Origin of the sequence: Rhizohabitans arisaemae (assembly GCF_025996515.1) — a bacterium.
GTDB lineage: Bacteria > Actinomycetota > Actinomycetes > Streptosporangiales > Streptosporangiaceae > Rhizohabitans > Rhizohabitans arisaemae.
Window position 1 is genome coordinate 229,425 of record NZ_BLRH01000035.1, and the last position, 56,840, is coordinate 286,264.

Consider the following 56,840-nt stretch of genomic DNA (forward strand, 5'->3'; position numbering starts at 1 on the left):
ACCACCCGCTGACCGTGCAGGCCGAGAACCCCCGGCGCGCCGGCTTGCTGGTCATCACCAGCGACCGCGGGTTCTGCGGTGGGTACAACGCCAACATCCTCCGGGAGGCCGAGGCGCTGAGCCGTCTGCTGCGGGACCGGGGGATCGAGCCGACTCCGTACGTCACCGGCCGCAAGGGCATCGCGTGGCACAGCTTCCGTTCGCGGGAGATGGGCGGGCAGTGGTCGGGGTTCTCCGACGCACCCGCCTACGGCAACGCCAAGGAGATCGCCGACGCGCTGATCGAGTCCTTCCGGGACGAGAACGGCATCGACGAGATCCACGTGGTCTCCACCGCTTTCGTGTCCATGCTCACGCAGCAGGTGACGGTCACCCGGATCCTGCCGCTGGAGGTCGAGGAGACCGAGCGTCCGCCGGACACCGGCCCGATGCCGTACTACGAGTTCGAGCCGTCGGCCGACGGGGTGCTCGACCAGTTGCTGCCGCGGTACGTCGAGTCCAGGATCTTCAGCGCGCTGCTGCAGTCGGCCGCGTCGGAGCACGCGTCCCGGCGGCGCGCGATGAAGTCGGCGACGGACAACGCCAACGAGCTCATCCGGGTGTTCACCCAGCAGATGAACCAGGCACGACAGGCCGAGATCACCCAGGAAATCAGCGAGATCGTCGGTGGCGCCAACGCGCTCGCTGACGCCGGAGCCGGGAAAGAGTGAAATGACTGTTTCGGTAGACACCACCACGGCCGCCGGCCGGGTGGCCCGTGTCACCGGTCCCGTCGTCGACGTGGAGTTCCCCGTCGAGGCGATGCCGGGGATGTACAACGCGCTCAACGTCGAGGTCACCCTCGGCGGTGAGACCAAGAAGCTGACCCTGGAGGTCGCCCAGCACCTGGGGGACAACCTGGTCCGCGCCATCTCCATGCAGCCCACCGACGGCCTGGTCCGCGGAGCCGTCGTCACCGACAGCGGCGCCCCGATCTCGGTGCCGGTCGGCGACGTCGTCAAGGGACACGTCTTCAACACGCTCGGCGAGACGCTGGACGTGCCCACCAGCTCGCTCAAGGTCACCGAGCGCTGGCCGATCCACCGGCCGTCCCCCGCCTTCGACCAGCTTGAGTCGCGGACGGAGATGCTGCCCACCGGGATCAAGGTCATCGACCTGCTCACCCCGTACGTGAAGGGTGGGAAGATCGGTCTGTTCGGCGGCGCCGGCGTCGGCAAGACCGTTCTGATCCAGGAGATGATCCGCCGGGTCGCCCTGAAGTTCTCCGGAACCTCGGTCTTCGCGGGCGTCGGCGAGCGGACCCGTGAGGGCAACGACCTCTGGACCGAGATGGATGAGGCGGGCGTCCTCAAGGACACCGCCCTCGTCTTCGGCCAGATGGACGAGCCGCCGGGCACCCGTCTGCGGGTCGCGCTGTCCGCGCTGACCATGGCGGAGTACTTCCGGGACGTGCAGAAGCAGGACGTGCTTCTGTTCATCGACAACATCTTCCGGTTCACCCAGGCGGGTTCGGAGGTCTCCACGCTGCTCGGCCGGATGCCGTCCGCCGTGGGTTACCAGCCGACCCTCGCCGACGAGATGGGCGTGCTGCAGGAGCGGATCACCTCGACCCGCGGCCACTCGATCACCTCCATGCAGGCGATCTACGTGCCCGCGGACGACATCACCGACCCCGCCCCGCACAACGCGTTCGCGCACCTGGACGCGCAGACCGTTCTCTCCCGGCCGATCTCGGAGAAGGGGATCTACCCCGCCGTGGACCCGCTGGACTCCTCGTCCCGGATCCTCGACCCGCAGATCATCGGCGAGGAGCACTACGCGGTCGCCCAGGAGACCAAGCGGATCCTGCAGAAGTACAAGGAACTGCAGGACATCATCGCGATCCTGGGTATCGACGAGCTCTCCGAAGAGGACAAGGTCACGGTCAACCGGGCTCGCCGGATCGAGCGTTTCCTGTCCCACCCGATGTACGCCGCCGAGGCGTTCACCGGGCAGCCGGGTGAGTTCGTCCCGCTGGACGAGACCATCTCGTCCTTCAAGGGTCTGTGCGCGGGTGAGTACGACCACCTGCCCGAGCAGGCGTTCTTCATGGTCGGTGGTATCGAGCAGGCCATCGCGAAGGCCAAGGAACTCGCTCAGTGACGTCGCCCGGTACGGCCGGCGCCGAGCGCCGGCCGTACCGAGGGCTCAGCTAGGAGGCTGTAGTGGCAAAGCTCCGGGTCGGAGTGGTCTCGCCGGAGCGTGAGCTCTGGTCGGGCGAAGCCGACATGGTCATCGCCAAGACTATTGACGGCGAGATCGGTATCATGCCGGAACACGCACCAGTGCTCGGCATCCTGGTCGAGGGCGGTGTGCTGCGCGTCAAGGGCGTGGAGGGCGGCGACCTCGTCGCGGCCGTCCACGGTGGATTCATCTCGGTCGGCAACAACGAGGTGTCCGTCCTCGCCGAGACGGCCGAGCTCGGCTCCGAGGTCGACGTCGCCCGTGCGCGTGACGCGCTCCAGCGCGCCGACGCCAGCATGGACGGGGAGTCCGCGGCGGCGGTGCAGCGGGCGCGCGCCCGGCTGATCGCAGCCGGCGAAGAGGTCTGAACGGTTAAGGAGTAGGCGGATGGGGCAAGCTACGGCGATCGTCACGGTCGTGTTGTCGCTTGCCCTGCTGCCGGTGCTCCGGGCGGTGATGCTCACCCGGATGCGCGGCTCGGTCTCCTGTTACCTGCGCCCCGTAGCCGGTGGGCGAAAGTGGCGCCGAGGGGTGGCCCGCTACGCCGCAGGGGAGATCCACTGGATTCCCCTGATAGACATCAGAATGAGACCGCGCCACGCGATCGCGAGGCGCGGTCTTGTCGTCTCGGTCCGCAGACTCCCCACTCCGGCCGAAGGGCTGCCGGAGGGGTTCTGGGTCGTCGACTGCGGTTCGGTCTCCGTCGCGATGAGCGAGGACGCGCTCACCGGCTTTCTGTCCTGGCTGGAGGCCGCGCCCCCGGGTGCCTACCTCGACGCGGCCTGACCCGCGCGTTGCCCCGGGGTTTCACATATCATCACTTAGGGTAGTCGTCACAGGTCGGACCAGCCCCCCGAGAATGCTTCGTTCATTCGAAGGGGAACAGCTGTGGGTAAGAGATCCGTCGCACTGATCGCCGCCGTCTGCGGCGTCGTGACATTGGCCCTGAACGGTCCGGCGGTCGCCGCGCCGACCGGCGACACCATCGTCACCTTCACCGTCTCGGCGGGCAGCCTGGACGTCACCGTGCCCGCGTCGTTCGGGCTGGGCACCGCGCACCCGGGCAACGTGCTGGAGGGCCCGATGGGGCCGGTCACGGCCACCGACACCCGCGGCGGGGCCACGTCCAACTGGACCGCCTCGGTGTACGGAACAAACTTCACGGCCGGTGCGCTGACCGTCCCCGTCGGGAGCGTCGCCTACTGGTCGGGTACGGCCTCCGTGGCGCTCGGCGGGGGGACCTTCACGTCCGGGCAGGCCACCAGGGACGCCCGGGTCCCGCTCGGTCTCGTCGGCAGTCCGGTGACGGCGTACGCCCATTCGGGGGGCAGCGGCGGGAGCACGGCGACCTGGGCTCCGTCGCTTGTGCTGACGATCCCGCTGACCGCCCAGGTCGGCACCTACTCCGGCACGGTGACGCATTCGCTGTCGTAGCCTGCTCGCCGGGTTCGCTCTGGGGGTGGCGACGCTCCTGTCGTCCGCGGCCCCGGCCGGCGCGGCATCCGCCGGGCAAGCGGACGGCCGGATCGGCATCCGGTTGATCGAGGCGCCGGTGAGCCGCCGGGACGATCCCCGCGCGCTCGCCTACATCGTCGACCACCTCAATCCGGGCATGGTCATCGAACGGCGGTTCGAGGTGATCAACAAGTCGCGGTCGGCGCGGCGCGTCGACCTGTACGCGGGTGGGGCGGACATCGTCGACGGGACGTTCACCGTGGCCAGGGACCGGGAGGCGAACGAACTGAGCGACTGGATGTCGCTCGATCGCGACGTGCTGCAGGTGCCGGCGTGGGGGCGGGCCCAGGCCGAGGTGCGGGTGAAGGTGCCGCCGGCCGCCTCACGCGGGGAGCGGTACGCGGTGGTCTGGGCGCAGACCGCCGAGGAACCGGGCGGTAGCCGGACGATCCGGACGGTGAGCCGGGTCGGCATCCGCGTCTACCTCGACGTCGGACCCGGAGGGGAGCCGCCGTCGGACTTCGCCGTCGACCGGCTCACCCCGGAGCGCGCGCCGGACGGTGCCCCGCGACTCGTGGCGGATGTGCGGAACACCGGGGAACGGGCCCTGGACATCAGCGGATCGCTCTCGCTGTCGGACGGGCCCGGCGGTCTGCGGGCCGGGCCGTTTCCCGTCCAGCAGGGGGTCACGATGTCGCCGGGCTCGGTCGCCGCGGTCACCGTCACGCTGGACCGGCGGGTGCCGGCCGGGCCGTGGGACGTCTCGCTCACCCTGCGCAGCGGGAAACTGGAGCGCACGGCGACCGCGACCGTGACCTTTCCGGGGCGCGGGCGCGGACGGTCCGTGATTCCGTTCTCCTCGGTCCTGTCGCGGTACGGAATGCTCGGCGGACTCGTCGCGGTACCGTTGGCGCTCGGGGTCGTCGCGGTGGTCCGCCGCCGGAGAGCCGCCCGCGGGCCGGCCGAACCGGACGGCCGCTGACCGCGCCGGAGGGAGAACCGGGGGAGAACATGCGGAAACGGGCCGCGATATCGGCCGTGGTGCTGGCTGTGGTTCCGACCCTGACGCCGACGTCGTCGGCCGTCGCCGGGGCCGCCGTTCCCGACAGGCTTCTCTCTCTGGACATCACGGTGCCGTCCGGGTCGGTCTCCCTGGGCCACGGCGGTCCCGGAAGCGTGCTGGAGGGCGCGCTGGGCCAGGTCACCGTGGCCGACACCCGGCTGGGCATCACCTCGAACTGGACGGCTTCGGTGCACGCGACCGACTTCACCGGCGGCGGGCGCACCATCTCCGTGAGCAACGTGGCCTACTGGTCCGGTCCGGCCGTGGTGGCCCAGGGAGGCGGGATCTTCACCCCGGGGCAGGCCACCCGGGCGGCCCGGATGACGCTGGGCGGCAGCGGCGCGCCGGTCACGGCCTTCAGCCACTCGGGCGGCCTGTTGACCGGGAGCACCGGGGCGTGGAACCCGCAGCTCGTCGTCTCCGTTCCGTTCAGCACGCAGAACGGCGACTACCGCGGGACGGTGACCCACTCGGTCGTCTAGCGGCTCCGGCTCAGCGGCTGCCGCCGGGTTTCCACAGCACCTCGTTTCCCTCCGCGGCGAGCCGGCAGAAGATGAAGAGCAGGTCGGAGAGGCGGTTGAGGTATTTCACCGTGAGCGGGTTCATGTCCTCGTGCGTCTCCAGCGCCTGCCAGGCGGTGCGCTCGGCCCGCCGGGCCACGGTCCTGGCGACGTGGAGCAGCGCGGCGCCGGGCGTGCCCCCGGGGAGGATGAAGCTCCGTAGCGGCTTGAGCTCCTCGTTGAACTCATCGCATTCCGCCTCAAGCCTGTCGATGTAGGCCTGGTCAATCCGGAGCGGCGGAAACTCGGGGTTCTCCACCACCGGCGTGCACAGGTCGGCGCCGAGGTCGAAGAGCTCGTTCTGCACCCGGCCGAGCACGTCGTTCAGTTCGGGGGCGAGATCCCCCATCGTGACCGCGACGCCGATCGCCGCGTTCGCCTCGTCGACGTCGGCGTAGGCGGCCAGCCGCGGGTCGGTCTTGGACGTCCGGCTCATGTCGCCGAGGGCGGTGGTGCCGTCGTCGCCGGTCCGGGTGTAGATCCGGGACAGGACGACCGGCTGGTCTTTATCGGCTCTGGTCATGTTTGTCACGCTATCGCGGGCCGCCGCGATGCCGGACTCCTGCCTCCGCTCCTGTCGCGGGACGCGGCGCCCAGGTTCGTTGTCAGGATGATTACGTTATGACATCGTGTGACTACGTGGCGCGATCGTCATGGTTGGATGGGTCCGTGGCGAACGGTCACGGTCGGCCAAGGCCGGACGGCCCTACTTGAGGGGATGACATGGGTGTCCGGGGGTTTCCTGAGGCGAGCCGTCTCGGGGTGCTTGTGGGCACTCGGCACCGTGCGTCGTGCGCGGGAGGTCATCCCAGGTGGAGAAGGGTGTCATCCGGGGCGATCCGGCGGCTCTCGGTCACTGCGGAGTCTCCGGCGGCCCGAATGGCCTGAACACGGGTGCCCGGCGGTCATCGGGGGTCCGCCGGGCACCTCTCATATAGAGGGGGCGGGTCACGGTGGTGGCCCGCCCCCGGGCCGCGTTCACGCGCCGAACGCGCGCCGGAAGATGTGGATCGCGGTCGCGGCCAGCCGGTCCACCGGAGGGGGGTCGTCGGCGAGGGTCCAGGCGAGCGAGAGCTCGTGCATCGAGCCGATCAGCCCGACGGCGAGCAGCCGCAGGTCCTCCCGGGACATCCCGTGCAGGCCCTCGACGGCCTCCTCCACGAACGCCGTGAAGTCGACGAGCATGAGCCGCCGTACGGCTTGCAGGGCGTCGCCGGCCCGGTTCACCTCCAGATGGAGGATGCGCGCCCGTCGGATGTCCTCGGTCACCCACGCGAAGTAGCGGGTCAGGCCGTTTTCGATCCGGCTTTCCAGCGTCGGCTCGGCCTGCCGGACCGCGGTGCCCACCACGGTGAGCGACGCTTGGACGCAGCGGCGGTAGACGGTCTCCATGAGATCTTCGCGCGTGTCGAAATGCTCGTAGAAGGCTCGGGTGGAGATACGGGCGGTCGCGCAGAGTCGCTCGATCGTGGTGGAACCGAACCCCTCCAGCGCGAAGAGGGTGTAAGCCGCCTCGACCAGGCGTTCGCGGCGATCTTCATATCGTTGCTCAGGGGTCATCCCGCGGTAGGAACGGCCGTCGGAAAGTGCCGGCGACGCCCATTCCTGCGCCGTGTCCTGATGTGGGGCCCTCACGATATCGGCAAGATCTTTTGACCCGGAAGTGTGAGATGTCGTCACATAAATGGATTTACCATGCAGATCACATTCAGCTGCTGAATCAGCTCAAGGGATACCGTCTCGATGCGTAACCGCCGTACTCCCCCCGGTATCCGGCTCCGCACCCAGACAGCGGGTGCGGAGCGTTCCCGGTCATGATCGCCATACGCGTGTCGCCATCCCTCCAGGGCTGACCGGGAGATCTCTCGGCAACGTACACCGTTGCTCACGGGGGCGTCCCGGCCCGACGCCCAGCGGATCTTGGGAAATCCACCGGCTCCGCGGGTCGGTCAGGACGCTGACAGGCGTCGGATCCACATGGTTGGATCAGCACACCATCGGATTCCGGAGGCGCTGTGTACGACTATGTAATCGTAGGTGCGGGAAGTGCCGGCTGTGTCCTTGCCGCGCGGTTGTCGGAGGACGAGGACGTCCGCGTGCTGCTTCTGGAGGCCGGGCCGCCGGACGACGACGTCAACATCCAGGTGCCCGCGGCGGTGGGCCGGCTGTTCAAGAGCGAGCTGGACTGGGACTACGAGACGACCCCGCAGGAACAGGCCGCGGGCCGCTCGGTCTACTGGCCGCGCGGCCGCGTCGTCGGCGGATCCAGCTCGATCAACGCCATGATCTACATCCGGGGAAACCAGCTGGACTACGACACCTGGCAGGACGAGTACGGCTGCGCGGGGTGGTCGCACGAGAACATGCTGCCCTACTTCATGCGCGCGGAGGACCAGGACCGGGGCGGTTCGCCGCTGCACGGGGTGAACGGGCCGCTCCGGGTCGAGGACCTGCGTCACGTCCACCGCCTCACCAAGGAGTGGGTGGAGGCCGCGCAGGCCTACGGCCTGTCGGCCAACCCCGACTTCAACGGGGACGCCCAGGACGGGGTCGGACGGTACCAGGTGACGCAGCGCGCCGGGCGGCGCTGGTCGGCCGCGGACGCCTACCTCCGCCCGGCCCTGGACCGGAAGAACCTGACCGTGGAGACCGGTGCGCTCGTCACCCGGGTGCTCATCGAGGACGGCAAGGCGACCGGGGTGGAGTACGTCCTGGACGGGGAGACGGTCCAGGCCGAGGCGGAGCGCGAGGTGGTGCTCTGCGCCGGCGCGGTGAACAGCCCGCAGCTGCTGATGCTGTCGGGGGTGGGGCCCGCCGGGCACCTCCGGGAGCACGGGATCGAGGTCGTGGTGGACAGCCCCCGGGTCGGCACCGGGCTGCAGGACCACCCGGCCGTGGTGGTGATGTGGAAGACACCCGGGGTCAAGGGGCTCTGGGAGGAGGACACCTCCGCGTCGCGGATGAAGTGGAAGCTGGCCGGACGTGGCCCCCTCACCTCCAACCTGGCCGAGGTGGGAGGCTTCGTCCGGACCCGCCAGGGGTTGCCGGCGCCCGACGTCCAGTTCCACGTCCTGCCGTCGCCGTTCGCCGACCAGGGACTGACGCCCCCCTCCGAACGCCTGATGTCGGTCCTGGTCACCCTGCTCGCACCGGCCTCCCGAGGTGCGATCACGCTGAGCTCGGCCGACCCGCAGGACAAGCCGGCGATCGACGCGGGCTACCTCGTCGACCCGGCTGACCTGGAGCCGCTGGTGGCCGGGGTACGCCTGGCCCGGGAGATCGCGCAGTGCGCGCCGCTCGCCCGCTCCTGCGCCGGGGAGCACACCCCGGGCGAGGAGGTCACGGGTGACGAGGAGCTCCAGGAGTTCGTCCGGTCCCATCTGATCACCTGCTACCACCCCACCTCCACCTGTGCGATGGGCGGATCGGAGGAGGCGGTGTGCGACCCCGAGCTCCGGGTGCGCGGGGTCGAGGGGCTTCGCGTGGTCGACGCCTCGGTGATGCCGTCGATCCCCCGGGGCAACACCAACGCGCCGACGATCGCGATCGCCGAGCGGGCCGCCGACCTCATCGCCGGGCGGGAGCCGCTGGCGCCGCAGGAGTCGGCGTTGCGCTGGGAGCCGACCGGCCGGGACCTGATCCGGGGGTGACCCCGGCGGCCCCGGATCCCGGTGTCCGCCGATCGGCGGACACCGGTACGGCCCGGCGGCTCAGAAGAGGGTGTCCTCGCGGACGATGCCGCGCAGGGCCTCGTAGTCGAGGGTGACGCAGGAGATTCCCCGGTCTCCGGCGAGCACCCGGGCCTGGGGCTTGATCTCCTGTGCGGCGAAGATCCCCCGCACCGGGGCGAGCAGCGGGTCCCGGTTGAGCAGTTCCAGGTACCGGGTGAGCTGCTCGACCCCGTCGATCTCGCCCCGGCGCTTGATCTCCACCGCGACGGTGGCCCCGGCCTCGTCGCGGCAGAGGATGTCGACCGGGCCGATCGCGGTGGGGTACTCCCGCCGGACCAGGCTCCAGCCTTGGCCGAGGGTGCCGATGTTGTCGGCGAGGAGCTCCTGCAGGTGCGCCTCGACACCGTCCTTGCGGAGTCCGGGGTCGACGCCCAGTTCGTGACTGAAGTCGTGGACGACCTCTTCCACGGTGAGGATGAGCCGCTCGCCGGTCTTGCCGTGGGTGACGGTCCAGGTGTCGCCGTCCTCCTTGAGCTTGCACGGCGGGTTCATCCAGTTGAGCGGCTTGAAGGCACGGTCGTCCGCATGGATGGAGACGGAACCGTCCGCTTTGATCAAAATGAGGCGGGTGGCCATCGGCAGGTGGGCCGTGAGCCGTCCGACGTAGTCCACACTGCATCGAGCTATGACGAGCCGCATGGGTGGCAACCCTACCGCTCAGTGGAAGTCGTCGAGGAGGTCATGCAGGTAGTCGGCGGCCTCGCGCATCGCGGTCTCGGCGTCGGAGTCGGCGATGGCGGCGACGAGCCGGGAGTGGTCGACGTAGCGCTCCTCGCAGAGCACGTCGCCGACCCCGTGCCGGAGGGTGGCGCGCACGGCGTCGCCGATGTCGGAGTAGAGGTCGGAGAGGAGGGAGTTGTGCGCGGCGGCCACGATGAGCTGGTGCAGCCGGGCGTCGGCCTCGACGAAGCTGTTGACGTCGCCTCCGGTCCAGGCGGACTCCCGGCCGGCCAGCGCGGCCTTGATCCCGACGAGATCCTCTTCGGTACGGCGGCGCGCGGCCTGCCGGGCGGCTTCGACCTCCAGGGCCCGGCGGACCTCGAAGGCCTCCCGGACCTCGCTGGCCGCCACCCGGCGGTGCACGGCTCCCGCGAACTCGTTCCCGGCGCGGACGAAGGTGCCCGATCCCTGACGGATCTCCAGGAGCCCCGCGTGGGCGAGCGCGCGCACCCCTTCGCGGACGGTGTTCCGTCCCACGCCGAGCGTGGCGGCGAGTTCGGGTTCGGTGGGGATGCGGCTGCCGACAGGCCACTCACCGGAGGAGATCTCGGCGCGTAGCTGGGCGATGACCTGGTCGACCAGGGCGGATCGCTGGGTGGATCGAAGTGTCAACGGAGAACTCCCGAAAACCGGAATGCGGACCGCGCTGTCGGTGGTTAGTGTAGTCGTTGGTAGATTCATCCTATGAATGGATGACCCGCTTCTTGCTTGATAGGATGACACATCATGACGACGCTCGCACCGGAGAAGCCGGCCGCGATCGCGGCGCGTGTGCCCGCGAAAGCCGTATGGCTCCTGGTGCTCGGTATCGTGCTCGCCGCCCTCAACCTCCGCACCGCCGTGACCAGCGTGGGCCCGCTCCTCGGCGACGTTCGGGGCACCCTCGGCCTGTCCGGGCTGCTCACCGGGCTGCTCACCGCCCTCCCCGTCATCTGCTTCGCCGTCTTCGGCGCATTCACCCCGGCGCTCGCCCGGCGGATCGGTGAGCACCGCCTCCTCCTTTTGGCCCTTGTCACCCTCAGCGCCGGGCTGGCCGTCCGCGTCATGATCGACTCGGCGGCGTTCTTCCTCGTCGCCAGCACCGTGGCGCTCGCCGGTGGCGCCGTCGGCAACGTGCTCATCCCCTCCCTGGTCAAGCGGCACTTCCCCACCCGGGTCGGCCTGATGACCACCGTGTACGCGACGGCGCTCGCCGTCGGCACCATGATCGCGGCAGCCGCCACGATCCCCATCGAGCGGGCCGCCGGCGGGGACTGGCACCTCGCCCTCGGGAGCTGGGCCGCGCTCGCCGCCGTCGCCGTGATTCCCTGGCTCGCCCTGCGGGGGCGCGAGCCCGGGCGGACCGCCGAGGCGGGCGGGCACACCCCGATCTCCTCGCTGCTGCGGAGCAGGCTCGGGTGGGCGATGGCCGGATACTTCGGCAGCCAGTCCCTGGTGGCGTACGTCATGTTCGGCTGGCTCGCCCAGATCCTGCTGGACGGCGGGTACACCGCGGCCGACGCCGGTCTCACCCTCGCGGTCTTCACCGGGTTGAGCGTGCCGATCTCGGCGCTGATCCCGGCGCTCGCGGCCCGTCTGGCCGACCAGCGGGTCCTGGTCGTCGTGCTGATCGCCTTCTACGCCGTCGGCTTCGCCGGCCTGCTGCTGGACCCCTCGTGGATCTGGGCGATGTTCGTCGGGGTGGGGATGGGGTCGTTCCCCCTGGCGCTGACCCTGTTCGCGCTGCGCAGCCGTACCGCCTCGGCGACCGCCGCGCTGTCGGCGTTCGGCCAGAGCGCCGGATATCTCATCGCCGGGCTCGGTCCCCTTCTGGTGGGTGTCCTCTACACCGCGACCGGGGGCTGGACGGCGCCGTTCGCCCTGCTCTTCGGCGCGATCGCGATCCAGTTGCTCACCGGCCTGTACGTCGGCGGCCGCCGCTACCTCGAAGACGAGACCGCCCGCGCCACCTGACCGCTTTCGACGTGCGTCGGGAACGAGGCCCGGTACGGCGGAAGGCGTGGTCCGGCATCGCCCGTACCACGCCTTCCGCCGGTTCAGGGCGGGGGTGTCCGGTCTGCGGCCTTTGGCAGCTTGGCCGGGACAGCGTCCGGATGATCATTGTGCTGTCCGCGCCCGCCGGCGGACACACACCACAACGATCATGCGAACGGTGTGCGAGCAACGCCGCCCACGGTTGGGCCACCCTTGACCGGTCCGGTGCCGGGTGCGGGGGAGAAGACGGGCTCTGGGAGACTGATCGGCGGTTGGTCGGGCCGATGAGGAGCAGTGGTATGCGGACGTTTCGCAGGGTGGGGGTCGTCGGACTCGGGATCATGGGAGCCGGGATCGCCGAGGTGTTCGCCCGTGCGGGCATCGACGTCGTCGGGATCGAGATGGACGCCGCGGCGCTGGAGCGCGGGGTGGGCCACCTCTCCGCGTCGACGGATCGCGCGGTCGCCCGGGGCAAGCTCACGGCCGAGGAGCAGAGCCTGATCCTGCGCCGGGTGACGTTCTCGGCCTCCTTGGCGGACCTGGCCGACGTCGACCTGGTGGTCGAGGCCGTCCCCGAGGTCATGGAGCTGAAGACCCGGCTCTTCACCGAGCTGGACCGGGTCTGCAAGCCGTCGGCGATCCTGGCCACCAACACCTCCTCGCTCTCGGTGACCGCGATCGCGGCGACGACCGGGCGGCCCGAACAGGTGATCGGCGTGCACTTCTTCAACCCGGCGCCGATCATGCGCCTGGTCGAGATCGTCCGGACGGTGCTCACCCCCGACGACGTGGCCCGGGACGTGGCCGAGTTTGTCGCCCGGCTGGGCAAGACGACCGTGACGGTCGGCGACCGGGCGGGGTTCGTGGTCAACCGGCTCCTGCTCGGCTATCTCAACCACGCCGCGCATCTGCTGGACGCCGGGATCGCCTCCCGCGACGACGTCGACACCGCGATGCGGCTCGGGGCCGGACTGCCGATGGGGCCGTTCGCCCTCCTCGACCTGATCGGCCTGGACACCTCCTACGGCGTCTGCGAGGTGCTGTTCCGGGAGAGCCGGGACCGCCGGCACGCGCCCGCGCCGATCCTGCGCGAACTGGTCACCGCCGGACTGCTCGGCCGCAAGAGCGGCCGGGGCTTCCACTCCTACGACCGCCCGCCGGCCGATCGCGGCCCGGCCGAGGAGGGCGTGCCCGCCGCCCGGATCGAGCGGGTCGGGGTGGTGGGCTCGGGGGAGCAGGCCCGCCGGGTGACGGCGGAGTTCGCCCGGGCGGGCTTCGAGGTGGTTTTCACGGCCCGGAGCGCCGCGGAGGTCGACGAGGCGATCGCCGCGACGGACCTTCCCGGCGACGCCCGGGTGAGCGGCGTCACCGAGATCGCCGGGCTCGCCGGGGCGGGGCTGCTCGTGGAGGCGGCCGGTGAGGAGCGGATCCTGGAGCGCGCGGTGCTGGCCGGCCTGGACGAGATCGCCGGGCCGGACACGATCGTGGCGACGACGGTCGCGAGTATTCCGGTGGTGGAGCTGACGGCCGGGCTGTCGCATCCGGGCCGGGTGGTGGGGCTGCACTTCGTCGGGGACCGGGTGGCCGAGGTCGCCGCCACGGTACGGACCGAGGAGAGCGCCGTGTCGGCCGTACTGGACGCGGTACGCCGGCTTGGGCGGGAGCCCGTACGATGCAAGGACCGGGCGGGGTTCGTGGTCAACGCCCTGCTTTATCCCTATCTGAATGACGCTGTACGTATGTATGAATCCGGCTACGCCTCGATCGAGGACATCGACACGGCCATGCGGCTGGGGTGCGGTTACCCCGTCGGCCCGTTCGAGACGCTCGACCGGATCGGCCTGGAGACCGTGCGCGACGGGCTTCGCGCGCTCTACGCCGAGTACCGCGAACCCGCCTACGCCCCCGCACCGCTGCTGGACCAGCTCGTGACCGCGGGCGTCCAGGCGTTCCGGTGAGCCCCCGGCGTTCCCGGCGCCGCGACCCCTTCGACCGGGGCGGTCGCGCCGGTACGGCCCGGCCCGTCGGCGGGACCGTGACCGGAATCGAGAACGTCGAAGAAGGATCGGACGGCGAATGGGTCGTCCGGACGGTGACCGGCGGCGGGACCGACAAGGTCTACCGGTGCCCCGGCTGCCAGCAGGAGATCCAGCCCGGCACCCCCCACCTGGTCACCTGGCCCAACTGGGCCGACGGGGAAGGAGAGCGCAGGCACTGGCACGGCGGCTGCTGGCGCAAGCGCGTCGATCGCGGACCGGGCCGTACCCGGTACTGACAACGGAGGGGTAGTGAAACACATCTCGGCGAGCACCGTGCTTCCCGCCAAACGGGAGCCGATCACGCTGCACACCGCGGACGGGCTGGAACTCGTCGGGGAGCTGGCGGTCCCGGCGGACCGTCCCCCCGTCGCGACCATGGTCTGCCTCCACCCGTTGCCGACCCACGGCGGCATGATGGACAGCCACCTCTTCCGCAAAGCCGCCTACCGCCTGCCCGCGCAGGCCGGTCTCGCCGTACTCCGGTTCAACACGCGGGGCACCGCCTCCGAGCGGGGCACCTCCGAAGGGGCGTTCGACGGCGGGGACGCCGAACGGTTCGACGTCGCCGCCGCGCTGGAGTACACCGAGTTCCACGGCCTGCCCCACCCGTGGCTCGTCGGCTGGTCCTTCGGCACCGAACTCGCCTTGAAGTGGGGGCGCGACCCCCTCGTCGAAGGGGCGATCCTCATCTCGCCGCCGCTGCGCCGCGCCGGGGACGCCGAACTCGACGCCTGGGCCGAGTTCGGACGGCCGCTGGTGGCCCTCGTCCCCGAACTCGACGACTACCTCCGCCCCGAGCAGGCGCGCGAGCGGTTCGCCCGGGTACCCCAGGCCGAGGTGATCGACGCCGAGGGCGCCAAACACCTGTGGGTGGGCGAGCCGCGGGTACGGGTCGTCCTCAACGAGATCGTCAAGCGGCTCAACCCCGAGGCGTACCCACTCGGCACCGAACTGGCTCCCTGGGCCGAGCACACCGCCTGAGCCCGGAGCCGCCTGGATTCGAGGTGCCACGGGCCCGTACGGGCTGGGCCGGGCCGTCTTGGGGTGGCTTGGGGCCGTACGATGCCGTCTGTTCGCGGCGTGGTCGGGAGGCTCCGGCCGCCCGTCGGCCGTACCCGCGCAGGGTTGAACGGCGGCGACGGGGGATGGCTGGGATTCAGGGTCGTTGACCAGATAGATCAAAGTCAAGGGGTGGCAGCGGGGGCGTCAGAGGCTAGTGTCAACACCGTGCAGTCAAACATCGATCAGCCGGGGCCCGTCCGGCTCTTCTCACGTTCCGCCGGTGACGGCTTCCCGGTCGTCTTGCTCCACGCGTTCCCCCTCTCGTCGGCGATGTGGCTCGGCCAGCGGGAGGGCCTTGCGGGCACCTGCCGGGTCATCACCCCCGACCTGCGCGGATTCGGCGGTTCGGCCCTCGGCGTGGACGAGCCGTCCCTGGACGCCATGGCCGCCGACGTGCTGGCCCTCCTCGACGCCGCCGGGATCGAACGGGCGATCGTCGGCGGCCTGTCGATGGGGGGATATGTGACGATGGCCTTCTGCCGCCGGTATCCGGACCGGGTCGCCGGGGTCGTCCTCGCCGACACCCGGGCCGGCGCCGACGACGAAGCGGTCCGCCAGGGCCGGGAGCGGCTCGCCCAGGCCGTGCTGGCGGACGGCGCGGTGCCGCTCGTCCGCGACCTGCTGCCCAAGCTGGTGGGGAGCACCACCAAGGAGCGTCGCGCGCTCGTCGTGGGCCGGGTCCGGGGGCTGATGCAGGCCGCGCCGCCGGGCGCGGTCGCCTGGGCGGCGCGGGCGATGGCCGGCCGGTCCGACTCCGTCGAGACGCTGCGCGCGCTGCGGGTGCCGGTCCTGGTGATCGTCGGTGAGGAGGACGAGATCACCCCGGTCGGGGAGGCCCACGCCATGGTGGACGCGGTGGCGGACGGGCGGCTCGCCCTGATCGAGAAGGCCGGGCATCTGAGCGCGGTCGAACAGCCCGAACTCTTCAATCAGGCGGTGGAGGGCTTCGTCAAGCAGGTCGCCGGTTAGCACCTCTCCTGGCGTGGCATGACGACCTCCCGGAGGATGAGGGTCACCGCAGCGGCGATGGGGATCGCCAGCAGGGCCCCGATCACCCCCATGAGCGCACCGCCGAAGAGCGCGGCGATGACGGTGACGGCGGGCGCCACGTCGACGGAGCGCTTCATCACCTTGGGATAGAGCACGTAGTTCTCGACCTGCTGGTAGACGACGAAGAAGATCGCGCAGGCGATGCCGATCGGGATCGACTGGAGGAAGCCGACCCCGGTGACCAGGACGGCTCCGATCGTGGCGCCGACCATGGGGATCAGGTCGGTGACCGCGATGATCAACGCCAGGGCGAGGGCGTACTCGGCTCCGGCGATCAGCAGGAAGACGTAGGAGACCACGCCCGCGATGACGGAGATGAGGAGGTTTCCGGCGACGTATCCGCCGATGCCCTTGAGGATCTCGTCGGTGATCAGGCCGGTCCGGTCGCGGCGGCTCCTCGGCACCAGGCTGAGGAAGAACTCCTTGATGTGGGTGAGCGAGCCGAGGAAGTACAGCGTGAGCACGAGGACGGTGAACGCGGAGAAGAACGCGTTGAGGACGACCGCGCCCACGCCGAGGATGCCGCCCGCCACGGTGGCGCCCAGTCCGCCGCTGGTGATGTACTCCTGGAGCTTGGTGATGATCTGGTAGTCGTTGTCCAGCTGCTTGAGCGTGGGGTTGGCCAGCAGCTCGGAGACGTAACCGGGGACCGCCCGGACGAAGTCCCCCATCTCCGTGCTGACCGGGGGCACGATCGCGAATCCGAAGACCACGAAGAAGCCGATGACCCCGGCGAAGACCAGTGAGATCGCCCAGCGCCGGGAGATGAGCCGCCCGTGCAGCGCCTCCACGGCCGGGTTGAGCCCGATCGCCAGGAAGAGCGAGACGATGATCAGCATGATCACGCTGCGGGAGCCGACGAGGGCCTGTCCGATCAGCCACGCGGTGAGCACCCCCAGTGCGCCGGTGAGTCCGAAGATGAACGGACTCTGCCCGAGCGGCTTACCCAACGGGCCAAATGGGAGGTTTTCATCGTTTTTGGGTAGTTTTATGGCGGTATTGGGTCCGTCTTCTGGCATTCCTGTCTCCACTGCTGCCTGGTCCATGCCCGCCTATATCTAAGGATGGGAAGTGTAGATTTAGCACTATATGGGTGATTTGATGTTATTTGTCCCCTGGGGTGCGGGACAGAGAAACGGGGAGAGCCTCGATGAGGCCCTCCCCGTGACTGACTCCCAGGTATCTCTAAGGGTTTACACCCTCGCCCGAAGGATTACTCCTGCCACCACTCCGAGTCGTCCTTGGTCTTGGTGGCCGCCGGGGGCGGGGACGGCTTGGCCGAGGTCACGGCCTTCTCCCCGCCGCCGCCGGAGGAGTTCCCCGTGGGGAGCGCCGGCTTGGGCGGAGCCGCGGTGACGGCCGGCTCCTCCATGCTCGGCATGGGGGCGCCGCCGAGCAGCTGACGGAGCTGGGCGAGGTGGCTGGTGATGCTGTCCCGCTGACGGGTGAGGTCGTCCACCTGGCGCTGCGCCGCGGTGCGCACCCGGTCGGCCTCGCTCCGGGTCTCGCTGAGCAGGTGCTCGGCCGCGGACTTGGCCTCGCTGAGGACCTGGTCGGCGTTCTTGCGGGCGTTGGCGAGCAGCTGCTTGGCGTGGGTGTCCGCCTCGCGCCGGGTCTGCTCGGCCTGCTGGGTGGCCTTGGTGGCCCGCTGCTCGGCGGTCGCCGCGCGCTGCTCGGCCTCGGCGACGAGCTTCTGCGTGGCGGCCTGCGCGCTCGCGTGGCGGTCGGCCTCCTGGCGCTCGGCCTCCTCCCGGCGGGAGGCGAGCTGGATCTCGAACTCCGCCTCGGCCTGGGCGCGCTGGGCCTCGCTCTCCTCCAGCACGCGCTGGGCCTGCGCCCGCATCTCGTCGGCCTGCCGCTTGGCGGTGGTGAGCACCTCGTCGCGCTCGCGCTTGGTGGAGGCGCGGAGCTGGGCGACCTCGCGCTCGGTGGTCGTCCGAAGTTTGGCGATCTCGCGCTCGGCGCTGGCGCGCTTCTCGGCGACCTCGTGGTCGGCGGTGGCCCGGAGCTTGGCGACCTCGCGCTCGGTGGTGGAGGTCAGCTCGTCGGACTCGCGGCGCGCCGTGGAGCGGATCTCGTCCGCCTCGCGGTCGGCAGTGCTGCGCATGTCGTCCGCCTCGCGGGTGGCCAGCGCACGCTTCTCCGCGGCCTCGTTCTCCGCGGTGGCGCGGAGCTCGGCCGCGTCGACCTTGGCGGCCGCCTTGATCTCGTTGGCCTCGGATCGCGCGGCCTGAACGAGCTCGGTAGCCTGCTCCTCGGCGAGCCTGAGCAGCTGCTCGATACGGGCGCCGAGTCCGGAGTACGTCGGGCGCTCCTGCTCCTGCAACTGCCGTTGGGAGTCGGACAGCTCGCGCTGGAGCGCGATGATCTGCTCCCTCGACTGGCGAAGGTCGCCGTTGATCTGATTCAGGTGGTCTTCGACTTGGTGACGGTCGTAGCCGCGAAGCACCACGTCGAATTCCCGTGGGGGAGTGTCTTCAAAGAAGTTGCTGAGCTGGGCGTCGATGTCGGACTGCATGAGGCTCGATCCTGGGTTGTCGAGACGGCTACTCGGGCCGGGCGTGGAAATAAAAGGACATCCGAGGCGGTGATCCTAAGGGAATCCCACGTCTGGTTGGTAGGCAGCGTACTCTTATGATGCCGCGTTGGAGGCTCCTACCAACTTCCCGCACGATTTGTCACGAATAAGTGATTTCGGACGCCGAAGTCTCGTGCCGGGAGCCTAGTACGGCGAACGCCTCCCGCGCCATCGATCCCGCTATTCGGCCTGTCGGGCTTGAACGAGCTCGGTCAACACTCCGCCGACATCTTTTGGATGCAGAAATGCAATGGAGCTTCCCATTGAACCGTGTCTGGGATTCTTGTCGATCAAGCGTACCCCGGTCGCGGCGATCTCCGTCAACGCCCCCCGGACATCGCTCACCCCGTAGGCGACGTGGTGCAGCCCCTCGCCGCGCTTGGCGAGGAACTTGCCGACCGGGGTGTCCGGGCCGAGCGGCTCGATAAGCTGGATGTAGGAGCCACCGCCCTCGCCGTCCGCGACGTGCAGCATCGCCTCGCGCACGCCCTGCTCCTCGTTGACCTCCCTGGCGACGACGGTCACCCCGAACGTCGACTCGTAGAGGGCTATGGTCTTCTCCAGATCGTGGCAGGCGATCCCCACATGGTCGATGCGCAGAAACATAGCGTGTGGCCCTCCGTCGGGTCGTTTCACCGATATGGGTATGTTGGCAAACGTCTGGTTGACTCCGTCGGGAGGCCCCTCATGTCAACGTCTGTGATCGTCGCCGGAGCCCGTACGCCCGTCGGACGGCTTCTCGGCTCCCTCTCCGGCTTCCCGGCCGTCCGGCTCGGCGGCATCGCCATCAAGGCGGCGCTGGACCGGGCGGGGGTCGAGCCGGGGCAGGTGGAGTATGTGATCATGGGCCAGGTCCTGCAGGCCGGCGCCGGGCAGATCCCCTCGCGCCAGGCGGCCGTGCACGCGGGCATCCCGCTGACCGTCCCCTCGCTCACCGTCAACAAGGTCTGCCTCTCCGGGCTGGACGCCATCGCCCTCGCCGACCAGCTTATCCGGGCGGGCGAGTTCGAGATCGTGGTCGCGGGAGGCATGGAGTCCATGTCGAACGCGCCGCACCTCCTCCCCGGCCTGCGCACCGGCGTGAAGTACGGGCCGGCCGGGATCGTCGACTCGATGGCCCTCGACGGCCTCACCGACGTCTTCGACCAGATCTCCATGGGGGAGTCGACGGAGCGGCACAACGCCCGGTACCGGTTGACCCGCGAGGAGCAGGACGAGTTCTCCGCCCGGTCGCATCAGCTCGCCGCGGCGGCCCAGAAGAACGGCGCGTTCGACGAGGAGATCGTCCCCGTCGAGGTGCCGCAGCGGCGCGGTGAGCCGATCCGGGTCGTCGCCGACGAGGGGATCCGGCCCGACACCACGGCGGAGTCGCTCGCCCGGCTGAAGCCCGCCTTCGCCAAGGACGGCACGATCACCGCGGGCTCGGCGTCCCAGATCTCCGACGGGGCGTGCGCCGTCGTGGTCATGTCCAAGGCGAAGGCCGTCGAGCTCGGCCTGACCTGGATCGCCGAGATCGGCGCGCACGGCAACGTGGCGGGGCCGGACAACTCCCTCCAGTCCCAGCCGGCCAACGCGATCAAGCACGCCCTGGGCAAGCAGGGGCTCGACGTGGACCGCCTTGACCTGCTGGAGATCAACGAGGCGTTCGCGGCGGTCGCGCTCCAGTCGGCCCGGGAACTCGGTGTCCCGCTCGACCGGGTCAACGTGAACGGCGGCGGGATCGCCCTCGGGCACCCGATCGGGGCCTCCGGGGCCCGGATCGTGCTGAGCCTGGCCTACGAGCTCAAGCGGCGCGGCGGCGGGATCGGCGCGGCCGGGCTGTGCGGCGGCGGCGGCCAGGGCGACGCTCTGATCATCACCGTGCCCTGACCGCGCGGCTTGGCACGGTACGGCGGCGCGCGGCCGGGCGCAGGCGTGCCGCTCCGGTGGAGGGCGCCCGGACGGCCGGGCGAGAACAGGGAGGTTGTTCGGTGACCGTCGACGTCGAGGGGCTGGTCCGCGGGGCGAAGGCCGGGCGGCAGCGGTCCGTGGGCCGTTTGATCACATTGGTGGAGAACGGGTCCCCGGCGTTGCGGCCGATCATGGCCGCCCTGTGCCGGGACGGCGAGCGCACCCGCACCGCTCAGGTCGTCGGCCTCACCGGATCCCCCGGCGTCGGCAAGTCGACCTCCACGTCGATGCTGGTCAAGGCGTTCCGGGCGCAGGGCCGGCGTGTGGGCGTGCTCGCCGTCGACCCCTCCTCGCCGTTCACCGGGGGCGCGCTCCTCGGCGACCGGGTGCGGATGCAGGACCACGCCACCGATCCCGGGGTCTTCATCAGGTCCATGGCGAGCCGCGGGCACCTGGGCGGCCTGTCCTGGACGACACCGCAGGCGCTGCGGGTCCTGGACGCCTGCGGGTACGACGTGGTCCTCGTCGAGACCGTGGGCGTGGGTCAGGCCGAGGTCGAGATCGCCTCGCTGGCCGACACCACGATCGTGCTGCTCGCCCCGGGGATGGGGGACGGCATCCAGGCGGCCAAAGCCGGCATCCTGGAGATCGCCGACGTCTTCGTGGTCAACAAGGCGGACCGCGACGGCGCCCAGTCGACCGTCCGCGACCTGCGCAACATGCTCGCCCTCGGCGTGGGCGAATCGGGGTGGCGCCCGCCGATCGTGTCGACCGTCGCCTCTCGGGGCGAGGGCGCCCAGGAGCTCCTGGAAGCTCTCGACAAGCACTTCGCCTGGCTGTCGGAGTCGGGGGAGCTGCGGCGGAGGCGGCTGGCCCGGGTCCGGGACGAGATCGAGGCGATCGCGGTGGCCGCGCTCCGGGCCCGCTTCGGCGACCTGCACGGGAACAGCCGCCTGGACGCCTTGGCCGAGCGGGTGCTCGGCGCCTCCCTCGACCCCTACAGCGCCGCCGACGAACTCGTCGCCGCCGTCACCGGCCCGGGAACCACGTAGAAGCCGCGGGAACCGCCTTAGACGCGGCCACACCTACCCTGCCCGGCCCGGTAGGAACGATCCGGGTGACAACCTGAACGTGCCAACCGTGTCAAGCACGATCACTGTTCTTGTAAGCCTGATCGTGCTTAAGGCGGTTCGCACGTCCGTGGTTGTGACCGGGGCCACTCCTACCGGCCCGGCCCGGTAGGTCCGGTTGCGGTGACAACCAGGGGTGCTCACCGCGTTAAGAGAGGTCGCCGTCAAGAGCCTGTACCTTCTGGCCGAGCCTCCGCTCGGCCGGCTCGAAACGCCGGTAACCCGCGTCTTCCCTCGTGATCTTGCGCCGCTGGCGCGACGCAAGATCGCTCAGTCCGGATCGCGGGGGCGTTTCGAGCGCGCACCCGGTCACCCGGGTAGGCGGGTTCCGGGGAGAACCTGGAGGTGGGAACCCGCGTTAGGTGTGGTGACTGGTGGCTATGTCTCGGATGTCGGGTTTTGGGGAATAGTCCCTGGTAGGCGCCCGGCCGGGGGGACCGGGCCGGGGGCACGGGGGCTGTGCGATGACGTGGTGGCTGCTCACACTTCGGGGACTCCTCGCGATCCTCTTCGGGCTGCTCGCCCTGTTCTGGCCGGGGATCACGGTGCTCGCGCTGGTTCTGATGTTCGGGTTCTTCGCCCTGGTGGAAGGGATCTTCCGGCTGGTCGCCGCGTTCGGGCGGGCCGGGCGGGAATCGAGGTGGCTCCTCGTGCTCGGCGGGGTGGTCGGCATCGCGATCGGCTTGATCACCCTGTTCTGGCCGGGGATCACGGCGATCGTGCTCCTCGTGCTCATCGCGGTGTGGGCGATCCTCACCGGTCTGTTCGAGATCATCGCGGCGGTCGCGCTCCGGCGGGAGATCAGCAACGTGTGGCTGCTGGCGCTGGCCGGCGCGTTCTCGTTCGTCTTCGGTATCTTCATGATCGCCCTTCCCCGGCAGGGCGCGATCGCGGTCGTCTGGCTGATCGGGATCTACGCGATCGTCTTCGGGATCGCGATGGTGGTGTTCTCCCTGCGGTTCCGCGGGCTGGTGTACGGGACGGGGACCCGCTCCACCCGCGTCTAGACGTTGTCGGCGAAGACCACCGTGACCGACGTGAACCCCAGTGAGCGCAGCAGGTTGCCGAGCATGGACTTGGTGTTCTCCTCGGCCCGCCGCCGCAGGTCGCTCGCGAGCGCCGCATCGTTGATCTTCTTCTCCGCGAGGAGGTAGAGCTCCCGCTGGTCCGCGGGCGAACCCGCCAGCAGATCCTGGAACCGGTCGATGAGCCCGCGCTGCTGCGCCACCACGTAGGAACGCTCGTTGTCGAGGCTGGGCTTCTCCAGCTGGGCCCGCGGGAGCCGTAACTCGGCGGTCCGGCGGTCCGCGGAGACCTTCAGCCCGTCCCCGGCGATCCCGGAGAAGTCGACGTAGGCGTCGACCCCGCCCGCCCCGACGAACAGGGTCCGGTTCCCCTTGATCGCGTCGGGGAGCCAGGCGGCGTCCTTCTCCAGGTCCACGACGACCTGGAAACTGCCGGTGGCGGCCTCGTACCGGCTGAGGTTGCGGATGGACTCCAGGAGCACCGGCTGGCTGCGGTCCACGGTGCTCTCCCCGAAGGGGCTCCACCAGGCCACGGCCAGTCCGAGCCCGAGGATCACGGCGATCGCGACGACCAGTGAGACCACGGCGATCACAAGCCGGCGGCGCATCCTGCGGGCCGCGCCGGAGGGGGACGGAGCTGTTTTCACGACAGATCTCCTTCCCCGCGGCGGGGGCATTTCACCTCCGGTACGGCCCTAGTGGGCGGGAGCCGGCGTCGGCGGGACGTAGCCCCAGGTCACACTGGGGTCGGCCACCTGCGGATAGGCGGTGTCGCTGAAATGCCCCGGCCCCAGCCGGCACAGGGTGAACTCCCGGTGGTGGGTCCGCATCCAGTCCCGCCGCTGATCCTCGGTCAGCGCGGAGAACCAGGCCGCGGCCCGGAGCTGTTCGGGCCCGGGACCGTCCGGGAGCGGGTCGCCGCGCAGCCAGGCGGTGACGACGGCGTCGTAGGGGCCGCCGGTTCCGCAGGACCGGGGGAGCCGGGCGACGACCTCCCGCCGCGCCTCGCCGGCGTAGCCGGGGGAGAGGTCGTCGACGTGGATGACGACCACGCCCGCCCGCGGCCGGGCGAAGTGGTCGCGGGAGCGCTGCTCGACCCGGCTGAACGCCATCGAGGTGCCGTTGAGACGCGCGGCGAGCTCGGTGAAGGCCGACCCCAGCTCCGCCAGGCCCGGCCGCATGCCCGGATGGACGCAGACGGTGATCGGCCACTCCTGGCAGGTGTAGGCGACCGGCTCGGTGGGCACCGCGGGGTGCCCGCCGTGCAGCCGTGCGGCGCCGCCGCCCGCGACGAGGACGGCGAGCGTCGCCGAGGTGAGCACCAGGGGCCGCCGGGCGACCCAGGCCGCCCAGGTGAGCAGGAGCGCGACGGACAGCCCGGCGAGCCACAGGGTCTGGTTGAGGAAGAGGTCCGGCTCCATCCGCTCGAACAGGTCGTACGGCTCGGGCGTGGTGGGCGCGAGGGCGCTCCACCATCGGTGTCCGTCCGCCAGCCAGACCACCAGGACGTGGCAGCCGACCCCGGCCGTGAAGGGGGTGACCGGGAACGGGATCAGCCAGCCGGTGACCCAGCCGAGCATGACGTAGAGGGTGAGCCCGGCGACCCCCATGACCAGGCCGCTCGGCCAGAGCCGGCCGACCTCGTCGCTGAGCAGGGTCTTCAGCGCCAGGACGCCCGAGGTGACCGCGAAGGAGAGCAGGACGACCGCGACGACCGAGAGTGGGGAGAGCGTCGCCCGCCAGGCGGTGAGCCGCCGTCCCCGGGTGGCCGCCCGCCGCCGGATCGCGGCCCAGGCCGCGAACGCGGTGGCGACCGGCCCGGTCAGGCGGAGCGACCCGATGATCGCGGCGACGAGGTTCTCCCAATCGGCGACTCCTGGGATCAGGACACTCCACGCGGCGATCAGGCCGAGTACGGCCAGCAGCGAGAGGGCGATGACGGCGCCGTAGCGCAATTCACCCCGTGAAGTGTCCGGGTGCTCAGGCACCGTCCCGGCCGGACCACGCCGGGCCGGACCCTGTGCGGACTTCGCCGTCCGAGGGCACGCCCTCGGAACCCCCCCATTGCATGAGCAGACTCCCCCGTCCGGCGACGCGCGGGCCCCACCGCTTTGCCATCGCCTCACCTTTCGACGCGCCAACCATAACGGGGGCTTGGTACCCGCCGCTGGTGTTCAAAGTCTTTCCCGGGTGATTCACCAATGATGTGTTTGCCCAGGTGAAGGGATACGTTCAGGTGTTGTCAGGGCTGTACGGGTAGGGCACGCTACGGTAGCGCTGTGTCCCATTCCGACCCCGGTTCCACCCCAGTCCCCGCATCCGCCTCCACCCCGGACGCCGCGCCGCCGGGGGTCAAGGGGCTGAACCTCCCTTTCGACCCCATCGAGCGCGCCGCGGAGCAGTGGCGCGTCCACTTCGGCCCGTCCCCCGCCATGGCCGCAGTCACCTCGATCATGAGAGCGCACCAGATCTTGATCGCGCAACTGGACACGCTGCTCAAGCCGTACGATCTGACCTTCGCCCGCTATGAGGCGCTGGTGCTGCTCAGCTTCAGCAGCCGGGGTTCGCTGCCGCTGTCCAAGATCGGGGAGCGGCTCATGGTGCATCCGACGAGCGTCACCAACACCGTGCACCGGCTGGAGCGGGTGGGCCTCGTCCGCCGGATGCCCAATCCGCGGGACGGCCGGGGCGTGCTGGCCGAGATCACCCCGGCGGGCCGTGAGGTGGTACGGCGGGCGACCGCCGATCTGATGGCGGCCGAGTTTGGGATGTCGGCCTATGGCGAGGATGAGTTATCGGAGATGTTTGACCTGCTCCGCGTGCTTCGGGTGGCCGCGGGGGATTTTGCCACTGGCTGAAATTAGTTGGACGTCCTAGTATTCATGGGGGAGCCACGACTCCGGTGCCTGCCGCCGCACCGGCGCGCGCCGCACCGGCCGTACGGAACCGGCTCACAAGGCGCAGGCCGTACCAGCTGTGAAAGGGATGGTCCATGGACGCAGGAGACATCGAGGCCGGTCGGGCCCGCTGGCAGGCGCGCTACGACGCGTCGCGGCGGCGGGAAGCCGACTTCACCACCCTGTCCGGGCTCGAACTCGACCCCGTCTACGGGCCTTCCGCGGGCACGGACGTCCCCGGGTTCGAGCGGATCGGCTGGCCGGGGGAGTACCCGTTCACCCGGGGCCTGTACCCGACCGGCTACCGGGGCCGCACCTGGACGATCCGGCAGTTCGCCGGTTTCGGCAACGCGGTGCAGACCAACGAGCGCTACAAGATGATCCTGGCGGCCGGCGGCGGCGGCCTCAGCGTCGCCTTCGACATGCCGACCCTGATGGGGCGCGACTCCGACGACCCCCGCTCCCTCGGCGAGGTCGGGCACTGCGGCGTGGCGATCGACTCCGCCCTGGACATGGACGTCCTCTTCGACGGGATCCCGCTCGGCGACGTCACGACCTCGATGACGATCAGCGGTCCCGCCGTCCCGGTCTTCTGCATGTACCTGGTGGCGGCCGAGCGGCAGGGGGTGCCGCACCACGTGCTCAACGGCACCCTCCAGACCGACATCTTCAAGGAGTACATCGCGCAGAAGGAGTGGCTCTTCCCGCCTGAGCCGCATCTGCGGCTCATCGGGGACCTGATGGAGTTCTGCGCCGCGGAGATCCCGGCGTACAAGCCGCTCAGCGTCTCCGGCTACCACATCCGGGAGGCCGGGGCCACGGCCGCCCAGGAGCTCGCCTTCACCCTCGCCGACGGCTTCGGCTACGTCGAACTCGGCCTGAGCCGCGGCCTCGACGTCGACGTCTTCGCCCCGGGGCTCTCGTTCTTCTTCGACGCGCACGTCGACTTCTTCGAGGAGATCGCCAAGTTCCGGGCCGCGCGGCGGATCTGGGCCCGTTGGATGCGGGAGACGTACGGCGCGCGCACGGACAAAGCGCAGTGGCTGCGCTTCCACACCCAGACCGCCGGGGTGTCCCTCACCGCGCAGCAGCCGGACAACAACATCGTCCGTACGGCCGTCGAGGCCCTCGCGGCGATCCTCGGCGGGACCAACTCGCTGCACACCAACGCGCTGGACGAGGTCCTGGCCCTGCCGTCGGAGCGGGCCGCCGCGATCGCGCTCCGGACCCAGCAGGTGCTGCTGGAGGAGACCGGGGTGGTGAACGTGGCCGACCCGCTGGGCGGCTCCTGGTACGTGGAGGCGCTCACCGACCGGCTGGAGGCGGAGGCCGAGCGGATCTTCACCGTGATCCGGGACATGGGCTCGGACGGCTCCATGACCGCCGGGATCCTGCGGGGGATCGAGGAAGGCTGGTTCATGGCCGAGATCGCCGAGTCGGCCTTCGTCTACCAGAGCAAGGTGGAGAAGGGGGAGAAGCGGGTCGTCGGGGTCAACGCGCACACCAACACCGACGAGGAGCCGCTGGAGATCCTCCGGGTGAGCCACGAGGTCGAGCTCGACCAGCGCAGGACTCTCGCCGGTCGCCGGGCGGCCCGGGACGGCGCCGCGGTCGAGGCGGCCCTGTCCGGGCTGGTCGCCGCGGCCAGGTCGTCCGGCAACACGATCCCGCCGATGCTGGCGGCGGTCCGGGCGGAGGCCACCCTCGGGGAGATCTGCGACGCGTTGCGGGACGTCTGGGGGGGTTACACCGAGCCCGCGCGATTCTGACCGCGGTCTCCGGCGGTCTTTCCCGGCCCGATGAACCGAAGTCCTGCGGGGATACGGCAGGATTGGAGTCATGAGGCCATCGGACATCACTCGACCAGGGTCGCTTTACGGTGCCGTGGATCTCGGCGCCCGCAAGGCGGCGGCGGAGAGCGCGGCCCGCCGCCAGGCCGCCGCCGCGGAATCGCCGGGTACGGCGGGGTCCCACGTGATCGACGTCACCGACGCGACCTTCAACACCGAGGTCGTCGAGCGCTCCCTCCGCACCCCGGTGATCGTCGACTTCTGGGCGTCCTGGTGCGAGCCGTGCAAGCAACTGAGCCCGTTGCTGGAGAAGCTGGCGGCGGAGGCCAAGGGCCGCTGGGTGCTGGCCAAGATCGATGTCGAGGCGAATCCGCAGATCGCGCAGGCGGCCCGGGTGCAGAGCATCCCGACCGTGTACGTGGTCTTCCAGGGGCAGATGATGCCGTTCTTCCAGGGAGCGATCCCCGAGCAGCAGCTTCGCCAGGCGATCGACCAGCTCTTCCAGCAGCTCGCCCCGCACTTGGCCGAGGCTCCGGACGCCGGGGCCGATGAGGCGGTGCCCCAGGTGGATCCGGACATCCTCGCCGCCGAGGAGGCGGTGGACCGGGGCGACCTGGACGCCGCCGCCGCGGCGTACCGGCGGCTTCAGGCACGCTCTCCCGGCGACGAGAACGCCAGGATCGGGCTGGCCGGGATCGGGCTGATCCGCCGGACCGAGCACCTGGACCCGGAGCGGGTACGGCTCCGCACGGAGAAGGACCCGTCGGACGTGGAGGCGCAGAAGCAGGCCGCCGACCTGGAGATGCTCATGGGCGACGTCGACCTCGCCTTCGACCGGCTGGTCGCCGTGGTGCGCCGGACCTCCGGCGCGGACCGGGACGCCGTACGGACGCATCTGCTCTCGCTGTTCGAGGCGCTGCCCGCCGCGGATCCCCGGCTGGCCGCGGCTCGGCGGAACCTGTCGAACGCCCTGTTTTAGGGGTTCACCCCGGTGAACTCACGGGGTTCACCGGGGCTGAGTGGCGATTTAGGGGGAATGTCTCCTATATGCAAGTCGTCACAATTTCGGCGACCTTCGGCACCGGCGGCAACGTCATCGGGCCCGCGGTGGCGGAGCAGCTCAGGGTGCCGTTCGTCGACCGGGCGATCCCCGGCGCCGTGGCGACCGAGGTCGGGTGCAGCCTGGAGGAGGCGCTCGCCCACGACGACCGGGCCGAGGGGTTCATCGGCCGCATCCTCGCCAACGCGGTCCGGCTGCCGACCGTGACCTTCGGCGGCATCGACGTCTACCTGCCGGAGGCGGCGTACGTCCCCGCGGGGGAGTTCGTCAGCCGTACCGAGAAGGTCATCAAGGAGACGGTGCTGCTGCGCGGCGGCGTGATCCTCGGCCGGGCCGGCGCGCTCGTGCTCCGGGACCACCCCGGGGCCCTGCACGTCCGGCTGGACGCCCCGGCGGAGCGGCGGGCCGCCCAGACCGCGGCCCTCATGGGCGTCCCGCTCCGGGAGGCACGGCGGCTCATCGAGGAGAACGATCGGGCCAGACGCGCCTACGTGCGGCATTTCTACCGCACCGACCCCGCGGATTCCTCCCTTTACCACCTGGTGATCGACAGTACGGTGATTCCGGTCCCCACATGTGTGGAGATGATCGTCACAGCCGCCGAGGCCATGGGCTGACCGGTTGCCGGTAGAGTGGTGTGCTCTCCCGTCATACCCCGAAGGAGTGGATGACGTGGCCACTGTGCCCAGCGTGTCCTACTCGATCACCGTTCGTCTTGAGGTGCCCGCAGGCGGTAAGGCCGTAAGCCAGCTCACCCACGCGGTCGAGAACGCCGGCGGCGTCGTCACCGCGCTCGACGTGACCACCGCGGGGCACGAGAAGCTCCGCATCGACGTCACCTGTGCGGCCAGGGACACCGAGCACGCCCAGGCCATCGTCGACGCGCTGGAGAAGGTCGAGGGCGTCGCCATCCACAAGGTGAGCGACCGGACCTTCCTCATGCATCTCGGCGGCAAGATCGAGATGCAGTCCAAGGTGCCGCTCCGCAACCGGGACGAGCTCTCCATGGCCTACACCCCGGGGGTCGCCCGGGTCTCGCAGGCCATCGCGCGCAACCCCGCCGACGCCCGTCGCCTCACCATCAAGCGCAACAGCGTCGCCGTCGTCACCGACGGCTCGGCGGTGCTCGGCCTCGGCAACCTCGGACCGGCCGCGGCCCTGCCGGTGATGGAGGGCAAGGCCGCACTGTTCAAGCGGTTCGCCGGGATCGACGCCTGGCCGATCTGCCTGGACTCCCAGGACGTGGACGAGATCGTGCGGGCCGTGCAGCTGATCGCCCCCGGGTTCGGCGGCATCAACCTGGAGGACATCAGCGCCCCCCGCTGCTTCGAGGTGGAGCGGCGCCTGCGGGAACTGCTGGACATCCCGGTCTTCCACGACGACCAGCACGGTACGGCGATCGTCGTCCTGGCCGCCCTCACCAACGCGCTCCGCGTGGTGGACAAACCACTCTCGGAGGTCCGGATCGCGCTCGCCGGCGCCGGGGCGGCGGGCTCCGCCGTGCTGAAGCTGCTCATGGCGGCCGGGGCCAAGCACCTGGTGGTCTGCGACTACCGCGGGGTGGTCCACCTCGGCAGGGACGACCTGGACTCCTCGCTCCGCTGGATCGCCGAGAACACCAACCGCGACGGTATGACCGGCGCGCTGACGGACGCGGTCCGCGGCGCCGACGTCTTCATCGGCGTCTCCGCGCCCGGCATCCTGACCGGGGACGACATCGCCACGATGGCCAAGGACGCGGTGGTGTTCGCGCTCGCCAACCCCGAGCCGGAGGTCAACCCGGACGACGCCCGCGAGCACGCCGCGGTGGTGGCGACGGGCCGCTCCGACTACCCCAACCAGATCAACAACGTGCTGGCCTTCCCCGGGGTCTTCCGAGGCCTGCTGGACGCCCAGGCGAACACCATCACCGACGCGATGCTGCTGGCCGCCGCCGGGGCGCTCGCCGGGGTGGTGACCGACGAGGAGCTCGGGCCGAACTACATCGTGCCGAGCGTCTTCCACGCCGAGGTGACCCAGGCCGTCGCCGCCGCGGTCAGGGATTCCGCGGGCGGCCGGCCCAGGACCACCGAGATCTGAGCCTGCCCTCCCGGGGCCACACGCTGCCGTACCACCAGAGCAGGGCGCCCGTCATGAGGAGGGCGACCCCGGTGGCGAGCCGGGCGAGCAGATCGGTCGGGGGACCGGTCCGGGGGAGGCGGTCCACCGGCGGGTTCCCGGCCTGCTTGCGGCTCGCGCAGTCGGCCCGTACCTGGGCACCGGCCCGGTAGTCCCCGGCGCGGACGGAGATGTCGGCGCTCTTCCCGGGGACCGGGACCCTGGTGGTCGTCCGCTGTCCGGGGGCCAGGCTCCCCGCACCCACGGTGCGCCCGTCGCGGTGGATCGTGTAGGCGGTCCTGGTCGTCCCGGCGTTGCGGACGGTGACCGGGGCGATCCGCCGGGGGCACTGGACCACGCCGACGGTGGTCTCCAACTCGTCCTTCTCGGCGGCATATGCCGGTGATCCTAGGAAAAAAGCCAATAACGTTGCACATAGTACGAAGGTCGTGCGGCCCATCAATCCCCCTGGCATCACCACATGAGAGACGTCTATCACGGAAAGTGCCCATCTAATTACAATGTGTAACCCCGTGCTTCTGGGCTGTGACAGGGACCTGGAAATCACGTCAAGATGGAGGCATGATCTCCGTTGGCGGGTTGCTGGTGGCCACACCCCTCCTTGAGGACCCCAATTTCCGGCGCAGTGTGGTCTTGATCGTCGAGCACGATCAGGCGGCGGGGACCCTTGGGGTGGTGCTGAACCGGCCGACCGAGGTCTCCGTCCTGCAGGTGCTGTCGGCGTGGAGTCCCCTGGTCAGCGGGCCGTCGGTGGTGTTTCAAGGCGGTCCGGTGCAACTGGACAGCGCGCTCGCCATCGCCGCGGTGCCCAGTGGGGCGGACCCGCTCGGGTGGAAGCGGCTGGGGGGTCCGTCCGGCCTGTCGGACCTGGGCACCGTCGACCTTGACGCGCCGCCGGAGATCCTCGCCGCCGAGATCACCCAGATGCGGATCTTCGCCGGCTACGCCGGTTGGTCGGCGGGCCAGCTCGACGCCGAGGTCGCGGACGGCGCCTGGTACATCCTGGACTCCGAGCCCGGGGACGCCTTCAGCGAGGTGCCCGAACGGCTCTGGCGGTCGGTCCTGCGCCGCCAGGGCGGGGAAATGGCGTTCGTGGCCAACTGCCCGGACGACCCCACCATGAACTGAGCGTGCGTCGATCGCCCCGTTCGGCGGCCGGGCCGGGCCGCAAAACTCGTAGACTCGGCAGAGTGAGCACAAAGATCCTGCCTGACAGTGACATCAAGCCCGACCTCTCCCACGGAGACGGGGACCACGAGCGGTTCGCGCACTACGTGGAGAAGGACAAGATCATGGAGAGCGCGGTCATGGGGACCCCGATCCGCGCGCTCTGTGGCAAGGTCTGGGTGCCGAACCGGGACCCGAGCCGCTTCCCGGTCTGCCCCGAGTGCAAAGAGGTCTACGAGGGACTGCCAAAGGGCGACGAACCGGAGTGAGCGCCTGGCGGGTCCTCGCAATCCGGACGGCATGGAGCCGTGTTGCTCACCGTCCGTGAGGAGGGCACCCGTTAGCGTCGTCACATCGAATCGGCGCGCGGGGGGATGCGCCGAGGCGTGGCGTCCCTGCGTGACCATGTGACCGCCATCTCTCGGATACGCCGCGCAAGCGACGTATCGGGGGATGCTCATGTCGCGCTTCGCCACCGTTCTGGTGTGCCTGCTCGCTTTCGCGGGCCTGGGTCAGAGTCTGACCCCGGGCTGGGCGTCCACCGAGCCCTGCGCCGATCCCCACGGCTCGCGCGGCGCGGAGCCGTACGCCCCCACCTCGGCCCAGATAGCCGAGATGCAGGCCGATCTCGAAATGCGGCGCCGGGTCCGCGGGGCCGCCGGGCAGGTCGGCGCCGACGAGTTCATCACGGTCCCGCTCTGGATCCACCTGCTGGGCGACGGGGTGCGCGGGGCCACGACCCAGAGCGCCCTCCGCCAGGTCGAGGTGCTGAACGCCGCGTACGGCGGGCGGCTCGGCGGGGCCGACACCCGGGTCCGCTTCCGGCTGGAGGGGGTCAACCGGGTGGTCAACAAGGTGTGGTTCCGCGACCCGCTCGGCAACGAGACGGCGATGAAGACCGCGCTGCGCAAGGGCGGCCAGGACACGCTGAACCTGTACATCGCACAGCTGAGCGAGCTTGTGCTCGGTTATGCGACGTACCCGCACTGGTACGCCCGGAGCCCCAAGCTGGACGGCGTCGTGATCGACTGGCGCACCCTGCCCGGGGGCGCCCTGAAGAACTTCGACCGCGGCTACACGGGGGTCCACGAGATCGGCCACTGGCTGGGGCTGCTGCACACCTTCGAGAACGGGTGCGCGGAGCCCGGGGACCACGTCGCCGACACCCCGGCGGCGGGGCAGGCCACCGAGGGCTGCCCGGCGCGCAAGGACACCTGCAAGACGATTCCGGGCGACGACCCCATCCACAACTTCATGGACTACTCACACGACCGCTGCATGACCGAGTTCACGACCGGGCAGGGCGTCCGGATGCGCGAGATGTGGCAGCAGTACCGGGTACCCGCTGCGGAACCTCTTGAAATATCCGCATAACCTTAGTTAGTGACAACGATCAGTAAACCTTCCCCCGAATCTCCCCAAACAGGTATCTTCTCCGGCGCCAACCGTCCCGTGACGGTGGGCATCGTGCTCGTTGTCACGTTGATCGCGTTCGAGGCCATGGCCGTCGGGACCGTGATGCCCGAGGTCTCCCGCGAGCTCAACGCCTTCGACCTGTACGCGTGGAGCTTTTCCGCGTTCCTCATGGCCGGGCTTCTCGTCAACGTGATCGCCGGTCTCTGGTCGGACAGCAGGGGCCCGCTCCTGCCGATGGTGCTGGGGCTCGGCCTGTTCATCGCGGGGATGGCCATGGCCGGCGTCGTCGGCTCCAAAGAGCTCTTCATCATCGCCCGCGCCATTCAGGGTTTCGGCGCCGGCGCCGTGATCGTCGCCATGTACGTGCTGATCGCCCAGGCCTATGCGCAGAGCCTGCAGCCGAAGATCTTCGCCGCCCTCTCCGCGGCCTGGGTCCTCCCCTCTCTGATCGGGCCCGCCGTCGCCGGCTTCGTCGCGCAGGCCGCCGGGTGGCGCTGGGTCTTCCTCGGCACGATCCCCCTGGTGATACCGGGCTTCCTGCTCCTGCTGCCGGTCCTGCGGCGGACCGGGGCCCCACCGGAGGAGGCCGGTGCGCCCGCGACGGGCCGGGCCCGGCCGGCGGTGCGGACCGTCGCCGCGATCGCCGTGGCGGCCGGCGCGACCGCGATCCTGTACGGGATCGACAACCTTCGATCCGGCGCGCTCCCGATCGCCGCCACCGTGGCGGGCACGGCGATGCTGCTCCTCGGGCTCCCCCGGCTGCTCCCCGCAGGCGCGCTGCGGCTCGGACGCGGCCTGCCCACGACCATCGTCATGCGCGGTTTCCTCGCGGCCGCCTTCTTCGGCGTCAACTCGTTCATCCCGTGGCTGCTCACCGACGTGCACAGCTTCTCCACCACCAACGCGGGGATCGCCCTCACCACGGGTGCCGTCGGCTGGTCCCTCGGCTCCTACCTGCAGGCCCGCCGGTCCTACGACCGGATCAACCTGGTTCGCTGGGGGGCCGTCTGCGTGGCACTCGGGATCGCGGGGACCGTCGCCATCGGCCTCCCCGGGGTGAGCGGCTGGGTGGCCGTACCGGTCTGGATGGTCGCCGGGCTCGGCATGGGGGTCGCCATCACCAGCGTCAACGTGACGATGCTGCGGCAGTCGCCGGTCGCCGAGCAGGGGGTCAACTCCGCCGCGCTGCAGGTCTGCGACACCCTTGGCGCCTCCCTCGCCATCGGCGCCGGCGGGGCGATCATCAACGCGATCGGCCGGGACCGGCTGGCCGTGGGCTTCACCGTCACCGTCGTGGCCATGGCACTCCTGGCGGCCTTCTCCTCGGTGGCCGCCCTGCGGATGCGGGAGCGCTGACCCGTACGGGCTACCGCCTGCCGGTACTCGGGGCAATACTCAAAGGACCTGTGGTCGTCGAGGAGCCGCCGTGCATGAGGGGCCGTTCAGCAAGGTACGCAAGGCGTTGCGGGGGGAGCGGGAGCCGTACCCCCCCGACCCCGAAGCCGTGTCCGACGACGAGGACCCCCGGCTGGGGTGGTACCGGAAGCTGAAGGAGCCGCTCGGACCGAAGGACCCCGCGGATCCTCAAGGGGACGACCACGCCTTCGACGACGAAGGACCCCTGTGGGGTGATTCCGTGCCCGGCACTCCGCGGGGTCGCGCCGGGCGGCTTGAGCGGGACGACGACGCGGGGTACGACGCGGGGTTCCCGGATGAGGAGGCGGAAGAGGCCCACCGGCGTGCGCGCCCGTACGGCGTGGCGGCCGTACGCCGTACCGACGAGGACCTCGATGAGGAATTCGAGGACGAGGGGATTGAGGACGAGGAGTCGGAGGAGCGGGATCGGTGGCGGGTGGGCCCGTACGGGGTGCGGGCCCAGCCTTCCGATCATGAGGGGTACGGGGACGACGGGGACCCGGGCGGGCGGTTCGAGCGGACGGAGGGGGGTGGGTGGCGTCCCCGTCCGTACGGCGTGGCGGCCGTTCCCCGTGTCGATGAGGACGTCGACGAGGAGTTCGAGGACGAAGGGTTTGAGGACGAGGGGATTGAGGACGAGGGGATTGAGGACGAGGAGTCGGAGGAGCGGGATCGGTGGCAGGTGAGCCCGTACGGGGTGCAGGCTCAGGCTTCCGATCTTGAGGGGTATGGGGATCCGGGCGGGCGGTTCGAGCGGACGGCGGGAGGCCCCCGGCGTGCCGCGGAGGTCCAGGACGACGTGCCCCCGTCCGGCCGCAGGTACGGCGCGCCGGTCAAGCCGAGACGGCGCGGGGTCTGGGTGGCCCTGGCCATCGGCCTGGTGCTCGCCGGAGGCTACTTCGCGCTGGGCGGGCCGCGGGACGCCCTCCGGGACGGGGCGACCGGGGTGAGCGTGACGCTCCCGGCGGGGTGGCGGGCGGGTACCGACGTGGTGCCCTCGGGGTTCACCTCGTTCGCGGAGACGGGCGACGGTTCGGCGACGGTGTACGTCGGGCCGGGTCCCGGCGGGGACATGCGGGCCGCGCTGGAGCCGCTCGTCCGCGAGCACGCCAGGCTCTTCCTCCGCCACGACCGGCTCCGCACCCTGGAGGAACGCGAGGAGACCCTCGACGGCAAGCCCGCGTTCACCAAAGCGGTCCGGGGGGAGTACGACGACGCGCTGGCCCAGCCGAGGTACCTGCGCCTGACCCTGCTGGAGGGGTCTTCGGCCACGGTCATGCTGCTCGGGGTGGGCCGGTCCGACGATCCGCGGCTGCGGGAGCAGATCGACGCGGTGATCCGGAGCGTCCATAGCACTCCGTAGTGCTCTTGGCGAGTATCGCGGTCCTCGGCACGTCTTGTCGGTCGCTGCGACTACCCTTGTCCCACCGTGAGCACCTTCGCCGCTTCGAGCCTCCCGCCCGCCTATCCGGATCGCGCCGCCTGGGGCACCGCGCAGAAGCTCCGTGCCTGGCAGCAGGAGGCGATCACCCTTTATTTCCAGCGGGAACCGCGGGACTTCCTCGCCGTCGCGACACCCGGCGCCGGCAAGACCACCTTCGCGCTGCGGATCGCCGGTGAGCTCATCCAGCGACGGATCATTCAGTCTGTGACGATTGTCACGCCGACCGAGCATCTGAAGCGGCAGTGGGCCGACGCGGCGAGCCGGGTGGGGATCGCGATCGATCCCGAGTTCAAGAACAGCCAGGGCGCGGTCTCGTCCACCTACGCGGGGGTGGCGGTGACCTATGCGCAGGTCGCCATGCACCCGGCGCTGCACCGGGCCCGCACCGAGGCCCGGAAGACGCTGGTCATCTTCGACGAGGTCCACCACGCGGGCGACGCCAAGTCCTGGGGCGACGGCGTCCGCGAGGCGTTCGATCCGGCGCGGCGGCGGCTCGCCCTCACCGGCACGCCGTTCCGCTCGGACACCAACCCGATCCCGTTCGTCTCCTATGTCGAGGATTCCGACGGCGCGCTGCGGTCGGTGCCCGACTACTCCTACGGGTACGGGCCCGCGCTCGCCGACGGCGTCGTCCGGCCGGTGATCTTCCTGGCGTACGCGGGGGAGATGCGCTGGCGCACCCGGGCCGGGGACGAGATCACCGCCGCCCTCGGCACGCCGCTCACCAAGGATCAGCTGTCCCAGGCGTGGCGGGCGGCCCTGGACCCGAAGGGCGACTGGATCCGCCAGGTGCTGATGGCCGCGGACAAGCGGCTCACCGAGGTCCGGCGCGGGGTGCCCGACGCCGGTGCCCTGGTCATCGCCTCGGACCACGAGACGGCCCGCGCCTACGCGGCGCACATCCGGTCGATCACCGGTCAGGGGGCCACGGTCGTCCTCTCCGACGACCCGGAGGCCTCCAACAAGATCAAGCAGTTCTCGGCGTCGGAGCAGCGCTGGCTGGTCGCCGTCCGGATGGTCTCCGAAGGCGTGGACATCCCCCGCCTGGCGGTCGGGGTCTACGCCACCAGTGTCTCCACCCCGCTCTTCTTCGCCCAGGCCATCGGCCGTTTCGTCCGGATGCGCAAGCGGGGGGAGACCGCGTCGGTCTTCCTCCCCTCGGTGCCCACCCTCATGGGCTTCGCGGCGGAGATGGAGGTCGAGCGGGACCACGTCCTGAACCGCAGGCCACCCGAGGACGGCCTGGACGACGAGCTCCTGGAGCAGGCCCGGGAGAAGAAGGACACCCCGGACGTGGTGGGGGACGAGCTGCCCTTCGAGACCGTGGAGGCCTCCGCCACCTTCGACCGGGTGCTCTTCGACGGCGGGGAGTTCGGTACGGCCGCGGCGCACGGGTCACCAGAGGAGGAGGACTTCCTCGGCCTGCCCGGCCTGCTCGAACCCGACCAGGTGGCCACGCTCCTGCGCAAGCGGCAGGCCGACCAGCTCGCCGCCAAACGCCGTAAGCCGGCCGAGGAGCAGGCTCCGCCCGAGCTGACCCCGCACGAGGAGATGGCCCAGCTGCGCAAGGAGCTGAACGGCCTGGTCGGCGCGTGGAACCACCGGACCGGCCAGCCGCACGGCGTGATCCACGCCGAGCTCCGCCGGGCCTGCGGCGGCCCGTCCATGGCGCAGGCGTCGGCCGAGCAGATCCGGACGCGGATCGAGACCATCCGCAAGTGGGCGTCCCGCTAGGGCTCAGTCGCTCCGGACGACGGGGGTGCCGACGAGGGCGACGCCTTTGGCGCGGAGTTCCCGCAGGGCCTTGGCGGTGGTCTCCCGGGCCACCCCGGCGGTCAGGTCCAGCAGGACCCGGGTGGTGAGCCCGGCCGAGGCGGCGTCCGCGGCGGTCGCCCGTACACAGTGGTCGGTGGCGATCCCGACCACGTCGACGGAGGTCACCCCGCGTTCGGCGAACCAGTCGGCCAGGGTGCTTCCGTCGGCGGAACGGCCTTCGAATCCGCTGTACGCCGCGGACCGCTCGCCCTTGCTGAAGACCTCCGTCACCCGGCTCAGGTCGAGCGCGGGGTGGAAGCCGGCCCCGGGTGTGTCGGCGACGCAGTGCGGCGGCCAGGTGGTCGCGTAGTCCGGCGACTCGGAGAAGTGGTCACCGGGGTCCACGTGGTAGTCGCGGGTGGCCACGACGAGGTCGTAGGGCGTCTTCCGCATGTGCTCGGAGATCGCGGCGGCCACCTCGGCGCCGCCCGCGACCGCGAGCGAGCCACCTTCGCAGAAGTCGTTCTGCACGTCCACGACGACCAGCGCGTTTTTCATGGCGTCTCCCTCCTCGACTGGTCTTCCCCGCCGTCCCCGCCGTCACCCATCACAGGAAATATCCGGCTAAAGCTAGATGAACTCTGTGGGGATCGCCGCGCTTCCCCGGGAGAGCTGCACCGCGGTGCGCGGGAGCTCGCCGAGGCTGTCGGTGTGCCGGGCCCGGGCCAGGTCCAGGGACTCCCGCCCGACGATCTCACCGTTCCTGACCAGCCGGACCATGAGCGGCCGGTCCGTCACGGCCCCGCCGGGCGGATCGGAGTCGAGCCGGACGCCCGCAGGGGTCTCCCGGGGCTCGACCACGACCAGCTCGGCCGTCGCCCGGCCGTCCGCCAGGCGCCGCAAGCCGTGTTTGCGCCCACCCCGGCTGGGTTTGCCCACCGAGCTCTTGGCCACCGGCTCCAGCGGACCGCCCGGCCCGGTCGCCCGCGCGACCATCTTGTAGACGAGCGCTGCGGTGGGCGCCCCCGAGCCGGTCACCAGGGAGGTGCCGACGCCGTACCCGTCGACCGGCGCGGCGGCGAGCGCGGCGATGGAGTGCTCGTCCAGGTCACCGGTGACGATGATCCGGGTGTGTTCACCCCCGAGCGAGTTGAGCAGCGCCCTGACCTCGGCGGCGGCGAGGGCGAGGTCGCCGGAGTCGATCCGGACCGCGCCGAGTCGCCCGCCGGCGACCTCCATCGCGGTGCGCACCCCCGCGGCTAGGTCGTAGGTGTCGACCAGGAGCGTCGTCCGGGGGCCGAGCGAGGCCACCTGGGCGGCGAAGGCGGCCCGCTCGCTGTCGTGCAGGAGGGTGAAGGCGTGCGCGGCGGTGCCCGCCGTGGGGATGCCGTACCGCCGGCCCGCGGCGAGGTTGGAGGTGGCGGCGAAGCCGGCGAGGTAGGCCGCGCGGGCCGAGGCGATCGCCGCCGACTCGTGGGTCCGGCGCGTGCCCATTTCGATCAAGGGGCGGGAGCCCGCGGCGGAGACCATCCGGGAGGCCGCCGAGGCGATCGCACAGTCATGGTTGAGTACGGACAGCACCAAGGTTTCCAGGATCACCGCCTCGGCGAACGTGCCCTCCACGACGAGGATCGGCGATCCGGCGAAATAGCAGTCGCCCTCTTGATAACCGTAAATATCTCCAGTAAAGCGGTATGTCGAGAGCCATCGGACGGTCTCCTCGTCGACCACCCGGTGCGCCCTCAGGAACTCCAGCTCGTCCGGGCCGAAGCGGAATCCCTCCAGCGCTTCGAGCAGACGGCCTGTTCCGGCCACCACACCGTACCTGCGCCCCGCCGGCAGATGCCGCGAGAAGACCTCGAAGACCGAGCGCCGGTCCGCGACACCGCCGCGGAGCGCCGCCTGCACCATGGTCAGCTCATAGTGATCGGTCAGTAACGCGGTGCTCGCGGCGTTTTCCACAGTGTGAAGACTACGGCTGAGGTGGTGCAGGATGGTGTACGTGGCTAGTACCGCTCCGGTCGAGGTTGAGCGTCCTTCGGCAGACGTCCGGCCCGATCTGCCGTGGCTGACGATTGTCTGGAATGATCCGGTCAATCTGATGTCCTATGTGACCTACGTCTTCCAAACGGTCTTCGGATACCCCAAAGCCAAGGCCGAGAAGCTGATGTTGGACGTCCATCACAAGGGCAAAGCCGTTGTGGCGAGTGGGAGCCGGGAAGAGATGGAACGCGACGTTCAGATCCTGCACTCCTACGGACTGTGGGCCACCGTGCAGCAGGACACCGCGTGAGCGGCGGGTTCACCCGGCGCGGGGACGGGGTGGAGATCCGGCTCGACGTCGGCGAGGTCGCGATCCTCCGGTCGCTCGCGTCCCAGATCCTCGGCCTGGTGGAGCCCGGAGCCGTCGGCGACGATCCGCTGGAGCGCGCGCTCGGGATCGTCGACTCGGCCGGCCCCCCGGACGACCCGGTGCTCGCCCGGTTCTTCCCCTCGGCCTACCGCGAGGACCCGGAGGCGGCCGGGGAGTTCCGGCGCTACACCGAGGCCTCGCTGCGGGACGGCAAACGCGACGACGCCTCCACCCTGATGCAGACGGCCCTCCCCGGAAAGGTCCGGCTCGATCAGGAGGAGGCACAGGCGTGGCTGCGTTCCATCAACGACGTGCGGCTGGCGCTGGGGGTGCGCCTGGAGGTCACCGAGGAGATCCACGAGGAGGTCGCCGCCATGTCCGAGGACGACGAGCGCTATCCGGCGTTCGTCACCTACGACTGGCTCACCTTCCTGCAGGACTCCCTGGTACGGGCGCTCTGGTGAGACAGGCGCTCGGATAGCCTGTCCCGCATGCTGACGATCTCACGTGACCTCGTCGACCGGATCGCGGCCCACGCCCGGGCCGACCACCCCGACGAGGCGTGCGGGGTGATCGCGGGCCCGCTGGGCTCCGACCGCCCCGAGCGGTTCATCCCGATGGAGAACGCCGAGCGTTCCCCCACCTTCTACCGGTTCGACTCCCACGAGCAGCTCCGGGTGTGGCGGGAGATGGACGACCTGGACGAGGAGCCGGTCGTCATCTACCACTCGCACACCGCGACGGAGGCCTACCCCTCCCGGACCGACATCTCCTACGCCTCGGAGCCGAACGCGCACTACGTCCTGGTCTCCACCCGGGACGAGAGCGACACCGAGTTCCGCTCCTACCGGATCCTGGACGGCGTGGTCTCCGAGGAGGAGGTCCGGGTCGTCGAGGCGTACGGCTGAGGCGGCGTCCCGCCGTACCGGGGCCATGCCGTACCGGGGCCATATGGCCGCCGATGTGCTTATGGCTAGACTAAGGACCATGTTCGCGACGCATGCCCCCGCCCGGCGCGGCACGTCGCCGATCATTTGGCCGAGTCCCGTGCAGAACTATCTGTTCGGGCACACTCCCGCCGTCGTCGTCTACGACTGTTCGGGTCGCTGACACCCAGGAATCCCGGTGGCCGCCGCTGTGTTGGCAGACACGTCGGCACCGGGTAGGCGAATCTGTAGGCAATCCGTGCCGGTGCCAGGGTCTCCCGCATCGCACGCAAGGCATATGACGACGATTGAACCTAGGAGCGACGATGGCCATCGAGGTCCGTATTCCGACGATCCTGCGCACCTACACCGATGGTGCCAAGGCGGTCGAGGGGGCGGGTGCCACCCTGGACGAGTTGATCGGTGATCTGGAGGCGCGCCACCCCGGCATCCGGGCACGGCTTGTCGACGACAGCGGTCTGCGGAGGTTTGTCAACATCTACTTGAACGACGAGGACGTGCGCTTCCTCGGCGGGCTTGGCACGCCGGTCGCCGACGGCGACACGGTGACGGTGCTGCCCGCCGTGGCCGGCGGTTCCGGCGTCCCGCGTCGATTCACTCGCTGAGCGGGGTCCGCGCGGATGCGTTTCGAATCCCTGATCGACTCGGTCGGTCACACCCCTTTGGTCGGCCTGCCCAGGCTGTCCCCCTCGGCCGACGTCCGGCTCTGGGCCAAACTGGAGGACCGCAACCCGACCGGTTCGGTCAAGGACCGCCCGGCGCTGTGGATGATCCAGCAGGCGGAGAAGGACGGGCTGCTCCGGCCGGGCTGCACGATCCTGGAGCCCACCTCGGGCAACACCGGGATCTCGCTGGCGATGGCGGCCCGGCTGAAGGGTTACCGGCTCATCTGCGTCATGCCGGAGAACACCTCGCAGGAGCGGCGGCAGCTTCTCCGGATGTGGGGCGCGGAGATCATCTCCAGCCCGGCCGCGGGCGGGTCCAACGAGGCGGTCCGCGTCGCCAAGGAGCTCGCCGCGCAGAACCCCGAATGGGTCATGCTCTACCAGTACGGGAACGAGGCCAACGCCCGCGCCCACTACGAGTCGACCGGTCCGGAGATCCTCGCCGACCTGCCCACCCTCACCCACTTCGTCGCCGGGCTCGGCACCACGGGGACGCTCATGGGCGTCGGCCGCTATCTGCGTGAGCACGTCGACGGGGTCTCGATCGTGGCCGCCGAGCCCCGGTACGGGGAGCTGGTGTACGGGCTGCGCAACGTGGACGAGGGGTTCATCCCCGAGCTGTACGACCCCGGGGTGCTCACCACCAGGTTCTCGGTGACCTCCCACGACGCGCTCCGCCGGACCCGGGACCTCCTCGACCAGGAGGGGATCTTCGCGGGGATCTCCACCGGGGCCTCGCTGCACGCGGCGCTCGGCATGGCCGCCAAAGCGGTGAAGGCCGGGGTCAGGGCGGACATCGTCTTCATCGTCGCGGACGGCGGCTGGAAGTACCTGTCCACCGGTGCCTACGAGGGCACCCTCGAAGAGGCGTCCGAGCGGCTGGAAGGCCAGCTCTGGGCCTGAAGACGGATCATGCCGGTCGGCACGGGGCCGACCGGCATGACGTCCGGTGTCGTTGTGGCTCAGCCGACGACGATCCGAAGCGTTATCCGGGAGTTGTCGCCGTCCTGGATCGCGCTCACGCCCGCCGCGCGGAGCGGCTGGAGGTCCTTGCGGGAGTTCTCCGGCAGGCTCTGCAGGTAGAGCTTCTCCAGCTTGTCGAGGTTGACGAAGACGGCGAAGTTGGCCTTGTCCGCCTCGGGGATCGCGAGCTTGAAGCCCTCGTCGTCGCCCAGCGCGCCCTCCTGGGCCAGCTGGCCGGCGTACTCCGGTGAGTTGGACACGGCCAGGCTGTCGCCGGCGGGCACCCTGGTGAGCTTAACCCCGGCCCCGGAGTCGTTGAGGACCCGCTCGACCTTGTTGAGGACTTCCTGGGCCTTGTTGACGTCCGTGGTGAGCAGGGCGCCGATGGTCGGCACGGGCGCCTGCGGGTCGAGACCCTTCTCGTCCAGGGAGAGGGTGAGGCTCTTGCCGAGCAGGGTCTGCAGGTCGGCCGGGAGCGTGATGCCGTACCGGCTCTGCAGCTGGTCGAGGAACTGGCCGAAGCCCGGCGTGGCCGTCAGCGTGGCGAGGCTCTTGTTCCACTGGGCGCCGAGGTTCTCCGAGACCCCGGAGAACGAGATCGCCGCGGCCGTGGAGGCGGGCAGCGTCCCCATCTTGACCGTCTCGGGCGTGCCGACGCCGTTCATCTGCTCGAAGCCGCGTACCACCCCGGTGAGCTCGACGTAGCTGCTGTCGAAGCGGAGCGCGCCGACGAATCGGGCGTTCTTCGCCGCGGCCAGCGTGTTCTGGTCGATCCCCTGGTCGCCGAAGGCCTTGGTGAGCTCGCCGAGGGATCCCCAGAAGGAGAAGACGCCGGGGTCGCCGAGGGCGGCGAGGTCCTCGCTGAAGTTCGCGTTCGAGGAGAGCGGCGAGGATCCCGCTTCGGCCGCGTACCGGTCGGCGTCGGCCTGGGTCTCGCCGAAGATCGCGTATCCGTTGAGGAACGTGAAACCGGTCTTGATCTTGAGCTTGGGGATGCCGGCGCGGGCGGCGGCCTCGTCCTTGACCTCCACCGCGACGACGAGCCCGGGGTTGTTCCCGTTCTTGCCCGGTACGGCCGCGAGGCCCAGGCGGTCGCCGAGCCACGGCTCGACGTCGCGCGCGTAGTCGACGGCCTTCAGGTCGTCGCCGGTCTCCTGCTTCAGGTTGTCGAAGAGGGCCCGGCGCGGGTCGTCGCCCGTGCCCAGCCGCTCCGAGGCCGAGGGGAACTTGCGGCTGAAGCCGAACAGGGCGAGCTTCTGGCCCGCCGAGGGGTTGATGTCCACCCGGGCGTAGGCGATCGCGTTCCCCGGCAGCACCTCGTGCGGCTGGGTGCCGCCGCCGCTGAGCGTGTTGAAGGCGTAGACCCCGCCGCCGCCGACCACCAGGACCAGGACCGCCGCGATCGCGGCCACCAGCCAGGAGCTCTTCTTCTTCCGGGTCGGGTGCTGCGACCCGGAGAGGTACTCCGGCGAGCCGTATCCGGGCACGCCCGGCGACCAGTTCGCGCCCTGGCCGTACGGCTGCTGGCCCTGCGGCGCGCCGTACGACGGGCTCGGCGCCCCGTACGAGGGGTTCGGGGCTCCGTACGGCTGCTGTCCCTGCGGTGCCCCGTACGGCTGGCTGCCCTGCGGCTGGGTGTAGTGCTGTCCTTGAGGTGCCCCGTAGGGCTGTCCTTGAGGTGCCCCGTAAGGCTGCTGTCCCTGCGGCGGTGCTTGCGGTGCGCCGTAGTTGGGGTTCGGGGGTGGAGGTTGGCCCTGTCCGTACGGTTGTGTGCCGTAACCCTGGCTCTGCCCACCACTTGGACTGTATGGTCCACCTTGAGGTGGCTGGCCGTATTGGCCGTACGTCCCCGGGTTGATCGCCCGGGTCTTGGAGAGATCGGGCTCCGGCTCGTTCGGATATCCCTGGTTATTGGACACAGTCCACCCCCATACAAATGCGGCAGATCAGACGGTAACGCATAGAGATCGCTACTGTCCGAGGACCACTGCATTACATCCCACTTGCCGTCCGGTTGCTCTTGGCTTGCAACCGGACCCGTGCGCCCCCACCCGTTGCCCGGCCACGCCGTTCGAGCGCCCGGTTAAGGTGATGGGCGCCAGAACATTATTCGAGTGAGGGGTGCGATGACGAAGTTCGACGAGGCGACGCAGGCGACCCGCGTCGACGAGCACACCTACGACGTATGCCTCGACCCCGGCTACACGGTCGCCGGCGCGCTCAACGGCGGCTACCTCATGGCCACCGTGCTCCGCGCCGTCACCGACGCCTCGCCGCACGCCCACCCCGTCTCCACCAGCGCGCACTTCCTGCGCACGCCGAAACCGGGGCCCGCCCGCGTGCGCCTGGAGCAGATGAAGACCGGCCGCACCGCCGCCGTGACCCGGGCGACACTCGTCCAGGACGGCACGGCGTACCTCGACACCCTGGCGACCACCGCCACCCTGCGGGAGGACGCCGACCCCGACTGGGCGGCCCCGCCGGGCGCGGTGCTGCCCCCGGTCGAGGAGTGCCTGCCGCTGCCCGATCCCGGGCCCGAGTTCGCCATGACCCTGCACGAGCGGATCGACCTGCGCTTCGACCCGCCGACCCTGGGCTGGTCCCGCGGCGCGCCGAGCGGCAGGGTCGAGATGCGGGCCCACTTCAGGCTGCGCGAGGAGATCGATCCGGACCCCCACCTGATCGCGCTCGCCGTGGACGTCCTGCCGCCCGCCGTCTTCTCCATCGGCTCGTTCGGGTGGGCGCCCACCGTGGAGCTCAGCTGGCATCTGCGGGCCCTGCCCGCACCCGGATGGCTGACCCTGATCTGCGGCGGGCGGCTCGTCAGCGACGGCTGGTTCGACGAGGAGGTCGAGGTCTGGGACGAGGCCGGACGCCTGATCGCCCAGTCCCGGCAGCTGGCCCGGGTGGGGCGGGGATGATGTTGGGGATTTCAAGGGGAGGAACACGTATTTCTACGTCAAAGATCGATAGGGGGCTCCTCTAGCCTTGGACCCTATGGCGGAGTTGAACATCGGCATCTTTGACAGCGGGGTGGGCGGGCTGACCGTGGCCCGCGCCATCCTCGACCAGCTGCCCCACGAGTCGATCCTCTACGTGGCCGACACGGCGCGTCAGCCGTACGGTCCCAAGCCGATCGCCGAGGTGCGCGCCAACGCCCTCGAATGCCTCGACCACCTGGTCGAGCACGGGGTGAAGATGCTCGTCATCGCCTGCAACACCGCCAGCGCGGCGATGCTCAGGGACGCTCGGGAGCGGTACGACGTACCGGTGGTGGAGGTGATCCAACCGGCCACCCGGCGCGCGGTGCGGGCCACCCGTACCGGGCGGGTCGGGGTGATCGCCACCCGGGCCACCATCGAGTCGCAGGCGTACAACGACGCCTTCGCCGCCGCCCCGCACGTCGAACTGACCAGCGTGGCCGCCCCCCTGCTGGTGGAGTACGTGGAGCGCGGGGAGACGATGAGCGAGGAGCTCATCGAGGTGGCGCGGGGCTACCTGGCGCCCGTGCTGGAGAACGGCTGCGACACCCTGATCCTGGGCTGCACCCACTACCCCCTGCTCACCGGGGTGATCTCCTACGTGGCGGGCGACGGCGTGACGCTGGTCTCCAGCGCGGAGGAGACCGCCAAGGACGTCTACCGGGTGCTCCACGACCGCGGGCTCGCCCGGGATCCGGCGCTGCCGCCGCCGTCGCACCGGTTCCGGGCCACCGGCGACACGCTGCTCTTCGGGCGGCTGGGCCGCCGGTTCCTCGGGCCGGAGATCGGAATCGTGGAGGGTGTCCCGGCGAAGGTGAACGGGACGCTGGTCGACGTCACGCCGTTCAAGCCGATGCCGGTGAACGGCGTGCAAGCCGTGGACAGAACACACCCCTAGGAGGCCTCTACCTGTGCGAATGACGATCGTCGGCTGCTCCGGGAGCTTCCCCGGTCCGGAGAGCCCCTCCTCCTGCTACCTTTTCGAGGCCGAGGGGTTCCGCATGATCCTCGACTTCGGGAACGGTTCGCTCGGCGCGCTGCAGCGCCATATCGGCCTCTACGACCTCGACGCGATCTGCCTGTCCCACCTGCACGCCGACCACTGCCTCGACCTGTGCGCCTACCACGTGGTGCGCACCTACTCCCCCTCCGGCGCCAAGGCCAGGATCCCCGTCTACGCCCCCGCGGACGCGCCCGCCCGGATGGCCGCCGCGTACGGCATGCCGATGGAGCCCGGGATGGAGAACGCGTTCGATTTCCGGGCGCTCGCCCCGGGCACCCGGCGGATCGGCCCCTTCGAGGTGACCACCGCCCTGATGAACCATCCGGTGGAGACGTACGGCTTCCGCGTGTCCCACGGCGGCGCCACGGTGGCCTACTCGGCCGACACCGGGGAGACCGAGGAGCTGGTACGGCTGGCGCGCGACGCCGACATCCTGCTCTGCGAGGCGTCCTTCCTCGACCGGCCCGACCTGCCCCCCGACCTGCACCTCACCGGGCGGCACGCCGCCGAATACGCCAAGCGCGCCTCGGTGTCGACCCTGATCCTCACCCATCTGGTCCCCTGGTACGACCCCGAGCTGATCCTGCGGGACGCGTTCGGCGGCGGGTTCGAGGGCCCCATGGAGCTCGCGCGGGCGGGCGCCGTCTACGACCTCGGCGATTCGCGGGGGCCCGGCGGCGGCTAAGGTGGCCGCATGGCTCGTGCTGACGGACGAAACGCCGACCAACTCCGGCCGGTGACGATCAAACGTGGGTGGCTCGCGCACGCCGAGGGCTCCGTGCTGGTGGAATTCGGGGGGACCCGGGTGCTGTGCGCCGCCACGGTCCAGGGCGACGTGCCCCGCTGGCGGCGGGGGAGCGGCCTCGGCTGGGTCACCGCCGAGTACGCGATGCTGCCCCGCTCGACCAACACCCGCAGCGATCGGGAGTCGGTACGCGGCAAGATCGGCGGACGCACCCATGAGATCTCCCGGTTGATCGGGCGTTCCCTGCGCGCCTGCGTCGACTACAAGGCGCTCGGGGAGAACTCGATCGTGCTCGACTGCGACGTGCTCCAGGCGGACGGCGGCACCCGGACGGCCGCCATCACCGGCGCCTACGTGGCGCTGGCGGACGCGGTCCGGTGGATGAAGGCGCGCAAGATGTGCCCGGGCGACCCCCTGATCGGCTCCGTGGCCGCGGTGAGCGTGGGCGTGGTGGCCGGCACCCCGATGCTCGACCTCTGCTACACCGAGGACGTCTCCGCCGAGACCGACATGAACGTCGTCATGACCGGCGACGGGAACTACGTGGAGGTGCAGGGGACGGCCGAGGGCACGCCGTTCGACCGCGGGCTGCTCAACGGCATGCTCGACCTCGCCTCGGACGGCTGCGTCGAACTCACCCTGCTCCAGGAGGAGGCGCTCCGGTGAGATCCCTGGTGCTGGCGACGCGCAACGAGCACAAGCTCGTCGAACTCCGCAGGATCCTCGCCGACGCGGGCCTGACCGTGCACCTGCTCGGCCTGGCCGACTTCCCGCAGATCGGGGAGGTGGCCGAGACCGGCCTGACCTTCGCCGAGAACGCGCTGCTCAAAGCGCACGCCGTCGCCCAGGGGTCCGGCCTGCCCGCGATCGCGGACGACTCCGGCCTCTGCGTGGGCGCGCTGAACGGCATGCCGGGTGTCTTCTCGGCCCGCTGGTCGGGCAAGCACGGCGACGACCAGGCCAACCTGGACCTGCTGCTGGCCCAGGTCTCGGATGTGCCCGAGGGCCGTCGCGAGGCCCATTTCACCTGCGCCGCGGCGCTCGCGCTCCCCGGCGGGGACGAGCGGGTCGTGGAGGGCAGACTGCACGGACGGCTGACGTTCACCCCGCGCGGGACGGGCGGCTTCGGCTACGACCCGATCTTCGTCCCCGACGGCGAGAGCCGGACCACCGCCGAGATGTCCCCCGCGGAGAAGGACGCGATCAGCCACCGCGGCCGCGCCTTCCGCGAACTCGCCACCCTCCTGGACCGCTTCCCCGGCCTCTAGCGAGCACCCTCCGGTACGGGCCGCCGCGGCGCGGAGCCCGTACCGGAGAGGTTGTCAGACGCGTTTCCAGTGCCAGGTGTTGCTGGGGTACCGGACACACTTGTAGCGCTTGGTGTGGGCGGCGGCCCGCATGGAGTATCCGTACTGGCGACGCTGGGCTTTGGAGCAGAAGGCGCCGGGCACGACGCAGTCCCAGTGGGTGCCGTGCCGGTAGTAGTACCTGCCGGAGGGTTGCCTTTCCTCGCACCAACCGGCCGAGGTCGTCTGCGATTGGGCGTCGGTGGTCGCGAAGGCGGGGGTGCCGGGGACGAACAGCAGCGTTGCTACGGCAAATGCCGCAATGATCCTTCTTTGCACCGTGATCACGGTAGTGGCAAATGATCGCTTTGGGTCCTTCCGGAGTGGATCAGTCGTCCGGTACGGCGGCCGCGGCGCGGAGCCCGTACCGGACGGTTGTCCCACGACCCGGGGATCAGCCGAGGTGTGGGGGCAGGCGCCAGAGGCGGATGCCGTCGGAGCCGGCGGTGAACGCGGTCTGGCGGTCTCCGACGGAGCCGATCCTGATCGTGTTGATGCCCCCGGTGTGCCCGGGAAGCCCGGCGGTGAGCGGCGCGCGGGTGGCGGGGTCCCAGAGGCGCAGGGTCTTGTCGGCGCTGCCGGACAGGACCACGGGCCGCCCGCCGATCCGGGTGGCGGCGACGGACAGGACCGCCCCGGAGTGACCGGTGAGCGGTCCGCCGACCGCCTCCCGGGTGTGCAGGTCCCAGAGGCGCAGGGTGTGGTCGGCGCTCGCCGAGACGATCAACGGGCGGCCGTCGGCCCAGGTGACCGCGACCGCGCAGACCGGGGCGCCGTGCCCGGCGAGGGGGGCGCCGATCTGCTGGTGGGTCGTCGCGTCCCAGACCCGTACGGTCCTGTCGGCGCCGCCGGAGACGATCACGGGACGGCCGTCGACCTCCGCCGCGTCGAGGCCCAGCACGAACCCGGCGTGCCCGCCGAGCGGTGCGCCGACCGGCCGCTGGGTGGTGAGGTCCCAGACGCGGATCGAACCGTCGTTGCTCGCCGAGACCACCGTCGGCCGCCCGTCCACCCGGGTGGCCACGAGGGCGCGTACCCAGTCGGTGTGCCCGGTCAGCGGGATGCCGATGTTCTGGTGGACCCGCAGGTCCCAGAGCCGGATGGACTTGTCGGCGCTGCCCGTCACGGCGATCGGCCGGCCGTCGACCTGGGCGACGGCGATCGACCAGATGTCGCCGCCGTGTCCGCTGAGCGGACGGCCGAGCGGCTGGCGGACCGTCAGGTCCCAGATCCGCAGTGATCTGTCCCAGTTGTCGGTGATCGCGATCGGCCTGCCGTCCAGCTCGGTGACGGCCAGGCCGATGACCCGCCCGGCGTTCTGGGCGAGCGGCTCGCCGTGTATCCCGGAGACGGGTCCCCCGGCGGGCGGGTGCGACGCCCCGGTTCGGTACGGCGGGGCGCTCGGATGCGAGACCCCGGGGTGGGAGGCCCCGGTGTACGGCCCACCGGGGGCGGGCGGGTACGCCGGTGCGCCGTACGGCTGCCCGGTGTACGGTGCGGGACCCGGGTGGGGCGGGACACTCTGCGGTGCGGGGCCCGGGTACGGCGGGGCACTGTGCGGCGCCGGACCGGGGTAGGGCGGAACGCTCTGCGGCGCCGGACCGGGGTAGGGCGGAACGCTCTGCGGCGCCGGTCCGGGGTAGGGCGGTGCGCTGTGCGAGGGCGGACCGGGGTGGGACTGGGGCGGCTGGGTCCCCGGGTACAGGGCGGTGGGCGGCGGTCCGACCTGGGTGGGCACGGGGTGGGCCTGCCCGGTGTGGGGCGGCGGCTCGTGTCCGGCGGCCGAGGGGAGCACCGCGGTCGGCTTGGGGAGGGCGACCGTGGGCGAGGCGGGCGGCGGGGCCGGGACGGCCTTCCCGCGGAGCACGTCCTCCACGGTGCCCGAACTCGGCCGCAGGCTGTGGTCGACGGACAGGCACGCGTCGACTAGGCCGCGCAGCGGCTCGGCCAGGCCGCTCAGATCGGGTTTGCGGCCGGACTCGTGGATCACGAACCCGGGGACCGCGCGTTCGCCGTACGCCGACTGCCCGGTGGCGGCGTACAGGATCGTGAGCGCCCAGGCGAACATGTCGGCCGCCGGGCCGACCTCGCCCCCGGTGATCTGCTCGGGGGACATGTAGGCGAGGGTGCCGGCGCCGACCCCGGCGGTCTGGGTGAGGCCGTCGATCCGGGCGATGCCGAAGTCGATCACGCAAGGTCCGTCCGGGCCGAGCAGGACGTTGCTCGGCTTGAAGTCCTGGTGGACGATGCCGGCCCGGTGGATGGCCGCGAGCGCCGAGGCCGTGTTGACGGCGAGCCGCAGCAGGTTGCTGGGGGATCGGGAGCCCTGGGTGGCGATCGACTCCTGCAGCGAGGCGCCTTTGACGTACTCGCTGACGATGTACGGCCTGCCGCCGTCGACGCCGACGTCCAGGACGGGAACGGTACAGAACGGGGCGACCCGCTGGGCGAGCTCGGCTTCCCGAAGGAAGCGGCGCTCGGTGTCGGGGTCCCCGGCGAACCGGGCGTGCAGCACTTTGACGGCGACCTGGGTGTCTGCTCGGTCCACGCCGAGATACACGGTGCCCTGGCCACCCTCGCCGAGTCGCCCGCGTAGGTCGTAGCCTCCGAGTCGCCGCGGGTCGTGGGGCATGAGCTGGGCGTGCTGCGGCACGGGTCCTCCGGAAGTTCGCCTGGATGTCGCGATAGTAGAGGATGTTGCAGGAATACAGCATTTGCCACCCGCGGCGTTTCCCGCCGTCGGCCCGGATCGGGCGCGAGTGTAAGCAGCCGGTAAGACCATTGGCACCCCGTCGGGCGTAGCGTCTCACTGTTACACCCGCGTCGAGGGGATTTCAGCATGCGCATGAGATGGGCCGGGCCCGTGATCGGGGTGGTCGCAGGGGCCGTGGCCATCGGCGTCGCCCAGCTTTTCGCCGGGCTGCTCAACCCCCGTGCCTTCCCCGTGATCGCGGTCGGCGACACCGTCATCGACCTCACGCCCGCGCAGATCAAGGACTGGGCGATCGCGACGTTCGGCGTGTACGACAAGGTGGTTCTGCTGGGCGGGATCGCCGTCCTGCTCACCGGCTTCGCGGCGCTGATCGGCGCAGCGGCGCGGCGGAAGGCGGGGTACGGCCTGGCGGGCGTCGGCCTCTTCGCCGCGGTGGGGATCGCCGCCGTCCTCGCCCGGCCCGACACCGCCCTCTTCGACGTCCTGCCGACCGTGTTCGGCGGGATCGCCGGGGCCGTCGCGCTCCTTGTGCTCCTGCGGCGCGCCGACCCCCGGCACGCCCCCGCCCGGCCGGGGCCGGAGGAGATCCTTTCCGGCGCGGAGCCCGCCCCCGCGCCCGAAGCCGAGTCGATGATCGTGCCGGACCGGCGGCGGCTGCTCACCGGGCTCGCCGTCGGCGTGGGCGTCGCCGGGGTCGCCGGAGCCCTCGGCCGGGCGATCTCCGGACGGATGGAGGTGGGCGAAGCCCGTACCGCGCTCACCCTCCCCAAACCCACGGTGCCGCTGGCACCGCTGCCCGCCGGCGTCGACTTCAAGGTCCCCGGGCTCTCCCCCTTCGTCACGCCGAACAAGGACTTCTACCGGATCGACACGGCGCTCTTCGTTCCGCAGGTCTCGCCGAGCGATTGGCGGCTCCGCATCCACGGGCTCGTCGACCGGCCCGTCGAGCTCACCCTCGACGACCTCATGCGCCGCAAACTGGTCGAGGCCGACGTCACCCTGTGCTGCGTCTCCAACGAGGTCGGCGGCCCTCTCATCGGCAACGCCCGCTGGCTCGGCGTCCCCATGGCCGACGTCCTGCGCGACGTCGGGATCCAGGCCGGCGCCGACATGCTGCTCTCCCGCTCGGCCGACGGCTGGACCTGCGGCCCGCCGGTCGACGTCGTCATGGACGGCAGGAACGCGCTCTTCGCGATCGGGATGAACGGCGAGGCGCTCCCGGTCGACCACGGCTTCCCCGTGCGTCAGGTGGTTCCCGGCCTGTACGGCTACGTCTCGGCGACCAAGTGGGTCGTGGACATCAAGGTGACCAGGTTCGCCGACGACCAGGGCTACTGGACGCCGCGCGGCTGGTCGGCGAAGGGGCCGGTCAAGACCCAGTCCCGGATCGACGTCCCCAAGCTGGGCGAGAAGGTCAAAGCGGGCAAGGTCACCGTCGCCGGGGTCGCCTGGGCGCAGCATCGCGGCATCGAGGCGGTGGAGGTCCGGATCGACCAGGGGAGCTGGCACCAGGCCAGGCTCGCCGAGGTGCCCGGCCTGGACACCTGGCGGCAGTGGTCCTACGACTGGGACGCGACCCGGGGCCGGCACCGGATCGAGGTGCGGGCGACCGACAAGGAGGGCCACACCCAGCCCGAAGAACGCACCCCGGTGGCCCCCGACGGCGCCACCGGCTGGCACGGCGTGATCGTCGAGGTCGTCTGACCGGGTTCGCGCGAGGGTACGGGCCCCGCCGGGGAAGGCAATCCGGCGTTTGGCCCCATCCGCACCGGGCGTCGCCCTAGCATCGGCGGGGGAGGGGACGCGCGTGGCCGACAGGACGTCTTGGCAGGGGTACGGGCCGGTCGACGGCGCCCGCCCGAGCCGACCGCGGTCCCGCGAACGGGTCTACAACCCCGTCGTCGGCCCGGACGGCCGCCGCTGGCTCGACTACGAGCTGGCCGCGGAGACCCTCGCGGTCACGGCCGAACGCGAACCGGGGCTCCCGCCGGACGACGCCGTGGACCGCGAGCCCGAGCTCGACTGGTTCGACCGGGCCTCGCGACCGCCTCCCCTGGCCGACGTCCGCCCCTACGACGTCCCGGGCGGGGTGGCCAGGCCGGACCCGCAGCTCCAGGCCGACCTCGAGGAGGTCCTGCCGCACGCGGCGGCGCGTTTCGTGGACCCGCGAACGGGCTGGGGGTCGCTTCTCAACGGGCCCGGGCCGCCGGGCGAGGACCCGTTCCGGGCCACCAACGCGGTGGAATGCGCGCTCTCCGGACTCTCCACCTGGCACGGGGAGCCGGTCGTGGCCGCGCCACGGCGTCCGGAGTACGACCGGATCGGCAGGCCCGTCCTGTCCGGGGAGCCCGGCGGGGTGAGCCGGGCCGAGCGCTGGCTCGGCCACCGCTTCGAGTACGCGGGCAACGGCGCCGAGGCCTATCACCGGATCGGGCGGCGGCTGGCCGAGGGCGGCCCCGGCTCGGGGGCCATGCTGATCAACCGATGGGCCGTCGGCGGCTGCCACACGTGGAACGCCTTCAACGCGGGGGGCCAGGTGGTCTGGGCCGACCTGCAGCGCGGCGACTGCGCCGAACGCCCCCTGTACCCGGGGGTGACCGGGATCTTCTGCGTCGCGATCGACCGGGGAGGGACGCGGCTGTGATCACCTCGGAGCAGGCGAGGGCGCTCGCCGAGGAGATCCTCAACGGGGGCCGGGAGGTGGACGAGGCCGTCGAGGTCGGCGTCTACCCGTTCGCCGAGGGCTTCGTCGCCTGGCCGATGGAGAACGAGCCCGAGGACGTCACCGTGCTTCCCGGGGTGGCCGGCGGCGGCTGCGTCGTGATCGACAGGCACTCCGGCGAGGTGCTGATCCGGCCGCTCATGGCGCCCGAGCTCGTCGCCGACCACTATCGCCGCGAGCGGGCCACCCGCGACCCCGTGTCCGGCCTCCGCTGACCGTCCGGCGGGCTGGGCCCCGTACGTACCGGGTCTTGGGCTTGGAGTCGCGAGGTGGGTCGGCGGGTGGCGCGATACGGTTCGCGGTCCTGCGGGAGGCACGGGGACGGCCGGGGCGTGCTCCTGTGAACGCCCCGGCCGGTGCTCTCCGGTGGAGGACAGGCCCACCGGAGATCCGCGTTTGTCGGCTATGCGGTGTTTCGAACGGTCAGCCGGCGGCGAGGGACTCGACGATCGAGGCCTTGGCCGCACGGCGGGCGGGAAGGACCGAGGCGAGCACCGCCGCGATCCCGGCCAGGAGCACGAACAGGCAGACCTGCAGGATCGGAACCTGGATGATCATCTCTTCGCGGAGGCTCAGGAGAGCGGCCCAGCCGAAGCCGATTCCCAGCGCCACCCCGATCAGCGCCCCGATGATGCCGAGGATCAGCGCCTCAGCGCTCAGCATGCTTCGGAGCTGGGATTTCCCGAGGCCAAGCGCACGCAGTAGGGCCGATTCCCGGGTGCGTTCGACGACTGAGAGCGTGAGCGTGTTGGCGATTCCGATGAGGGAGATGACGATCGCCAGTCCGAGCAGGCCGCCGATGACCCACAGGATCCGGCCAAGCGCCTGGTTAATCTGGGATTTAATCTCGGCTGCGCTGCTGATCTGTGCGATCGGATACGGCTTGACCGCGGCGTCCACGATGTTCCGGGACTTGGCCGGGCTCACCCCGTCCTTACTGTTGATCATGAGCATCGAGTCGCCGTCGGAGTCGAAGTAGCGGGGGAAGTCGGCCTCCGGCACCATCGCCGAGGGGATCAACCCGCCCTGTCCGCCGACGATCACAGAGACCTTGAGCGAGAAGCTCCCCTTCTCGGTGGCCAGGGGCACCTTGTCTCCCAGCTTGACGCCGAGGTCCTTGGCGTACTCGTCCCGGAGCATCAGGGTGCCCGGGGTGAAGTCCGCCAGGGAGCCCTGCTTGACCTCGGGCTTGAAGGTGGTGCCGATAGCCGCCGCACTGATCATGCCGATCGGTCCCTCGCGCTTGTCCGCGGTGAGCTTTCCGTCGTCCTCCCGGAGCCGGACCACCTCCTTGATCTCCGGGTGCTTGGACAACTCGGTGCCGAGGGCCACCGGAAGCGTGCCTTCGAAGCCTTCCTGGGTTCCGATCAGGTACTCGACCGGGAAGTTCTTGTCGATCTCGGCGCTGCTCGTCGCGTTGGCCGAGACGGTCACCATCGAGATGAGGGTCATCAGGGTCACCCCGACGGTCAAGGCCACGGTCGTGGTAGCGGAGCGCTTGGGGTTGCGATGCGAGTTCGTCACCGCGAGGCGGCCGGAGACGCCGAACAGCTTGGCGGGCAGCCAGCCGACGAACCGGCTGAGCGGGCGGACCGTGATCGGACCCCAGACCAGCACCGAGAAGAAGAAGACCACGCCACCGGCGACCACGGTGAACAGCGCCGGGACGCCCTCGCCGACGGAGACCCCGGCGACCGTCACCGCGAGACCGGCCACCGCGAGGAGGGACCCGAAGATCATCCGGGTCCGGCTCGCCCGGTAGTCCCGCTCCTCGCTCTGGGTGCGCAGCGCGGCGATCGGCGCCACCCGGGTGGCGGCCCGCGCCGGGACCAGGGCGGACAGGACGGTCACGCCGAGTCCGACGGCGAGCCCGACGAGGATCGTGCGCGCGGTCAGCGAGACGCCGTCGGTGGGGAGACCCGCGTCGAAGAGGTTGAGCAGGCTGAGCGCCCCGGCACCCATCCCAAGGCCCAGGCCGAGCCCGAGGACGGAGGCGATCGATCCGATGACGGCGGCCTCCAGCAGGGTGGCGCCGAAGATCTGCCCGCGGGTGGCGCCGATACAGCGGAGCAGCGCCGTCTCCCGCACGCGCTGGGCCAGCAGGATGCTGAACGTGTTGTAGATCACCAGGCCGGCCACCAGCAGGGCCACCAGGCCGAAGAGAAGGAGGGCGCTGGTGACGAACCCCAGCTCGACGCCGTTCTGCTTGGAGATCGCCTCGCCGAGCTCCCGGCCCGTCTTCACGGTGAAGTTCGTGCCCAGGGCATCGCCGACGGCCTTGCTGAGCTGCTCGGGGGAGACGCCCTCGGACGCGAGGACGTTGATCTCCCGGTAGGTCTTCTCCCCGGTGACGGCCATCGCCTCGTCGTGGGTGAGCCCGACCCCGCCGCGGGATGCGAGCTCCTGGTTGAGCCCCACGTCGAAGGTGCCGACCAGTCGGAACTCCCGCGGATCCCTCGCCTTCCCCAGGACCTTGATCGTGTCGCCGGGCTTGTAGCCCACGCGCTCGGCGGTGTTCCGGTCGAGGATGGCCTCGCCGGGTCCGGGAAGCCGGCCCGAGACGATCGAGGTACGGCTGAGCCGCCCGTCGGCGACGGAGATGCCCGCGGTCGGTCGCCCCGCGATCCTCCCGTCCTTGCCGAGGAGCGCGGCGGTGCCCTGGATCAGACCGTGGGCCTCGGCGACCCCCGGAACCGCCTTGACCTTGGCCAGCGTGGCGAAGGGAACAGACGGCGGCTGATCCCCTTCGCCCTCGTTGGGCATCACCGCGACGTCGATCTTGTCAGCCGCGTCGGCGAAGGACTTGTTGAACCCCACCTGGATCGTGTCGGTCAGGATG

General features: G+C 70.7%; 57 protein-coding genes (2 of these 57 cut by a window edge). 41 read left to right on the top strand and 16 right to left on the bottom strand.

Features of this window, described 5'->3' with window-relative positions; all coding sequences use genetic code 11:
• The 7 genes from RUR_RS23200 to RUR_RS23230 form a co-directional block, all read left to right on the top strand.
• Nucleotides 1-710, top strand: partial view of a F0F1 ATP synthase subunit gamma gene (locus tag RUR_RS23200; RefSeq protein ID WP_283137272.1) — the 3' portion only. Its footprint begins 193 nt before the window's first position; the window shows 710 of its 903 coding nt (coding positions 194-903); the start codon falls outside the window, past its left edge; its stop codon occupies nt 708-710.
• Nucleotide 711: 1 nt separating this feature from the next.
• A complete protein-coding gene (gene atpD / locus RUR_RS23205; RefSeq protein ID WP_283137273.1) occupies nt 712-2,142 on the top strand; it encodes a F0F1 ATP synthase subunit beta in 1,431 nt (476 codons plus the stop codon).
• A 62-nt stretch (nt 2,143-2,204) separates the two neighbouring features.
• Complete coding sequence (locus RUR_RS23210) at nt 2,205-2,591, top strand: F0F1 ATP synthase subunit epsilon (protein ID WP_283137274.1); 387 nt, start codon at nt 2,205-2,207, stop codon at nt 2,589-2,591.
• Between the two features lie 19 nt (nt 2,592-2,610).
• Nucleotides 2,611-3,009, top strand: coding sequence for a DUF2550 domain-containing protein (locus RUR_RS23215; RefSeq protein ID WP_283137275.1), 399 nt, complete (start codon nt 2,611-2,613; stop codon nt 3,007-3,009).
• A 102-nt stretch (nt 3,010-3,111) separates the two neighbouring features.
• Entirely contained in the window at nt 3,112-3,657 is a 546-nt protein-coding gene (locus RUR_RS23220) for a hypothetical protein (RefSeq protein WP_283137276.1), read from the top strand.
• Between the two features lie 25 nt (nt 3,658-3,682).
• Nucleotides 3,683-4,660, top strand: a complete 978-nt coding sequence (locus RUR_RS23225) for a hypothetical protein (protein ID WP_283137277.1) — start codon at nt 3,683-3,685, stop codon at nt 4,658-4,660.
• Nucleotides 4,661-4,689: 29 nt separating this feature from the next.
• A complete protein-coding gene (locus RUR_RS23230) occupies nt 4,690-5,223 on the top strand; it encodes a hypothetical protein (protein ID WP_283137278.1) in 534 nt (177 codons plus the stop codon).
• 10 nt (nt 5,224-5,233) lie between these two features.
• Here the strand turns inward: RUR_RS23230 and RUR_RS23235 are convergent, their stop codons facing one another.
• Nucleotides 5,234-5,824, bottom strand: coding sequence for a cob(I)yrinic acid a,c-diamide adenosyltransferase (locus tag RUR_RS23235; protein WP_283137279.1), 591 nt, complete (start codon nt 5,822-5,824; stop codon nt 5,234-5,236).
• A gap of 455 nt (nt 5,825-6,279) precedes the next feature.
• Nucleotides 6,280-6,861, bottom strand: coding sequence for a TetR/AcrR family transcriptional regulator (locus RUR_RS23240; RefSeq protein ID WP_283137280.1), 582 nt, complete (start codon nt 6,859-6,861; stop codon nt 6,280-6,282).
• A 455-nt stretch (nt 6,862-7,316) separates the two neighbouring features.
• Between RUR_RS23240 and RUR_RS23245 the strand changes: the two genes are divergently transcribed.
• Nucleotides 7,317-8,951 (top strand): GMC family oxidoreductase, encoded by a 1,635-nt coding sequence (locus RUR_RS23245; RefSeq protein WP_283137281.1) that lies wholly within the window; start codon nt 7,317-7,319, stop codon nt 8,949-8,951.
• A gap of 60 nt (nt 8,952-9,011) precedes the next feature.
• On the opposite strand, the gene nucS is transcribed toward RUR_RS23245, so the two are convergent.
• Together nucS and RUR_RS23255 are read right to left on the bottom strand one after the other, a co-directional pair.
• Nucleotides 9,012-9,671, bottom strand: a complete 660-nt coding sequence (nucS, locus tag RUR_RS23250) for an endonuclease NucS (RefSeq protein WP_283137282.1) — start codon at nt 9,669-9,671, stop codon at nt 9,012-9,014.
• A gap of 18 nt (nt 9,672-9,689) precedes the next feature.
• Nucleotides 9,690-10,364 (bottom strand): FadR/GntR family transcriptional regulator, encoded by a 675-nt coding sequence (locus RUR_RS23255; protein ID WP_283137283.1) that lies wholly within the window; start codon nt 10,362-10,364, stop codon nt 9,690-9,692.
• Nucleotides 10,365-10,478: 114 nt separating this feature from the next.
• On the opposite strand from RUR_RS23255, the gene RUR_RS23260 reads away from it, so the two are divergent.
• The 5 genes from RUR_RS23260 (at nt 10,479) to RUR_RS23280 (ending at nt 15,796) form a co-directional block, all read left to right on the top strand.
• Nucleotides 10,479-11,705 carry an MFS transporter gene (locus RUR_RS23260; RefSeq protein ID WP_283137284.1) on the top strand — a complete coding sequence of 409 codons (1,227 nt, stop codon included), beginning with the start codon at nt 10,479-10,481 and terminating at the stop codon, nt 11,703-11,705.
• Between the two features lie 320 nt (nt 11,706-12,025).
• A complete protein-coding gene (locus tag RUR_RS23265; RefSeq protein WP_283137285.1) occupies nt 12,026-13,684 on the top strand; it encodes a 3-hydroxyacyl-CoA dehydrogenase family protein in 1,659 nt (552 codons plus the stop codon).
• Nucleotides 13,681-14,001, top strand: a complete 321-nt coding sequence (locus RUR_RS23270; RefSeq protein ID WP_283137286.1) for an ATP/GTP-binding protein — start codon at nt 13,681-13,683, stop codon at nt 13,999-14,001. The genes RUR_RS23265 and RUR_RS23270 overlap by 4 nt, the downstream gene beginning before the upstream one ends.
• Before the next feature lie 13 nt (nt 14,002-14,014).
• Nucleotides 14,015-14,746 carry an alpha/beta hydrolase gene (locus tag RUR_RS23275; protein ID WP_283137287.1) on the top strand — a complete coding sequence of 244 codons (732 nt, stop codon included), beginning with the start codon at nt 14,015-14,017 and terminating at the stop codon, nt 14,744-14,746.
• Between the two features lie 246 nt (nt 14,747-14,992).
• Nucleotides 14,993-15,796 (top strand): alpha/beta fold hydrolase, encoded by an 804-nt coding sequence (locus RUR_RS23280; RefSeq protein WP_283137288.1) that lies wholly within the window; start codon nt 14,993-14,995, stop codon nt 15,794-15,796.
• On the opposite strand, the gene RUR_RS23285 is transcribed toward RUR_RS23280, so the two are convergent.
• The 3 genes from RUR_RS23285 to mce all read right to left on the bottom strand — a co-directional run bounded on the left by RUR_RS23285 (nt 15,793) and on the right by mce (nt 19,061).
• Nucleotides 15,793-16,827, bottom strand: coding sequence for an AI-2E family transporter (locus RUR_RS23285; protein WP_283137289.1), 1,035 nt, complete (start codon nt 16,825-16,827; stop codon nt 15,793-15,795). The two genes, RUR_RS23280 and RUR_RS23285, sit on opposite strands and share 4 nt — an antisense overlap.
• A 263-nt stretch (nt 16,828-17,090) precedes the next feature.
• Nucleotides 17,091-18,395 (bottom strand): DivIVA domain-containing protein, encoded by a 1,305-nt coding sequence (locus tag RUR_RS23290; protein ID WP_283137290.1) that lies wholly within the window; start codon nt 18,393-18,395, stop codon nt 17,091-17,093.
• Between the two features lie 240 nt (nt 18,396-18,635).
• Nucleotides 18,636-19,061: a methylmalonyl-CoA epimerase gene (gene mce / locus RUR_RS23295; protein WP_283137291.1), complete on the bottom strand. Its 426-nt coding sequence runs from the start codon at nt 19,059-19,061 to the stop codon at nt 18,636-18,638.
• A gap of 81 nt (nt 19,062-19,142) precedes the next feature.
• Between mce and RUR_RS23300 the strand changes: the two genes are divergently transcribed.
• The 3 genes from RUR_RS23300 to RUR_RS23310 all read left to right on the top strand — a co-directional run bounded on the left by RUR_RS23300 (nt 19,143) and on the right by RUR_RS23310 (nt 22,482).
• Entirely contained in the window at nt 19,143-20,324 is a 1,182-nt protein-coding gene (locus RUR_RS23300; protein WP_283137292.1) for an acetyl-CoA C-acetyltransferase, read from the top strand.
• A 101-nt stretch (nt 20,325-20,425) separates the two neighbouring features.
• Nucleotides 20,426-21,397 (top strand): methylmalonyl Co-A mutase-associated GTPase MeaB, encoded by a 972-nt coding sequence (meaB, locus tag RUR_RS23305; RefSeq protein ID WP_283137293.1) that lies wholly within the window; start codon nt 20,426-20,428, stop codon nt 21,395-21,397.
• 542 nt (nt 21,398-21,939) lie between these two features.
• Nucleotides 21,940-22,482 (top strand): HdeD family acid-resistance protein, encoded by a 543-nt coding sequence (locus tag RUR_RS23310; RefSeq protein ID WP_283137294.1) that lies wholly within the window; start codon nt 21,940-21,942, stop codon nt 22,480-22,482.
• On the opposite strand, the gene RUR_RS23315 is transcribed toward RUR_RS23310, so the two are convergent.
• Nucleotides 22,479-23,147, bottom strand: a complete 669-nt coding sequence (locus RUR_RS23315) for a DUF4230 domain-containing protein (RefSeq protein WP_283137295.1) — start codon at nt 23,145-23,147, stop codon at nt 22,479-22,481. The genes RUR_RS23310 and RUR_RS23315 overlap by 4 nt on opposite strands.
• A 48-nt stretch (nt 23,148-23,195) precedes the next feature.
• Nucleotides 23,196-24,455 (bottom strand): hypothetical protein, encoded by a 1,260-nt coding sequence (locus RUR_RS23320; protein WP_283137296.1) that lies wholly within the window; start codon nt 24,453-24,455, stop codon nt 23,196-23,198.
• A gap of 405 nt (nt 24,456-24,860) precedes the next feature.
• Here RUR_RS23320 and RUR_RS23325 point away from each other — a divergent pair, with 405 nt between their 5' ends.
• The 5 genes from RUR_RS23325 (at nt 24,861) to RUR_RS23345 (ending at nt 30,326) form a co-directional block, all read left to right on the top strand.
• Nucleotides 24,861-25,358 (top strand): MarR family winged helix-turn-helix transcriptional regulator, encoded by a 498-nt coding sequence (locus tag RUR_RS23325; protein WP_283137906.1) that lies wholly within the window; start codon nt 24,861-24,863, stop codon nt 25,356-25,358.
• Between the two features lie 134 nt (nt 25,359-25,492).
• A complete protein-coding gene (gene icmA, locus RUR_RS23330) occupies nt 25,493-27,166 on the top strand; it encodes a coenzyme B12-dependent isobutyryl-CoA mutase large subunit (RefSeq protein ID WP_283137297.1) in 1,674 nt (557 codons plus the stop codon).
• Nucleotides 27,167-27,281: 115 nt separating this feature from the next.
• Nucleotides 27,282-28,166: a tetratricopeptide repeat protein gene (locus RUR_RS23335; protein WP_283137298.1), complete on the top strand. Its 885-nt coding sequence runs from the start codon at nt 27,282-27,284 to the stop codon at nt 28,164-28,166.
• A 68-nt stretch (nt 28,167-28,234) separates the two neighbouring features.
• On the top strand, nt 28,235-28,864 hold the full coding sequence (locus RUR_RS23340; protein ID WP_283137299.1) for a cytidylate kinase-like family protein: 630 nt from the start codon (nt 28,235-28,237) through the stop codon (nt 28,862-28,864).
• Between the two features lie 55 nt (nt 28,865-28,919).
• A complete protein-coding gene (locus RUR_RS23345) occupies nt 28,920-30,326 on the top strand; it encodes an NAD-dependent malic enzyme (RefSeq protein ID WP_283137300.1) in 1,407 nt (468 codons plus the stop codon).
• On the opposite strand, the gene RUR_RS23350 is transcribed toward RUR_RS23345, so the two are convergent.
• Entirely contained in the window at nt 30,283-30,720 is a 438-nt protein-coding gene (locus tag RUR_RS23350; protein ID WP_283137301.1) for a hypothetical protein, read from the bottom strand. The two genes, RUR_RS23345 and RUR_RS23350, sit on opposite strands and share 44 nt — an antisense overlap.
• A 206-nt stretch (nt 30,721-30,926) precedes the next feature.
• On the opposite strand from RUR_RS23350, the gene RUR_RS23355 reads away from it, so the two are divergent.
• The 6 genes from RUR_RS23355 (at nt 30,927) to RUR_RS23380 (ending at nt 37,542) form a co-directional block, all read left to right on the top strand.
• Nucleotides 30,927-31,493: a YqgE/AlgH family protein gene (locus RUR_RS23355; protein WP_283137302.1), complete on the top strand. Its 567-nt coding sequence runs from the start codon at nt 30,927-30,929 to the stop codon at nt 31,491-31,493.
• Between the two features lie 62 nt (nt 31,494-31,555).
• The gene (locus tag RUR_RS23360; protein ID WP_283137303.1) at nt 31,556-31,801 is read left to right on the top strand and encodes a DUF3039 domain-containing protein; all 246 of its coding nucleotides are present in this window, start codon (nt 31,556-31,558) and stop codon (nt 31,799-31,801) included.
• Between the two features lie 190 nt (nt 31,802-31,991).
• Nucleotides 31,992-32,906: a zinc metalloprotease gene (locus RUR_RS23365; protein ID WP_283137304.1), complete on the top strand. Its 915-nt coding sequence runs from the start codon at nt 31,992-31,994 to the stop codon at nt 32,904-32,906.
• Nucleotides 32,907-32,999: 93 nt separating this feature from the next.
• Complete coding sequence (locus RUR_RS23370) at nt 33,000-34,304, top strand: MFS transporter (RefSeq protein ID WP_283137305.1); 1,305 nt, start codon at nt 33,000-33,002, stop codon at nt 34,302-34,304.
• 70 nt (nt 34,305-34,374) lie between these two features.
• Nucleotides 34,375-35,727 carry a hypothetical protein gene (locus RUR_RS23375; protein ID WP_283137306.1) on the top strand — a complete coding sequence of 451 codons (1,353 nt, stop codon included), beginning with the start codon at nt 34,375-34,377 and terminating at the stop codon, nt 35,725-35,727.
• Between the two features lie 66 nt (nt 35,728-35,793).
• Nucleotides 35,794-37,542: a DEAD/DEAH box helicase gene (locus RUR_RS23380; protein WP_283137307.1), complete on the top strand. Its 1,749-nt coding sequence runs from the start codon at nt 35,794-35,796 to the stop codon at nt 37,540-37,542.
• A gap of 3 nt (nt 37,543-37,545) precedes the next feature.
• On the opposite strand, the gene RUR_RS23385 is transcribed toward RUR_RS23380, so the two are convergent.
• Both RUR_RS23385 and RUR_RS23390 read right to left on the bottom strand, forming a co-directional pair.
• Nucleotides 37,546-38,121, bottom strand: a complete 576-nt coding sequence (locus RUR_RS23385; RefSeq protein WP_283137308.1) for an isochorismatase family protein — start codon at nt 38,119-38,121, stop codon at nt 37,546-37,548.
• A 72-nt stretch (nt 38,122-38,193) separates the two neighbouring features.
• Nucleotides 38,194-39,474, bottom strand: coding sequence for a nicotinate phosphoribosyltransferase (locus tag RUR_RS23390; protein ID WP_428847025.1), 1,281 nt, complete (start codon nt 39,472-39,474; stop codon nt 38,194-38,196).
• A gap of 82 nt (nt 39,475-39,556) precedes the next feature.
• Here RUR_RS23390 and clpS point away from each other — a divergent pair, with 82 nt between their 5' ends.
• The 6 genes from clpS (at nt 39,557) to RUR_RS23420 (ending at nt 42,431) form a co-directional block, all read left to right on the top strand.
• A complete protein-coding gene (gene clpS, locus RUR_RS23395) occupies nt 39,557-39,856 on the top strand; it encodes an ATP-dependent Clp protease adapter ClpS (protein ID WP_283137310.1) in 300 nt (99 codons plus the stop codon).
• On the top strand, nt 39,853-40,380 hold the full coding sequence (locus RUR_RS23400) for a DUF2017 domain-containing protein (RefSeq protein ID WP_283137311.1): 528 nt from the start codon (nt 39,853-39,855) through the stop codon (nt 40,378-40,380). The genes clpS and RUR_RS23400 overlap by 4 nt, the downstream gene beginning before the upstream one ends.
• Nucleotides 40,381-40,407: 27 nt before the next feature.
• On the top strand, nt 40,408-40,824 hold the full coding sequence (locus RUR_RS23405; RefSeq protein ID WP_283137312.1) for a M67 family metallopeptidase: 417 nt from the start codon (nt 40,408-40,410) through the stop codon (nt 40,822-40,824).
• A gap of 79 nt (nt 40,825-40,903) precedes the next feature.
• Complete coding sequence (locus RUR_RS23410; protein WP_283137313.1) at nt 40,904-41,026, top strand: hypothetical protein; 123 nt, start codon at nt 40,904-40,906, stop codon at nt 41,024-41,026.
• A 142-nt stretch (nt 41,027-41,168) separates the two neighbouring features.
• Nucleotides 41,169-41,468, top strand: coding sequence for a MoaD/ThiS family protein (locus RUR_RS23415; RefSeq protein ID WP_283137314.1), 300 nt, complete (start codon nt 41,169-41,171; stop codon nt 41,466-41,468).
• A gap of 15 nt (nt 41,469-41,483) precedes the next feature.
• Nucleotides 41,484-42,431: a PLP-dependent cysteine synthase family protein gene (locus RUR_RS23420; RefSeq protein ID WP_283137315.1), complete on the top strand. Its 948-nt coding sequence runs from the start codon at nt 41,484-41,486 to the stop codon at nt 42,429-42,431.
• A 59-nt stretch (nt 42,432-42,490) separates the two neighbouring features.
• On the opposite strand, the gene RUR_RS23425 is transcribed toward RUR_RS23420, so the two are convergent.
• On the bottom strand, nt 42,491-44,410 hold the full coding sequence (locus tag RUR_RS23425) for a DUF3352 domain-containing protein (protein WP_283137316.1): 1,920 nt from the start codon (nt 44,408-44,410) through the stop codon (nt 42,491-42,493).
• A gap of 207 nt (nt 44,411-44,617) precedes the next feature.
• On the opposite strand from RUR_RS23425, the gene RUR_RS23430 reads away from it, so the two are divergent.
• From RUR_RS23430 to rdgB, 5 genes are all read left to right on the top strand, one after another.
• Nucleotides 44,618-45,412 (top strand): acyl-CoA thioesterase, encoded by a 795-nt coding sequence (locus RUR_RS23430; protein ID WP_283137317.1) that lies wholly within the window; start codon nt 44,618-44,620, stop codon nt 45,410-45,412.
• Nucleotides 45,413-45,488: 76 nt separating this feature from the next.
• Entirely contained in the window at nt 45,489-46,370 is an 882-nt protein-coding gene (gene murI / locus RUR_RS23435; protein WP_283137318.1) for a glutamate racemase, read from the top strand.
• A gap of 13 nt (nt 46,371-46,383) precedes the next feature.
• Complete coding sequence (locus tag RUR_RS23440; protein WP_283137319.1) at nt 46,384-47,160, top strand: MBL fold metallo-hydrolase; 777 nt, start codon at nt 46,384-46,386, stop codon at nt 47,158-47,160.
• Nucleotides 47,161-47,169: 9 nt separating this feature from the next.
• Nucleotides 47,170-47,886: a ribonuclease PH gene (gene rph / locus RUR_RS23445; protein WP_283137320.1), complete on the top strand. Its 717-nt coding sequence runs from the start codon at nt 47,170-47,172 to the stop codon at nt 47,884-47,886.
• Entirely contained in the window at nt 47,883-48,488 is a 606-nt protein-coding gene (gene rdgB / locus RUR_RS23450; protein WP_283137321.1) for an RdgB/HAM1 family non-canonical purine NTP pyrophosphatase, read from the top strand. The genes rph and rdgB overlap by 4 nt, the downstream gene beginning before the upstream one ends.
• A gap of 54 nt (nt 48,489-48,542) precedes the next feature.
• On the opposite strand, the gene RUR_RS23455 is transcribed toward rdgB, so the two are convergent.
• Both RUR_RS23455 and RUR_RS23460 read right to left on the bottom strand, forming a co-directional pair.
• Nucleotides 48,543-48,845: a hypothetical protein gene (locus tag RUR_RS23455; RefSeq protein ID WP_283137322.1), complete on the bottom strand. Its 303-nt coding sequence runs from the start codon at nt 48,843-48,845 to the stop codon at nt 48,543-48,545.
• Between the two features lie 115 nt (nt 48,846-48,960).
• On the bottom strand, nt 48,961-51,219 hold the full coding sequence (locus RUR_RS23460) for a protein kinase domain-containing protein (RefSeq protein ID WP_283137323.1): 2,259 nt from the start codon (nt 51,217-51,219) through the stop codon (nt 48,961-48,963).
• 186 nt (nt 51,220-51,405) lie between these two features.
• Here RUR_RS23460 and RUR_RS23465 point away from each other — a divergent pair, with 186 nt between their 5' ends.
• The 3 genes from RUR_RS23465 to RUR_RS23475 all read left to right on the top strand — a co-directional run bounded on the left by RUR_RS23465 (nt 51,406) and on the right by RUR_RS23475 (nt 54,216).
• A complete protein-coding gene (locus RUR_RS23465) occupies nt 51,406-52,983 on the top strand; it encodes a molybdopterin-dependent oxidoreductase (RefSeq protein ID WP_283137324.1) in 1,578 nt (525 codons plus the stop codon).
• 103 nt (nt 52,984-53,086) lie between these two features.
• The gene (locus tag RUR_RS23470) at nt 53,087-53,923 is read left to right on the top strand and encodes a toxin glutamine deamidase domain-containing protein (RefSeq protein WP_283137325.1); all 837 of its coding nucleotides are present in this window, start codon (nt 53,087-53,089) and stop codon (nt 53,921-53,923) included.
• Nucleotides 53,920-54,216, top strand: a complete 297-nt coding sequence (locus RUR_RS23475; RefSeq protein ID WP_283137326.1) for a hypothetical protein — start codon at nt 53,920-53,922, stop codon at nt 54,214-54,216. The genes RUR_RS23470 and RUR_RS23475 overlap by 4 nt, the downstream gene beginning before the upstream one ends.
• 208 nt (nt 54,217-54,424) lie before the next feature.
• On the opposite strand, the gene RUR_RS23480 is transcribed toward RUR_RS23475, so the two are convergent.
• On the bottom strand, nt 54,425-56,840 hold the 3' portion of the coding sequence (locus RUR_RS23480; RefSeq protein WP_283137327.1) for an ABC transporter permease. It continues 101 nt past the right edge of the window; only the last 2,416 of its 2,517 coding nucleotides appear in the window; the start codon falls outside the window, past its right edge; the stop codon is at nt 54,425-54,427.

Bases quoted from the DNA above. Each gene is read 5' to 3' on its own strand.
- atpD (WP_283137273.1), top strand. From the start codon at position 712: ATGACTGTTTCGGTAGACACCACCACGGCCGCCGGCCGGGTGGCCCGT.
- RUR_RS23215 (WP_283137275.1), top strand. From the start codon at position 2,611: ATGGGGCAAGCTACGGCGATCGTCACGGTCGTGTTGTCGCTTGCCCTG.
- RUR_RS23230 (WP_283137278.1), top strand. From the start codon at position 4,690: ATGCGGAAACGGGCCGCGATATCGGCCGTGGTGCTGGCTGTGGTTCCG.
- RUR_RS23235 (WP_283137279.1), bottom strand. From the start codon at position 5,824: ATGACCAGAGCCGATAAAGACCAGCCGGTCGTCCTGTCCCGGATCTAC.
- RUR_RS23240 (WP_283137280.1), bottom strand. From the start codon at position 6,861: ATGACCCCTGAGCAACGATATGAAGATCGCCGCGAACGCCTGGTCGAG.
- nucS (WP_283137282.1), bottom strand. From the start codon at position 9,671: ATGCGGCTCGTCATAGCTCGATGCAGTGTGGACTACGTCGGACGGCTC.
- RUR_RS23260 (WP_283137284.1), top strand. From the start codon at position 10,479: ATGACGACGCTCGCACCGGAGAAGCCGGCCGCGATCGCGGCGCGTGTG.
- RUR_RS23265 (WP_283137285.1), top strand. From the start codon at position 12,026: ATGCGGACGTTTCGCAGGGTGGGGGTCGTCGGACTCGGGATCATGGGA.
- RUR_RS23290 (WP_283137290.1), bottom strand. From the start codon at position 18,395: ATGCAGTCCGACATCGACGCCCAGCTCAGCAACTTCTTTGAAGACACT.
- mce (WP_283137291.1), bottom strand. From the start codon at position 19,061: ATGTTTCTGCGCATCGACCATGTGGGGATCGCCTGCCACGATCTGGAG.
- RUR_RS23300 (WP_283137292.1), top strand. From the start codon at position 19,143: ATGTCAACGTCTGTGATCGTCGCCGGAGCCCGTACGCCCGTCGGACGG.
- RUR_RS23310 (WP_283137294.1), top strand. From the start codon at position 21,940: ATGACGTGGTGGCTGCTCACACTTCGGGGACTCCTCGCGATCCTCTTC.
- icmA (WP_283137297.1), top strand. From the start codon at position 25,493: ATGGACGCAGGAGACATCGAGGCCGGTCGGGCCCGCTGGCAGGCGCGC.
- RUR_RS23340 (WP_283137299.1), top strand. From the start codon at position 28,235: ATGCAAGTCGTCACAATTTCGGCGACCTTCGGCACCGGCGGCAACGTC.
- RUR_RS23355 (WP_283137302.1), top strand. From the start codon at position 30,927: ATGATCTCCGTTGGCGGGTTGCTGGTGGCCACACCCCTCCTTGAGGAC.
- RUR_RS23365 (WP_283137304.1), top strand. From the start codon at position 31,992: ATGTCGCGCTTCGCCACCGTTCTGGTGTGCCTGCTCGCTTTCGCGGGC.
- RUR_RS23385 (WP_283137308.1), bottom strand. From the start codon at position 38,121: ATGAAAAACGCGCTGGTCGTCGTGGACGTGCAGAACGACTTCTGCGAA.
- RUR_RS23390 (WP_428847025.1), bottom strand. From the start codon at position 39,474: ATGGTGCAGGCGGCGCTCCGCGGCGGTGTCGCGGACCGGCGCTCGGTC.
- clpS (WP_283137310.1), top strand. From the start codon at position 39,557: ATGGTGTACGTGGCTAGTACCGCTCCGGTCGAGGTTGAGCGTCCTTCG.
- RUR_RS23405 (WP_283137312.1), top strand. From the start codon at position 40,408: ATGCTGACGATCTCACGTGACCTCGTCGACCGGATCGCGGCCCACGCC.
- RUR_RS23410 (WP_283137313.1), top strand. From the start codon at position 40,904: ATGTTCGCGACGCATGCCCCCGCCCGGCGCGGCACGTCGCCGATCATT.
- RUR_RS23415 (WP_283137314.1), top strand. From the start codon at position 41,169: ATGGCCATCGAGGTCCGTATTCCGACGATCCTGCGCACCTACACCGAT.
- RUR_RS23420 (WP_283137315.1), top strand. From the start codon at position 41,484: ATGCGTTTCGAATCCCTGATCGACTCGGTCGGTCACACCCCTTTGGTC.
- RUR_RS23430 (WP_283137317.1), top strand. From the start codon at position 44,618: ATGACGAAGTTCGACGAGGCGACGCAGGCGACCCGCGTCGACGAGCAC.
- murI (WP_283137318.1), top strand. From the start codon at position 45,489: ATGGCGGAGTTGAACATCGGCATCTTTGACAGCGGGGTGGGCGGGCTG.
- rph (WP_283137320.1), top strand. From the start codon at position 47,170: ATGGCTCGTGCTGACGGACGAAACGCCGACCAACTCCGGCCGGTGACG.
- RUR_RS23465 (WP_283137324.1), top strand. From the start codon at position 51,406: ATGCGCATGAGATGGGCCGGGCCCGTGATCGGGGTGGTCGCAGGGGCC.